The organism is Rhodococcus sp. Z13 (assembly GCF_025837095.1).
Lineage (GTDB): Bacteria > Actinomycetota > Actinomycetes > Mycobacteriales > Mycobacteriaceae > Rhodococcus > Rhodococcus sacchari.
The window spans coordinates 1550298-1607280 of sequence record NZ_CP107551.1; the positions used below are offsets into that span (position 1 = coordinate 1550298).

Genomic DNA, 56983 nt, shown 5'->3' on the forward strand with positions numbered 1-56983 from the left:
GGCTGGTTCCAGTTCTGCCCGTTGCGGTTGAAGTCGTCCGGCGGCGCACCGACCGTGACCCCGGACGCCAGGGCATCCCCGAGTGTCCAGGCGTCGGCGCCGTGCGGACGCACCCCCACCGCGAGGTCGTGCACGATACCGAGACCGGCGCCGGCGCGGCGGGCACCGTCCTGCGCCGCCGCCAGCTGCTCGTCGCACAGCCACTGCAGCCACCGGTGGAAGTCGATGCGCGCGGCCAGCCGCGTCCGCAGCCGCTCCGTCTTCGGGTCGTCCGGACCCGGCGCCCGCGACGCCCACTTGCCGAGCCGGTCGCCGTACTTCTCGTAGACCGCGCACCACAGTGCGAAATCGTCGAGGGCGCTTCCTCTTTCGGTGCAGAATGCCTCGAAGGACGCCCGGCGGGCGGGGCCGAGCGGAACCCGGTGGATCCTCTCGAGCACGTCGAGCTTCGCGCGGAACACCTTGTCCCGATCGATCTTCCGGGCCTTGCCGTTCGCCTTGCGGAGGCGCTCCGCATAGTCGTCGAGCACGGTGCGGTCCGCGGCCGGCAGATAGGCGGCCTCCGGGATCTCCTCGATCCGGAGGTAGAGCGGGTCGACGAACCGGCGGGAGGACGGCAGATAGGGTGAAGGTTCGTGCGGCGCAACCGGTTCCGCCGCGTGCACCGGGTTGATGAGGACGAAGTCGCCGCCGTGCCCGGCCGTGACGGCCGCGAGGTCGGCGAGATCCGCGAAATCCCCGATACCCCAGGACCTGCGCGACCGCACCGAATACAGTTGCACTGCAAGGCCCCACCGCTGCGACTCCAGGAGCCGGTCCGCGGTGGACAGTCGCCGCGGGGTCACCGCCAGCATCGCGGTGACCTCGACGTCGTTGCTCCGGGCGTGCAGCCGGTGCCAGCCCAGCGGAAGCCGCGGCACCGCGAACGTCGCACGGCCCACGAGCCGGCCGTCCACCGAACGGGGATCCACCCACACGTCGAGTTGCTCGGCGTCGACCTCGTTCCCGTCCTCGGTCACCACCCACACCGACACCGGGTCGCCGTGCGGGACGTGCACCGGGAAGGTCCGCTCCTCGCCCTCGACCACCACCAGGGAGGGCGGCAGCATCCGGCGCCACGGCAGGTCGTCGAGATCGGCGAGTGCGGCCTCGATCTCCTCCGGCGTCGAGGCCGGCACGTCGAGGGCCGCGAGCACCCGGCGCAGCGTCTCGTCGGGCACGTCGTGCTCGAGTTCGTCCCAGCCGACGTAGGTCGTGGAGATCCCGTGGCGCCCGGCCAGCTCGCGCAGCTTCTCGGTGGAGGTCACGCTCTCGAATCATGCCAGCAAATCGGGCCGGCGGCAGGTGAGCCGGCGGACAGCACCCAGGCCGGTGCCGCGAACACTAGGCTCGGGGCGTGACCGCTCTCGACATCGCACACGGCGACATCACCACCATCGCGGTGGACGCGATCGTCAACGCTGCGAACTCCTCCCTGCTCGGAGGCGGTGGCGTCGACGGTGCCATCCACAGTGCCGGTGGTCCCGAGGTCCTCGAAGCCTGCCGCGAACTCCGCGCGACGCAACTACCGGACGGCCTGACGCCGGGCCGCGCGGTGGCGACCACCGCGGGACGGTTGCCCGCTCGCTGGGTGATCCACACCGTCGGCCCGGTGTGGTCGCGGAACGAGGACCGCAGTCACATCCTGGAAGCGGCGTACCGCAACAGCCTGCTCGTCGCGCACGACCTCGGGGCGCGGACCGTGTCGTTCCCGCTCATCTCCGCGGGCATCTACGGCTGGCCCGTCGACGATGCGGCACTGCGCGCCGTCACCGCCCTCCGCGGCACGCAGACCTCCGTCGAGACCGTCGTGCTCGTCGGCTACGACCTCGCCGCGGTCGACGCCCTGCGCCGCGCCGTCGCTCAGGCGTAGTCGCCGAAGCCGTCGAACAGCGTCGGTTCGTCGGGGGTGTCGAACAGGGCCGGCTGCTCGGGCTCCGGATCCCGGCCCGCCGTCGGTCGCGGCGGGCGCGGCCCCGGGGACTCCGCGTCGTCCCCGTCCTGCTCGAGGAACTGCAGCGCCGCCGTGAGCGAACGGCTCGTCAGCTCCCACTCGACGGCCTTCGCGTGGGCTTCCTCCGCGCCGTCCATGTTGAGCGCGGCCGCCCGCGTCTCCGACTCGCCGGCCCACCACACCTGCAGTTCGGTGCTGATCGTGAGGAATCGCCGCAACTGCTCGGGGTTCCGGCCGCCGATCGCCGCGACGGTGCTCGGAGTGATCTCGGTCAGCCCGTCGAGATGGAAGTCGCGCACCGCCAGCAGGGCGACGGGCAGATCCTCCTCCGCCTCGGGCAGCTGCGCGGCGTCGCCCCAGGACTGCTCGGCGGAGTCGTCGTGGGGGCCGTCGTAGTCATCGAACCCGCTGTCTCGCAGCAGGATCCCGCCGAGATGCGCCCCGAACGACGAGTCGATGGTCTCGACGAACTGCGAGATCGCGTCGAGCGCGGCCAGCAGGTGCGCCGGGACGAACGGCGAGGCGGGCACATGATCGACCAGGGCGAGCCGGTCGTCGATCAGCACGAACTTCAGGTGCGGCCACCGGCGGTTGAGATCGACGCAGATCTCCGCCGCCCGCGTCCGGCCCGTGATCGAGTGCACGACCGGGGCGAACAGATCGACCTTGCCGCCGCCGGTGCCGACCCCGACGAAGACCAGCACCCCGGCCACCCGCAGTACCAGGTCGCCGTCCTCGTCCCAGGCCGGCACCTCGTCGATCCGCTCGTGCAGCGCCGCCTCGATGAGCTCCCGCAGGTGCTCCTCGCCGGCGGGCTCGACCGCGGCCCGCGGGGCGACCCGTCGCGGACCGGCCTCGCGGGGGACCGGCACCGGCCGCGGCCCGGTGAGCTCGGGGGCCGGACGTTCGGTGCCGAACGTCTCGGCGCGGAGGAAGAGCGGATGGTGGACACCCCACACCGCGCGCAGTGCCTGCACCGCGATCTCGGCGAGCTGATCGGCCCAGCCCGCCGGGCGATCGATCCAGAAGGCCGGCGACCCGCCGTCCTCCGGGTCGTCGGGCCCACGGGTGGGGGCCTGCAGGCCGAGCTCCAGCAGCAGCGCCTCGTCGGCCGGGGACAGGTGCCGGTCGGGGGCGAGATGCACGTTGGACGGCACCTCGCAGCGCACCACCCGCTCGCCCCAGCCGTAGAACTGCACACAGGGGCCCGCCGGGCCACCCGTCTCGTCGGTGAGCGGTTCGAGTACGAGCCCGTCGCCGTCGTCCATCGCCGCGACATGGTCGGCCAGCCGCATGCGGAACTCACGCCAGGCCCGGTCGACGTCCTGGTCGAACCGGTCGTGCACCTCGGCCATGATGGGCCCCTTCCTCTAGTGCCGGCGTCGAGTCGAGAAGAACACTAGTCGCCGGGACCGACACCGCGCCGCTCGTGCGGCTGCCGTCGACACCGCGCCGCTCGTGCGGCTGCCGTCGACACCGCGCCGCTCGTGCGGCTGTCTGCCCGCGCCGTTCGGATCACACCGATCACAAGGGTGTCGCCGCCTGCGCCGGTGCCCGACCATCGAGGACATGACGAACCGGCTCGTGCGACGCCTGCGGACCCTGCTCGGCCACGGCCCGGCGAGCGTCTCGGCTGGTCGCACCGCGGCTGTCTCGGCTGGTCGCACCGCGACCGTATCGGCTGGTCGCACCGCGACCGTCTCCACCACCGACGCCGCCGCCCTGTACGCGATCCGTCTGTCGACCTGACGGCGGCGCCGACTGGCCTGCTCAGCCGAGCGACTGCACGAACCGCCCGATCTCGGCGATCGCGCGGTCGCCCTCCGGGACGATCCCCGCGGCCGCCTGGAAGACGTGGACCTGCTTCTCCCAGACCTGCAGTTCCGTCGACACCCCGGCGAGGTGGAGGCGCTGTGCCATCAGCTCGGCGTCGACGTAGGTCATTTCCTCCGAGCCGGTCTGGACGAGCGCCGGGGGCATGCCCCACAGGTCGAGGTCGACCGGGGAGACGACCGGCGCGCACGTGCCCCGGGTGATCCGCTCGGCCCGCTCGACCAGCGTCGACAGGGCACCGACGGCCCGCCGGGGGAACAGGGCGCAGCGCTGCGCGTTGGGATGGGCCAGCTTGCGGGCCGGGTCGAGATCGGTCAGCGGCGACAACGCGACGGTGCCGGCGGGACGGCCGGGACCGCGGCGGGTGGCCTCGTGGGCGACGGCGAAGGTGAGGAACCCACCCGCGGAGTCCCCGGCGATGACGACCCGCTCGGCGGGGAAGCCGTGTTCGGTGAGCCAGCGCAGGCCCTCGAGCCCGTCCTCGACGGCGCGGCGGATCGGGTGGTGGGGGAGCATGCGGTATCCGACGGACAGCACCGGCGCCCGCGTCGCGGCCGAGATGCGCGACACCAGGTGACGATGGGTGGCGATGCCGCAGCACAGGAACGCGCCGCCGTGCAGGTACAGCACCGCGATACGGCCTCCCGCTCCCGGAGCGGACAGGAACTCCGCGGGGCAGGTGGGCAGGTCCACGCGATGACGCCGTGTGCCCGGCAGCGGCTGCAGCGGCAGCGCGAGCCGCTCGATCGCCGTGGTGGGCCAGGGCAGGGCGGGCGCCAGCGACCACGCCTTGATGGCGGGACGGATCGTGCGGCGCACGAACAGGGACAGCGCGCGGGACTGTGGGCTCACTCCCGGGAACTCCCGTACGGGGTCGGGTGCGGCCGCCCCGGTGAGGAACGGGAGCGATTCGGCGCGGGCGACGGTCACGACCGGCACCTCCTCGGTCTCGCCCGGAGGTCGCGGTCCGGACCCGGTCGGGGACCGTGCGGACTCCGGATTCACGAGGACACGCCCGTTTCTCCGGCTGGCGAGGAAATTCCGGATATTTCGGCCGTTGGAAACCGGGGTGAGGATTCCGGGTGAACGGCCGCTCCGGATGGAGTAACTTCTGTTCGGCACCGAGAGTGCAAAAAGTTTTCCGAACTCTTCCCGTAACTCTCACTTTGCAAGCCACACTGACTGTATGTTGTCTCGAGCGGCGCGGCCCGTCGCCGTTCGGGGGACGAGATCGGGGGATCAGTGAAGGCGGGATCGGTGCGGAAGTACGAAGTGGAGTCCATGGTCTACGAGCGGACGGCCTACGAGCGGACGGCCTACGAGCCGACAGCGGAGGACCTGCCCCGGCTGGTGGCCGAGGCCGCGGCTTGCGCGCCGCGTCGGATCGCGGTGATGTACGGCGACAGCGTGACCACCTACGAGGAACTCCACGAGGAGGTCGCCAGGCTCGATGCCGTCATGGGGATCCTGCTCGGCCCGGCGTCCCTGGTGCCCATCGCGCTGTCCACGGTCTTCCCGGCCCTCGCCGACTCCGCTCGCGCGGACCTGCGCGACGTGCTCGATGCGCTCGTGTCCGACCTCGTGGACTGCGTGGCACCCGAACCGCTCTCGGCCGCGGGCTGACGACGGACCTCGACCGAGGCTGCTCTCGGCGACCCGCCGATCGTCGATAGGCTGGCGACCGAAGTTCCCCGGGAGGTCACGTGGACAACGACACGCTCACCGTCGTCTGCAAGTACGGCGAGGTGCGCGGGCACCGCGACGGGACGGTCTTCGCCTGGAAGGGCATCCCGTACGCCGCGCCCACCGGGAACCGGCGGTTCCGGTCGCCGTTGCCACCCGAGCCCTGGGACGGGGTACTCGACTGTACCCGGTTCGGCCCGATCGCTCCGCAGAGCCGCCAGAGCCCCATCGGTATCGAACCGGGGATGACGATGGGCGAGGACTGCCTCTCGCTCAACGTCTGGGCACCGCCACCGGACGGCCGGCTGCGCCCGGTGATGGTGTGGATCCACGGTGGCGCCTACGTGCTCGGTTATTCCGGGCAGAAGATCTACGACGGACGGACCCTGTGCGAGAGCGGCGACGTCGTGGTGGTCACGCTCAACTACCGGCTCGGACCGCTCGGCTTCCTCGACCTGTCGTCCTTCGCCACGCCGGATGCGCCCTTCGAATCGAACGTGGGCCTGCGCGATCAGATCGCGGCCCTGGAATGGGTCCGCGACTGCATCACCGCCTTCGGTGGTGACCCCGACTGTGTGACCCTGTTCGGTGAGTCCTCGGGCGGCGGATCCGTCACCACCTTGATGACGGTCCCGCGTGCGGAGGGCCTGTTCCACCGCGCGATCGCCCAGTCGCCGCCCGCGACCTCGGTGTACGGGCGCGAGCGTGCCGCCACGGTCGCCGAGCGGTTCCTGCAGATCCTCGAGGTGTCCCCGGACCGGGTCGAGGATCTGCTCACCCTGCCCGTGGAGAAGCTCGTGCAGGCGTCGGAGGTGCTCTTCGGTGAGGTGCCCAGCAGATCCCCCGGCACCCTGGCGATGACCCCGGTCGTCGACCGCGACCTGGTCCCGAAGTATCCGGTCGCCGCCTTCCAGAAGGGATTGTCGCACCGGATCCCGCTGATCATCGGCTCCAACAAGGACGAGCCGTCGATCTTCCGGTTCATGAAGTCGCCGCTGATGCCGGTCGACGACACCGCCGTCCAGGCGATGTTCGCCGCGCTCGCACAGGACCGGCCCGATCTCGATCCGGAACGCCTGGCCGAGATCGTCGCGGCCTATCCCGATCTGTCCAAGCCCACGGGTGCGATGGCCCTCTCCCGCGACGCGGCCTTCCGCATGCCGGTGCTGTGGGTGGCCGAGGCGCACAGCGAGCACTCACCGACCTGGGTCTACCGCTTCGACCACGCGACCCCGATGCTCAAGGCGGCCCGGATCGGGGCGGGGCACGCCACCGAACTGCCCTACGTCTTCGGCAATTTCGGCACGCTCGGCCGCGACCCGACCTTCTGGCTGGGCGGTCGCCGATCCGCCGGGGAGGTCTCCGGGCGGATCCAGCGACGCTGGACGGCGTTCGCGCACCACGGTGTGCCGGCGGCGCTGGACGGGTCCAAGCACTGGCCGCGCTACGAGACGGACGCCCGCCTGACGCTGATCGTCGGCTCCACCGACACCGTCGTGCCGGACCCGGAGGGGGAGATGCGCCGCGTCTGGGGCACCGAGGTGATGGGTTTCAACTGAGCCGATCCACCGGCCGTGATGGCACAATCCGTGCGTTGATCGGGTTGAACACGTGTGCAACGCTCGGAACGTGCGTTCAACCGTGGCCGGTGAGGACCTCACCACCCGGGCCCGGATCCGCGACGCGGCCATCCGGTGCATCGCCGTGTACGGGGTCGCCGTCCCCCTGCGCACCATCGCCGCCGAGTGCGGCGTCAGCGCTTCGTTGATCGTGCACCACTTCGGATCCCGCGCCGGACTGAAGGAGCACTGCGACCGCTACGTGCTCGACGCCATCCGGCAGGCCAAGAGCGCGGTTCTCGACCCGAGGATCGGGCCGGCCGCCCTGCAGGATCAGATGGAGCACATCGAGAACTACGCCTCCGCGGTCGCCTATCTCTTCCGGACCATCCGGGCCGGCGGCCGCACCGCCACCGACTTCCTCGACCGCCTCGTCGCCGACACCGAGGCCTATCTCGAGGAGGCCGTCGCCGCCGGCACCGTGCGCCCGAGCCGATTCCCGGCCGAAAGAGCTCGCGCCCTGGTCTGTTTCAGCGTCGGGGCCGTCCTCATGGAACTTCCCGGACCCGACGAGTTCCTCGACCTCGAGACGTTCCCGGCCCGGCTGCGCTCCTACACCGAACGCCTCATGCTGCCGATACTCGAGCTCTACACCGAGCCGTTGCTGACGGACTCGACGCTGTTCGACGCCTGCCTCGCAGCGCAGGAGGCACCCCCCGACTCCTGACGGAGGAATCATGGACACCCCCATCATCGAAGTCCGCGACGTCGTCAAGACCTTCGGGACCACGAGAGCCCTCGACGGCTTCTCGATGACGGTCGAACGAGGCACCGTCGCAGGATTTCTCGGACCGAACGGAGCAGGGAAGTCGACGGCGATCCGGGTACTGCTCGGAATGCTCCGCGCCGACTCCGGCACCGCCCGGGTCCTCGGCCGGGACCCGTGGACCGACGCCGTCGAGATCCACCGGCACATCGCCTACGTCCCCGGCGACACCAGCCTGTGGCCGACCCTGACCGGCGGAGAGATCATCGACGTGCTCACCCGCATCCGCGGCGGCGAGGTCCGCACGCAGCGCCGCGCCGAACTGCTCGAACGTTTCGAACTCGACCCGACGAAGAAGGCCCGGACCTACTCGAAGGGCAACCGGCAGAAGGTGGCTCTGGTCACCGCGCTCGCTTCGGACGCCGAACTGTACCTGCTCGACGAACCGACCTCGGGCCTCGATCCGCTCATGGAGGCGGTGTTCACCGACGAGGTGCGCAGGCTCCGGGACGGCGGCGCCACCGTGCTGCTGTCCAGCCACATCCTCGCCGAGGTCGAGAAGCTCTGCGACACCGTCATGATCATCCGTGCCGGGCGGGACGTCGAGACCGGCACTCTCGCCCAGCTGCGGCACCTGACGCGCTCGTCGGTGCGGGCCACCACCACCGAGCCCGCCGCACGGCTGGCGGCACTGGGCGGCGTGCACGACCTCACCCACGACGACGGCCGGGTCGCCTTCGACGTCGACAACTCCGCACTCGCCCCGGTGCTGCAGGAACTCGCCGCGCTCGGCGTCGACAACCTCACCATCACACCCCCGTCGCTGGAGGAGCTGTTCATGCGGCACTACGGCGACACCTTCGACGCCGGCGACGGGGTCGCGAAGGAAGTGCCCGCGCGATGACCACCACCACACCGACCCCGGTTCCCGCACCGGCTCGGACCCCCACGACCTCCGCCGCACCGTTCACCGGCCTCGGTGCCCTGCTGCGGCTGTACCTGCGACTGGACCGCGTGCGCATCGCCGTCTGGACGCTCGCCCTGGCCCTCACGGTCTGGGCGACCGTCCTCAGCCTGGCCGCGGTCTACCCCGACGCGTCCGCCCGGCAGGCCCGGGCCGCCCTGCTCGAGAACCCGGCGGCCGTCCTCATGACGGGACCGGCCTACGGGACCGACGACTACACGCTCGGTGCGATGACCGCCAACGAACTGAGCCTGACCGTTTTCGTCGCGACCGCGATCATGAGCATCCTGCTCGTCGTAAGGCACACCCGGGCCCAGGAGGAGGCGGGCCGCCTCGAACTCCTGCGGGCGCTGCCCGTCGGGACCTATGCACCACCGGCGGCCGCCCTGCTGCTGGTGTCGGTCGCGAACCTCATGGTGGGAGCGGGCATCACCGTCGCCCTCGTCGCCGGGGAACTCGCCGTCGTCGGGTCGGTCGCCTTCGGAGTGGCCTCCGCCGTCACCGGGGTGCTCTTCGGTGCGGTCGCCGCGGTGACCGCCCAGTTCGGTGAACACTCCCGCTCCGCCACCGGCACCGCCCTCGCGGTGCTCGCCGCGGCCTTCTTCGTCCGGGGCGCCGGCGACACCATCGAGCCCACCGGCTCGTGGCTGTCGTGGTTCTCGCCGATCGCGTGGGCCCAGCAGACCCGGCTCTACGTCGACGAGCGATGGTGGCCGTTGCTGCTGTCCGTGGCGACGACGATCGTGCTGCTCACCGTCGCCGTGGTGCTCTCCCGCCGTCGCGATCTCGGAGCCGGGCTGCGGGCACCGAAACCCGGACCCGCCGAAGCGGATTCCGCCCTGCTCTCTCCGGTCGGCCTGATCCGCCGCCTGCTGCGCGGAGCGTTCGTCGGCTGGCTGGTGGGGCTGGTGCTGTTCGGTGTCGCGATGGGTGCCCTCGCCAGTTCCGTCGAGGACCTCATCGACGAGATGCCGCAGGTGCTCGACATGGTGGGGGTGGACCCCGACGCCCTCACCGCTTCCTTCGCCGGGATGATGCTGATGTTCCTCGCTCTCGGTGCCACCGCCTTCGGGGTGTCCGCGGTGGTGCGGATGCGCAGCGAGGAGGAGGGCGGACGATCCGGTCTCGTGATCGTCACCGGCACGAGGCGCAGCGCGTGGCTGTCCGCAGCCCTCGGCGTGATCGTCGTCCAGGTGGTCGTGGCACTGCTCGTCTCCGGGGCCGCGACCGGGCTGGGAGTCGCCCTCGCGGTGGGCGACGGGGGATGGGTGCCGCGGATGATCGCGGCGTCCCTGGCCTACGCCCCGGCGGCGATCCTTGTGGTCGCCGCGGCGTTCGCGCTGCTGGGCTGCGTGCCGCGCGCGACCGGGCTGGTGTGGGTGCTGGTGGTGTGGACGGTGTTCGTCGCGTGGCTCGGCGAGATGCTCGACCTGCCCGACGAACTCGTCGCCCTCTCACCGTTCTCGCACGTGCCGCTGGTACCCGCGGAACCCGTCACGGCACTGCCGCTCGTCGTCCAGGCGTCCGCGGCGGTGGTGCTCGTCGCAGCGGCGGTCGTCGGTTTCCGCCGCCGCGACGTGCCGGTGTGAGCGATCAGTTGCGGTACTCGGGATGCTCGGCGACGAACTTCTCCACGTACGAGCAGGACGCGCCGATCTTCAGTCCCTGCTTCTTCGTCTCGTCGAGGGCGTGCTTCACCACGACACCGGCGAGGCCCCGGCCACGGAACTGCGGGTCGGTGACGGTGTGGTCGAAATCCCGCAGGTCCCCGTGCTGCGTGTAGTCGGCGTAGGCCGCGAGGTCGTCGCCGAGGTACAGCGCGAACCGGGAGTTGTCGGCCTCGTGCTCGATCCGGGGTTCGGTGGCGTCGTTGTTCTGCGTCATGGATTCACCGTACTCGGGGCGTCCACGCCGGGAGGGGTGTCGACGACCAGCGCGTCGTCGTCGGTCAACGCCACATGGGCGATGCCGCGCTCGCGCAGGTACCGCAGGGTCCGCTGCACACCGTCGTCGGCGAGCAGGGAGTCACCGGTGTGCGGCACGATCGCGTGGTCGACCCAGCCGAGCCCGTCCCACACCACCGGGCCACCGCAGACGGTCGTGACCTCACCGGGATCGTCGGAGAACTCGAGGCCGCACAACGACGGGGTCGCCACGCACGCCCCGGCGCTGTACCCGCCGTAGACGATCCGGTTGCTGCGGACCAGATCGGTGAGCACCGCGTCGCCACCACTGCGGGCCAGCCGGGCCCGCAGGACGAAGGTGTTGCCGCCCCGCACCCACACCGCCGGGAACTCCGCCAGCCGTGCGCGGAGCGAACCCGGGTCACCGGGATGGTCGCGCAGGTCGACCTCCTCGGGGGCGAAGCCCAGCGAGCGCAGCGCCACCGTCTCGCTGGTGACCGCACCCGCCCGCGCCGCGGCCGGCCACGCGTCGGCGGCGTTGGCGATCACGGCGATGCGCCCCGGCGTCCCCGTCAGGTGGACGAAGACGCGCGGGTCGGTGCCGAACCGGTAGGAGGACAGGAACAGCCGCACAGGATCAGATGGTGAAGGCGAGGTTGTCCACGATGCGGCGCGCGACCTCGACGTCTCCACCGAGGGAGATCTCGTCGATCCGGTCCGCGGCGTGCACCCGCCCACCGGCGAGCCGCACGAACAGGCCCGAGTCCATCGCGAGCGTCGAGGTCGCCGGTCCCGACAGCTCCGGCACCACGGCGGCACGGCCCTGCACCTCGACGTGCAGGGTGCGGGCGAGGGGACCGGACAGCTCGATCGTGATGCGCGATCCCTCCGGGGCCTTGCCGCGCTTGCCCACGATGAACGGAACCGCGCCGAAGATTTCGGTGACCGCCAGTTCGGCGCGGGGTCCGCCCTCGGTGGCGGTGCGGCCGAGCGCGTCGGCGATGTCGAGTTCGTGGAACCAGCAGTCGAACACCCGGATCCGCATGAACCGGCCGTAGGGGGCCGGGCCGACCGGCGTGTTCGACTGCGCGTCGAAGTCCTCCTGGCCCATCGCGTCCAGCTCGTCGGTGCGGCGCGCCACGATCTCGCGGAACCGTGCGAGCACCTCCGGGCCGGGGACGGGCCGCAGCGACTCGACCCACAGCTCGTTGAACGCGGCGATGTCGTTGCGCACGTGGGGGAGTGCGCGCACGTCCCGCTCCACCCGGGGTGCGGCGATGCCCGCGAGCATCGACTCGGTGCCGACGAGATGCGCGACGACGTCCTTGACCGTCCAGCCCGGCAGCGCGGTCGGGGTCTCCCACTCGTCGTCGCGGACGCCGGCGAGCTGGTCGTCGAGGGCGGAGAACTGCTCGAGCAGGATGGGGCGGATGACGTCGACGGGGAACTCGACGGTGGCGCCGGTGGGCTGGGTCACGAATGCTCCTCTGCGGTCAGGCGGTCGAGCCCGTCGCGGATCAGTGCGGCGGTGCTCTCGGGGTCGTGCGACTGTCGACGGAGCAGACCCACTCCGAGCCGGAGCCGGTCCCCGCTCCAGCGGGGCACCACGTGCAGGTGGGCGTGGAAGACGGTCTGGAAGGCGGCGCGCCCGTCGTTGAGGACGAGATTGGTTCCGTCCGTCGACAGTTCCGAGCGGGCGAGGGCCCGCGCGATCCGCTGCCCGGCGCGGAACATCGCCGCACCGGCCGCGGGATCGAGATCCTCGAGGCGCGCCGCGTGGGTGCGGGGCACGACGAGGGTGTGCCCGCGTGCGACGGGCCGGATGTCCAGGAACGCCACGACGTCGTCGTCCTCGAGGACACGGACCGCCGGAGCGGTGCCGTCGACTATGGCGCAGAACACACAGGAACTCACGCCGTCACCCTAACGCTGTCACGGCGGACCGGCGTGGTGCGGCTATCCGCGGAGCGCCTCGACGAGTTGCGGCAGCCCGGTCGCGGCGGTGGTGCGCCACACCTCGTCCACCCGGTCGCTCAGATCGGTCTCGTCCGGGTTGATCTCCACGACCGGAACCCCGTGATCGCGCGCGAGGGACGGCAGCCCCGCCGCCGGGTACACGACCCCGGAGGTGCCGATCACGAGCAGCAGGTCGGCGTCGCGCAGCGCCTCGGTGGTCGCCTCCCAGGGTTCCCGGGGCAGCATCTCCCCGAACCACACCACCCCGGGGCGCCCGGCGCCGCCACAGGCGGGACAGACGGGCGGCTCCAGTCGTGCCACGGGTTCGGACGGCGGGTCGGGCAGCTCCACCGGCTGCGCGCAGCGGTCGCACCGCGGGGAGAACAGACTGCCGTGCAGATGGGCCAGCACTGCGCTGCCGGCGCGCTCGTGCAGATCGTCGACGTTCTGGGTGGAGATGCGCACCTCGGTGGAGCGCGCCCACTCGGCCAGCGCGCGATGGCCCGCGTTGGGCTCCACGCGGCGCACCAGCGCGACCCGCCACTGGTACCACGCCCACACGGTCGCCGGATCGGCCTGCCACGCCTCGGGTGTCGCGAGGGCGGCAGGGTCGAAGTTCTCCCACAGACCGGTCTGCGCGTCGCGGAAGGTGGGTACTCCGCTCTCCGCGGACATCCCGGCACCGGTGAGGACCGTGACCCGGCGGGCCGGGCGGGCGAGATCGAGGATCGGGGCAGGCACGTTCACGGTCCCACGCTAACCGGCGGAACCGGATGGCGGCTCCGCCGCGGAGCCGTCACCCGGTTCCACCGTCGTGCTCCCGCATCGCGGGCAGGGCTCGTCGGGGGACTCGCGGAACGCACCGCAGTCGGGGCACACGAGATGCAGCCAGCAGACGGGGTCCCCGCCGAGATCTCCGGTACCCGGATCGGGTCGATCGGTCACGTTCCGCTCACTTTCCTGAATCGATCTTCTGAATCGATTCACCTGTCCTGGTCACCGACTTCGGTGAATCGCTTTGTCTTCGGACCATTTTCGCTCTCCAGGGGGCCTGTGGAGCCGTTTCGGGGCGTACCTTGCCGGCTTCCCTCACAGGTGGAAAATCGAAACTGTGAGTGAGGTGCCTCACAACTTTCGCCGTTCTTTCAGTTCGGGAACGATTCAGATGATTCGGACGGGTTGCATGCACTCCCGGTGAGGCGGTAGGCCTGCATAAGCCTCAACAGCGAACTAGGGGCCGACACATGGCCCGCAATCACGCACTATTCCGCCGCCGACCGTGGCGCGACGCGCACTTTTCATCGACGCAGGAGTCAACAGATTGAGTACCGAAGGATCGAACACGGGGAGCGGAGCGCACCGCCGTCCGACCGTCGGCGTCGTTCGCGAGACGAACGACGGGGAACGGCGAGTCGCGCTCGTACCGAAGATCGTGCCCTCGCTGATCGGCAAGGGTCTCGACGTCGTCGTCGAGTCCGGCGCCGGCCAGGAGGCCCTCATCCCCGACGCCGCATACAAGGAGGCCGGAGCCACCATCGGTGACGCCTGGTCGGCGGACATCGTGGTCAAGGTGGCCCCGCCGAGCGACACCGAGGTCGCCCGGCTGCGCTCGGGCCAGCGGCTGATCGGCTTCCTCGCCCCGCGCAACGCGCAGAACCAGATCGGCGCGCTGACGCAGGCCGGTGTCGAGGCGTACGCCGTCGAGGCCATCCCGCGCATCTCCCGCGCCCAGGTCATGGACGCACTGTCCTCGCAGGCCAACGTGGCCGGCTACAAGTCCGTGCTGGTCGCGGCGAGCGAGGCCACCCGCTTCTTCCCGATGCTGACCACCGCCGCCGGCACCGTGAAGCCGGCGACCGTGCTGGTCCTCGGCGTGGGTGTCGCGGGTCTGCAGGCCCTGGCCACGGCGAAGCGCCTCGGCGCCCGCACCACCGGTTACGACGTGCGTCCCGAGGTCGCCGACCAGGTGCGCTCCGTCGGCGCGCAGTGGCTCGACCTGGGCATCGACGCCGCCGGTGAGGGTGGCTACGCCCGCGAGCTCACCGAGGCCGAGCGGGCGCAGCAGCAGCAGGCGCTCGAGGATGCCATCAAGAACTTCGACGTCGTCATCACCACCGCGCTCGTGCCGGGCCGCCCCGCGCCGCGCCTGGTGACCGCCGCCGCCGTCGAGGGAATGAAGCCGGGATCGGTCATCGTCGACCTCGCCGGCGAGACCGGTGGCAACTGCGAACTCACCGAGCCGGGGCAGACCGTCGTCAAGCACGACGTCACCATCTGCTCGCCGCTCAACCTGCCCGCGACGATGCCGGAGCACGCCTCCGAGCTCTACTCGAAGAACGTGTACGCGCTGATCGAGCTGCTTCTCGACGAGTCCGGTGCCCTCGCCCCGGACTTCTCGGACGAGATCCTCGCGGCTGCCTGCGTGACGCGCTCGAAGGAGAACTCCTAGATGTACAACGAACTGCTCGCGAACATCGCGATTCTGGTCCTGGCCGGATTCGTCGGGTTCGCCGTCATCTCCAAGGTCCCCAACACGCTGCACACGCCGCTGATGTCGGGTACCAACGCCATCCACGGCATCGTCGTCCTCGGTGCTCTCGTCGTGCTCGGCCACCTGCCCGCCGACGCCAGCTGGGGCATCAAGATCATCCTGTTCGTCGCCCTGGTGTTCGGCACCCTGAACGTCGTCGGCGGCTTCGTCGTCACCGACCGCATGCTCGGGATGTTCAAGCAGCGCAAGGACGCTCCGGCCGCGCAGAAGAAGGGGGCGGACGCCTGATGGGTTACCTCGTCTCGGTCCTGTACATCATCGCCTTCGCGATGTTCATCTACGGTCTGTCGGGCCTCACCGGCCCGAAGACCGCAGTCCGCGGCAACTACATCGCCGCCGTCGGCATGCTCATCGCGGTCGTCGCGGTGCTCATCGACATCCGTGACACGGAGAACTGGGGCCTGATCATCGGCGGCCTCGTCGTCGGCATCATCCTCGGCGTCCCCCCGGCGCTGAAGACCAAGATGACCGCCATGCCGCAGCTGGTCGCGCTGTTCAACGGTGTCGGTGGTGGCACCGTCGCCCTGATCGCATGGTCGGAGTACCTCGAGTCCACCAGCTTCACCCATCTGGACGAGCAGCCGACCGTCGTCATGATCGTCGGTTCGCTGTTCGCCGCGATCATCGGTTCGATCTCCTTCTGGGGCTCGCTCGTCGCCTTCGCGAAGCTGCAGGAGCTGCTGAACAAGAACCTCGAGAAGAAGCTGGTCGCGGCCGCGAAGCTGTTCCAGCTCGCCAACATCGTCCTGGTGATCGCCTCCATCGCGATCGCGGTGTACATCGGTATCAGCGCCGACGGTGAACCGCTGGCCTCCTGGTGGATCCTCGCGCTGCTCGTCGCGGCCGGTGTGATGGGCCTGTTCGTCGTGCTGCCGATCGGTGGCGCCGACATGCCCGTCGTGATCTCCCTGCTCAACGCCCTCACCGGTCTGTCGGCCGCCGCCGCGGGTCTGGCGCTGAACAACCAGGCGATGATCGTCGCCGGCATGATCGTCGGCGCGTCCGGCACCATCCTGACCAACCTCATGGCCAAGGCCATGAACCGCTCCATCCCGGCGATCGTGTTCGGCGCCTTCGGTGGCAGCGACGCCGCCGGCGGGGCCGCCTCGGCCTCCGGTGGCACCGTCAAGGCCACCTCGGCCTCGGATGCGGCCATCCAGATGGCCTACGCCAACCAGGTCATCGTCGTGCCCGGTTACGGTCTGGCCGTCGCGCAGGCCCAGCACGCCGTCAAGGAGATGGCCTCGCTGCTCGAAGCGCGCGGTGTCGAGGTCAAGTACGCGATCCACCCGGTCGCCGGCCGCATGCCCGGTCACATGAATGTGCTGCTGGCCGAGGCCGACGTCGAGTACGACGCGATGAAGGAGATGGACGACATCAACGGCGAGTTCAGCCGCACCGACGTCACCATCGTCATCGGCGCCAACGACGTCACCAACCCGGCTGCCCGCCTGGACTCGTCCAGCCCGATCTACGGCATGCCGATCCTCAACGTCGACCAGTCGAAGTCGGTCATCGTGCTCAAGCGTTCGATGTCGTCCGGTTACGCCGGTATCGACAACCCGCTGTTCACCGCCGACAACACGTCGATGCTGTTCGGTGACGCCAAGAAGATGGTCTCCGAGGTGACCGAGGAGCTGAAGGCTCTGTAGCCCTTCGTTCCAACGATCCACACGGCGCCCACGCGGACTACCGCGTGGGCGCCGTCGTGTTTCCCGGGACCTGTGCCGGCCCCGGGGTCAGCGCCGGGGCGAGCGCCGCCGCGAGGAGCACACACCCGAGCGGTACCACCAGCGCCGCCGTCAGGGAACTCGCCTCCGACAGCCATCCGATGCACGCCGGCCCGGCGAGGAAACCCAGATACCCCAGCCCGACCACCCGCGACACGTTCGTCCCCGGCGAACCCTCGTCGAGGTTGCCCGCCGCCGTGAACAGTTGCGGCACGGCACCCGACAGGCCCAGACCGAACAACGCCCACCCGGTGAGGGTGAGACCCAGCCACGGCGAGGCGATCACCGTCGCCATCCCGGCGGCGGCGAGGAGAGCGCCGTACCGGACCACGGCGACACCGCCGAACCGCGCGGTCACCCGGTCTGCGACGAACCGGCCGAGGGTCATCGTCGCGGAGAAGGCACCGAACGCGAGGGCCGCCACCGACTCGGGGCTGTCGAGCCGCTCGAGGACCTGCAGAGCGCTCCAGTCGTTGGCGACGCCCTCGCAGACCATCAACGCGAACGCCACACCACCGAGCAGGACCACCCGACGCGAATACCCGCCGTGGGGTGCGGGAGAGGCGGGCATCGGCGGGCGCTCCGGCCGGAGCAGGTACCGGCCCGTCCACGCCACGAGCACCGCGCCCAACGCACCGGACACCGCCAGGGTCACCGGTGGCCGCACGTCGAGGGCGAGCGTCGCCGCGCCGACGAGCGACCCGGCGATGCCGCCCGCCGAGAACACGCCGTGGAAGGCGGCCATGACGGGCCGCCGATAGCGCTGCTCGACCACCACGGCCTGAGAGTTCATCGACACGTCCAGCGCACCGTTGGCGAACCCGAACAACACCAGGGCGAGACCGAGCTGCCAGGGCGCCGCCACCAGACCGGGACCGACCGTCGCGACGGCCAGCGCGAGGGCGGCCACCACGGTCGTGCGGTGGCTGCCGAACCGGTCGGCGAACCGGCCCGTCGTGTGCATGCCGGCGAGCGCCCCCGCCGCGAGCAGCAGGAGCAACGACCCCAGCGCGGCGTGGTCGATGCCCACCCGCTCCCGGATCGCGGGGATGTGCACCACCCACAGAGCGAGCAGGAACCCGTTTATCCCGAAGATCGTGAAGACCGCGAGACGGGCGCGGACGAGCGGGGCCGCCGTACGTGCAGACGCCGGGTGGGCAGGATCGGTCACGCGGATCCACGCTACCGACGACGGCGGTATCTCATGTCCCGCTCAGCAGCGCCGGGACGGGATCGGTGAGGAACGCACCGATCGCCGCGAGTGCCCGACCGGCCTGTTCCCCGTCGACGAGCCGATGGTCGAAGGCCAGCGACAGCGTGACCACCTTCCGCACCGCCAGCTGCCCGCCGACCACCCACGGCCGGTCGGCCACGGCCCCGACGGCCAGGATCGCCGACTCGCCCGGATTGAGGATGGGGGTGCCCGCGTCGACGCCGAAGACACCGACGTTCGTCACCGACACGGTCGAACCGGTCAACTCGGCCGGGGTCGCCTCACCGGACCGGGCGCGTTCGGCCGCCGTGGCGATCGCCCCTGCCAGCTCCGGCAACCGCAGCCGCTGTGCTGCACGGACCACCGGCACCTTCAGACCCTCGGTCGTCGCGGTGGCGATCCCGAGGTGCACGTCGTGGTGGAGGACGATCTCACCCGCCTCGTCGTCCCACCGGGCGTTGAGCGACGGCTCCTCGGCGATCGCCGCCACAAGGGCGCGGGCCACCACGGTGAGCACCGTGGGATGCCGGCCCTCGAAGGCCGGGGAGGCCCGCAGGGTGGACACCAGCTCGACCGTCGCCGTCGCGTCGCAGGTGAGGAACAGCGTCGCGTGCGGGGCCGTGAACGCGCTGCGGGTCACCGCCTCGGCGGTGCGCTTGCGGACCCCGCGGACGGGCAGCCGCGTCACGCCGTCGGAGGTCTCGTCCGAGGACCCGACTCCGCTGCCGGTCGCCTGGTGGTCGGGGACCCCGGCCGCACGGCGCACGTCGTGGCGGGTGATCACCCCGCCCTGTCCGGTGCCGGTCACGGCGCGCAGATCCACCCCGAGCGCGCCCGCGAGCTTGCGGGCCCCCGGTTTGGCATCCGGGCGGGCCCGTGTCGGCTCGGCGCAGGCCCGTACCGGCTCGGTGTCGGGGGTCGCGGCGGGGGTGGCCGGCTCGGTGTGCATGGCCGCCGTGCGGTGGGCGCGGCGGCTCACCGGCACCTCACCGGGTCCGTAGCCGACCAGCACGGACGGTCGTGCCGGGGGAGCGTCGGTCTCCTCGGGGGTGTCGGTGGCGATACGCAGCAGCGGCGCACCGACGGGAACGGTCTGCCCCGGTTCGACGAGCAGTTCCGTCACCGCTCCGGCGTAGGGGGACGGCAGTTCGACCGTCGCCTTCGCTGTCTCCACCTCCCCGATGATCTGGTTGAGGTCGACGTGGTCGCCCACCGCCACCGACCAGTGCACCCACTCGGCCTCGGTGAGACCCTCCCCGAGATCGGGGAGACGGAACTCCTGCACGGTGGAAACCGGATCCGCCACAGTGCCTCCTCACGCCGCCAGCGCCCGGTCGACCGCGTCGAGGATGCGGTCGGGGTCGGGACGATGGTGGGACTCGAGTTTGGCCGGGGGATAAGGGATGTCGAATCCACCGACCCGCAGCACCGGGGACTCGAGCTGGTAGAAGCAGCGTTCCCCGATGCGGGCGGCGATCTCGGCGCCGATCCCGCAGAAGACCGGTGCCTCCTGCACGACGACGAGCCGGCCCGTGCGGCGCACGGACTCCTCGACGGTGTCGAAGTCGATCGGCGACAACGACCGCAGGTCGATCACCTCGAGCGAATGTCCTTCCCCCGCGGCGATCTCGGCGGCCTGCAGCGCCGTGGGCACCAGCGAACCGAAGGTCGCCAGGGTGGCGTCGGTGCCGGAGCGGACGATCCGCGCGGTGTGCAACCCGATCTCCGGGGCACGGTCGACGTCGACCTCGCCGCGCTCCCAGTAGCGGTGTTTGGGTTCGAGGAAGATCACCGGGTCGTCGAGTGAGATCGCCTGCTGGATCATCCAGTACGCGTCGGACGGGCTGCCGGGGGCCACCACGCGCAGCCCGGCGGTGTGCGCGAAGTACGCCTCCGGGGACTCCGAGTGGTGCTCGACCGCGCCGATGCCGCCGCCGTAGGGGATCCGCACGGTGAGCGGCGCCGTCACCGCCCCGGCGGTGCGGTAGTGGATCTTCGCGACCTGCGAGACGATCTGGTCGAAGGCCGGATACACGAAGCCGTCGAACTGGATCTCGCACACCGGCCGGTAGCCGCGCAGCGCCATCCCGAACGCGGTTCCGACGATGCCGGATTCGGCGAGCGGGGTGTCGAACACCCGGTTCTCCCCGAAGTCCTTCTGCAGGGTGTCGGTGATGCGGAAGACGCCGCCCAGGGCGCCGACGTCCTCACCCATGACGACGACCTTGGGGTCGTTCTCGAGTGCGCGGCGCAGACCCGCGTTGAGGGCACCGCCGAGAGTCATCGTGGTCATCGTCGCACCTCCTCCTTCTCGGCCGCGAAGCCTGCCAGATAGGCGGCGTACTCGGCGCGTTCCTGCTCGATCAACGGATGATCGGTGGCGTAGACGTGGTCGAACAGCGCCTCGGGCCCGGGATCGGGCATCTCCACGGTGCCGCGGCGCAGGCGCATCGCGGCGTCGTCCGCGGTGGCCGTCACCTGCTCGAAGAACGCGTCGTCGGCGAGCCCCTCGCGTTCGAGCAGCCGCCGGATCCGGTCGATCGGGTCGCGGGCCGCCCACTCCTCGAGGTCGGCGGGGGTGCGGTAGCGGGTGGGGTCGTCGGACGTGGTGTGCGGACCCATACGGTAGGTGAGCGCCTCGACGAAGAACGGCCCGGCGCCCTCGCGGGCGTGCCGGACGGCGCGGCGGGTGACCGCGAGGACGGCGAGCACGTCGTTGCCGTCGACCTGCACCGCCGGCATCCCGAATCCCGCCGCGCGCTGGGCCAGCGGCATCGGGCTCTGCACCCGGGTGGGGGCACTGATGGCCCAGTGGTTGTTCTGGCAGAAGAACACCACGCCGGCGCCCCAGCTCACCGCGAACACCATCGCCTCGGACAGGTCCCCCTGGCTGGTGGCGCCGTCGCCGAAGTAGACGACGGTGGCGATCTCGGCGCCGTCGAGTTTCGCGCCCATCGCGTAGCCCGTCGCGTGCAGGCCCTGCGAGCCGACGACGATCGCGGGATTGGTGATGTTCACCTTCGCCGGATCCCAGCCGGACAGCGCGCATCCGCGCCACAGTCGGGTCATCTCGGCGGGGTCGACGCCCCGGCACCACGCGACCGCGTGCTCGCGGTAGCTGGTGAAGACGTAGTCGTCGGCGGCGAGGGCGTGGGCGGAGCCGACCTGTGCGGCTTCCTGCCCCAGGAGTGGGGCCCACAGACCGAGTTCGCCCTGACGTTGCAGGGCGACGGCCTCGGTGTCGAGGCGCCGCGCGACCACCATGTCGCGGTACATCTCGCGGAGCTTCTCCGGGCCGACATCGGCCACGAGCGGGGCGTAGTGGGTGTCGAGGACGCGTCGTCCGTCGGGTTGGACCAGTTGGACCGGATATCCGTATGCGGTCGATGCAGCCATCGGATCACCTCGTCGGTGCGGACCCGGGGTGTCCTTGTGGGGCACCACCGGGTGATGTGTGCCGTACGTCACATTCTCCGTATTGTGGAGGGATGCGCAATCGATCCGAACCCGATTGCGCAGAAAGCACAATTCGGCGCTCCGTCGGGCTGGCAGACTGCGAAGAATGACCAGTCTGGACGCGACCGACGCCCGTCTGCTGCTCGAACTCGCCCGCACTCCGCGGGCCACCGGCGTCGAACTGTCGCAGCGGCTCGGGCTGTCCCGCAACACCGTTCAGGCGCGACTCGCGCGCTGGGAGGCCGAAGGACTGCTGGCGTCGTTCGAGCGCCGCGTGGACCCCGTCGTTCTCGGTTATCCGCTCGCCGCCTACGTGGCCACCCGGGTCGACCAGCACCGCCTCGACGAGGTCGTCGACGCGCTCGCGCGGATCCCCGAAGTCACCGAGGTGTACGGCCTGACCGGCCCGATCGACCTGTCGATCAAGGTGGTCGCGCGCGACGCCGACGACCTCTACCGGCTGGCCGGGCGCATCCTCGAGATCGAGGGTGTCGAACGCACCGACATGTCGCTCGTCATGCAGGAGCTCGTCCCGCAGCGCACCGTACCGCTCCTCGAGCGTGCCGCGAAGCGCCGTTGAGGGCGGTGCCGTCGAGAGCAGTGCCGTCGAGAGCAGTGCCGTCGAGGGTGGCGCGGTCGGGGTCTAGGTGGTCGACGGCGGGGACGTGACGAGCTGCGCGGCGGCCTTGCGGATCTGATCGGGGATCGGGACGGGCCGCCGGGTGGTCGGGTCGACGTAGACGTGGACGAACCGGCCGGTCGCGGCGGGGATCAGGGAATCGCCCGATTCCCGGAAGATCGCGAGCGAATAGGTGATCGACTGCGTGCCCAGGCGATCCACCGCCAGGCCCACCTGCAGCCGGTCGGGAAAGGACAACTCGGCGAGATAGCGGCAGGAGGTCTCGGCCACCACACCGATCGCCTCGAGTTCACGGATGTCGACGCCGGTGGTGGACATGAGCCAGCCGTTGACCGCCGAGTCGAAGTACGAGTAGTACGTGACGTTGTTGACGTGTCCGTAGTGGTCGTTGTCGGCCCAGCGCGTCTGCATCGGCCACAGCACCGGGAACTGCTCCGGCTGGGGCGGGGCGGCGGGGCTCGTCGGTTGGCGCTTGCTCACGCTTCGACGATAGTGCTCCTGGCACGCCAAATCCGATCAACAGCACCTTGAATGCCGAACCGACACCGAAACAGGACGAACCGGGCGCGAGGTATGAGAAGGAGGGGACCTTCGGCGGTGCCGAACCGCCGGGGCGCCGCACGAATGTGTGACGTACGCCGCATTCGTGCCAGGATCGGGGCATGGCCGAATCCGATGTCCTCCTCACGACCGTCGAACTCGCAGCCCTGATCGACCGGGGCCACCCACCGATCCTGCTCGACGTGCGCTGGGCACTCGGCGACCCCCACGGCCGCGACCGGTTCCACGAGGGTCACATCCCGGGCGCCGTCTACGTCGACCTCGACGAGGAACTGGCCGACCCGCCCTCGGCCGAACACGGTCGTCATCCGCTCCCCGAGATCGGCCGGCTGCAGGCCGCCGCCCGCCGGTGGGGCATCGACGACGGTGATCTCGTCGTCGCCTACGACGCGAGCGGCGACCTCGCGGCCGCCCGCGCCTGGTGGTTGCTGCGCTGGGCGGGACACCGGAACGTCCGGCTGCTCGACGGCGGCCTGCAGGCCTGGATCGCCGGTGGGCACCTCGTCGCCGCCGGCCCCGGTGCCGACCCCCGGCCGGGCACGGTCACCCTGAGCCCGGGCCACATGCCCACGATCGGACCGGACGACGCCGCCGACTTCACCGAGCACGGGGTGCTGCTCGACGCCCGCGCCTACGCCCGCTACCGCGGCGACGAGGAGCCCGTCGACCCCCGCGCCGGGCACATCCCCGGCGCGGTCAGCGCCCCCACCACCGAGAACCTGCGGGCGGACGGGTCCTTCCTGCCCTCCGACCAGCTCGCCCACCGTTTCTCGCGGCTGGGTGTCGGCCGCGGGGACGTCGCGGTGTACTGCGGGTCGGGAATCAACGCCGCCCACGAGATCGCCGCGCTGGAGATCGCGGGCATCGAGGCGGCGCTGTATCCGGGCTCGTGGTCGCAGTGGTCCGCCGACCCGACCCGTCGCGTGGCGACCGGCGGCTGAGCCGGATGCCGCTCGCCCGGCGATGGGACGAGTCCTGACAATTCGCTCGACAGTACGTAGATTGGTACAAATGAAACATTTCGGTCGGGGATTCGTCGGGGTTGCGGCGGGAGCCGCACTGCTGTCCACACTATTGGCCGCGCCCACCGTGGCCGCGGCGCCGGTACCGCCGGGACGGGCACCTTCGCAGTGCGTGTCCACCGTTCCGGTATCGGACATCGCCGCCCTCACGGATCCGCAGGGAATCGATACCTTCGACGACGCCCGGGCGCGCATCGCGGAACTGCGGCAGCTGCTCACCCGCAGCGACGACTACCGCGGCACCTTCGTGCTCGCCTTCGACGAGATCCTGGAGCTGACGGGCCCGACTCTCGACTCCGGCATCTACGACGACCCGGAGTGGGCCTCGGCGCTCGCGGTCGAGGTCGTGCGTCTCTACCTGTCCAGCTGGCACGAGTACGTCACCGGTGGCACACCGGCACCACACTGGGCGAACGCCCTCGCCCTGGCCGAGCAGTGCGACCGCAGCCCGGGCCGGATCCTGCTCGGCTCGATCGTCGCCCATCTGGTGATCGACTTCCCGGAAGCCCTCGTCACCATCGGCTCCACCCCGCAGCACACCCGCGACTTCTACACCTTCGGTGAAGCACTCGTCGATGCCGCACCGGCCATCGCGAGCGAGTTCGACGCGACCTACGGCGTCGACCTCGGCCCGTTCTTCACCGGCTGGTTCGCCGGCAACCTGTTCGGGAAGACGGAGACGACCACCTTCATGTTCCAGTCGGCCCGAACCGCCGCGTGGGTGAACAACTTCGGTCTGCAGAACCCCGCCACCGCCGGCGTCACTCGCATCGAGATGAACCTCGCGGTCGACGCCGCGTCCGTCGTCCTCGACGGGATGGAGCAGACCGGCATCATCTGATCGTTCAGGAGCGGGAGTACTCCGACGCGCGGCGGATCTGGTCGCGCGTCGGGGTCACCCCGGTGTAGAGCTCGAACTGCAGGGCCGCCTGCAGGGCGATCACCTCGTCCCCGGTGATCACCGGGACACCGCATTCGCGGGCGTATCGCACGAGCGGGGTGTCCGGGGGCATCGCCACCACGTCGAAGACGGTCGCGGCCGCCGCCACCGCCTCGCGGGGGACCGGTAGATCCTCCGACTCCGCTCCGCCCGCCATCCCGATCGGGGTGGCGTTGACGATCAGGCCCGGCGCGAGACCCTCCGCGTCGGATCGCCACGTGTAGCCGTACTTGCGGGCGAGGGCCCGTCCCGCCCCCTCGTTGCGGGCCAGCACCGTTCCTTCGTCGAAACCGTTGTGCCGCAACGCCGCCGTCACCGCCTTCGCCATCCCGCCGCTGCCCACCACCGTGACCGGCAGGGACGGGTCGACGCGGTGTTCGACGAGCAGGTCGCTCACCGCCTGGTAATCGGTGTTGTAGGCGTGCAGGACGCCGTCCTCGTTGACAATCGTGTTCACCGACTCGATGGCCCGCGCCGAATCGTGCAGGACGTCGACGAGGGGCAGTACCGCTTCCTTGAACGGCATCGACACCCCGGCGCCCCGGATACCGAGTCCGCGGATCCCGGCCACCGCGTCCTCGATGTTCGCGGGCGCGAAGGCCTTGTAGACGAAGTCGAGTCCGAGTTCCTCGTAGAGGAAGTTGTGGAACCGTGTGCCGATGTTGCTGGGGCGACCCGACATCGAGATGCACAGGCGGGTGTCCTTGGAGATGCGTTCGAGCATCCCTTCACGGTACCCAGGGAGTAGCCAGGGAGTAGTTCGAACATCTCCTCACGGGCACGATCCGGCCACCTCGCTCAGCACGCGGTGATCCGCGGCCGTGACCGGCAGCGCGTAGCGCACCGCCACGGTGAGATACCGCCCGGCGAACCAGCAGCGGTAACCGGCGGCCGGCGGCAACCACTGCGCGGGTGTGCGATCGCCCTTGTCGATATTGGCCTGCCCGTCCACCGCGACGAGGTTGTAGGTGATGTCGTTGGCGAACTGCCGCCGCCGGTCGGCGGGCCAGCGCGCCGCACCCAGATCCCACGCCGCCGCGAGCGGATAGATGTGGTCGATGTGCACCGCCTGCGCCTCGGCGCGCCGGAACTCCACGCGCGCACCGGTGTACGGGTCGTGCAGCACCCCGGAGAGCACCACGCAGTCGCCGCTGCCCGGTCGGAGGACGGGGGAGCGGAGGTCGCGGGCGAGCACCTCGTTGCGGGTGTCGCAGCCGTCGCGCCCACCGGCACCCGGATGATCGTCGGACCAGGCAGGACCGAACACGCACCCCTCACCCGGGCCGCAACCACGCTCGTAACCCGGCACCTCCGGGCGCTCGGCCACCACGTCCACCTGTGCGAGCAGGGCGTGGATCGCGGCCCGGTCCGGGCTGCCCGGCACCGCATCGGTGTCCGTACCCAGGTTGTCCCAGGACCAGGACACCACCACCGCGACCAGTACCGCCGTCACCCACCCCGCCGTGTTCCCCCCACGCACGCGGGCATCCTGACACGACCTCCCGACAGCGCCGGACCGGATACGGGACGGGTCTCAACGGATCGTCAGCACGACCTTGCCTCGGGCGTGCCCCGCCTCGACGATCGCGAGCGCTTCTCCCGCCTCGCGCAGTGGCCACGTCCGCTCGATGTGCGGGACGAGCAGACCGCGGACCACGAGCCCGGCCACCCGCTCGAACACCTCGCGGCTACGGCGCCGGGTGATCCCCGAACCGCCCAGGGCCGTCGCCCGTGCGGGATCCGCGATGCTCACGAGCCGCCCAGGATCGCGCGACAGTCCTGCCGTCCGGTCCAGCACCTCCCCGCCCACGAGATCGACGATCGCGGTCACCGCACCGCACCGTTCGGCCGCCTCGGCCACCCGACTCTCGAAGCCGTCCCCGGACTCGATCCACGTGCCGCCGTCGGCTCCGACGAGATCGCGCTTGCCCGCGCTCGCCACCCCGAGCACCGCCGCACCCGTGGCGTGCGCCAGCTGGGTGACTGCGGACCCGACACCGCCCCCGGCGCCGAGCACGAGCACGGTGTCCGCGTCGACGATCCCGAGGTGCTCGACGATGTCGAAGGCGGTCCCCGCCGCCACGGGGATGGTGGCCGCCACCTCGAAGGACACCTCCGCGGGCTTGTGGGCCGTCCCGGTCGCGTCGAGGAGTGTGTACTCGGTGTATCCGCCGAAGCCCGCGGCGGTGGCGCCGAAGACCACGTCGCCGACGGCGAAGCCCGACACGTCCTCACCGACGGCGGTGACCACCCCGGACACCTCCCGCCCGAACACCGCGGGGAAGCTCACCGGCACGGTGTTCCGCCGCAGGCCGGCCCGCACCTTCCAGTCGGCCGGGTTCACACCCGCCGCGTGCACGGCGACCAGCAGTTGTCCCGGTCCGGGCGCGGGAACGTCCACCTCGAGCAGGTCCTGGGTCTCCGGACCGCCGTGGTCCACGAAGCCGTACGCGAGTGCCATGGGACCCAGCCTGCCATCGCGGTCTCCCACGGCTGGCACGATGGTGGGCATGTTGCACGGGCTGTGGTCACCGGGATCCGGCCTGATGCTGTGGTGGGACCCGGTCGGCGATCCCGATCCCGAGGACCTGCCGTCGGCGGTCCGCCGGTGGATCGACCGGCCGTTCCGCCACTGCATCGAGCTGACCTTCCCCGGCGATGCCGAATCCCGCACGGTGCCCGCCGTCGCGGTCGCACCGCCCGAGGCCGCCGAACTCCTGCTCGACCTCCCACGCCGACCCAAGGGCGTGGGCGGCGACCTGCGCTATCTCGCCCACGTGGCGCGCGGCATCGAACGCTGGGCGCAGGCCGGACGCGTCGCCCCCGAACTCGTGCGCGCCGAGAAGCAGTGGTGGGCACGGTGGCGACTGCTCGGCGGGGAGAAGACCCGCGCGTGGTCGGCGGAACTCGCCGCCGCGATGCCCCCGGTGCAGCGGCAGCTCGGCCGCCCCGTCGACCTGCTCGACGACCTGTGCCGCGAGCTCACCGACCCCATCGTGCGGGGACTGCACGGCCCGTCGACCTCCCTGCACCCCCTGATCGCGGCGCTGGCGGAGGGCACCCCGCATCCGCGCGGCACCCAGCGCATGGCCGACGCGCTCGAGGAGTGGCGGGCCAGTCTCGCCGGCTACGAACCCGATCTGGTGCTGCGCCTCGTCGAACCGGACGACACCGACGACGACATCGGCGCCGACGCCCTGTGGCGGCTCGAGGTGTGCCTGCGCAGCGAGGGCCGGCCGCCGATGCCGCTGCCGGTGGAGAAGACCGACCCGCACCTGCTGCAGATCGGTCACCGCAAACTGCTGGTCGCGCTGAACGCCTATCCGCGCCTGCAGGACGTGCCCCGCGACCCGGCGAGCCTCGACCTGCTGCTGCCCACCCCGGTCGTCGTCGACCTCGTCGAGCACGGTGCCCGTTCGCTCGACGCCGCAGGCATCGCCGTGCTGCTGCCGCGCGCGTGGGCGACCCTCGATCCGTCCCTGCGCCTGCAGGTCGACTCGCCGGTCGCGCCCGTGAGCACCGACGACAGCGTCGTGGGCATGAACGCGATCGTGTCCTACGAATGGCAACTCGCAGTCGGCGACATGCTGCTCACCCCCTCGGAGATGGAGCAGCTGGTCGCGGCCAACAGCGACCTGGTGAAACTGCGCGGCAAGTGGGTGCGTGCCGACGCGGAGGCCCTCGCCCGCGCCGCCCGCTACGTGAATGCGCACTCCGTGCGCGAGGGCACGCTCGGCTCGCTGTTCGCCCAGTTCACCGGCGACGACCCGCCCCCGGCCGAGGTCACCGAGATCACCGCGTCGGGCTGGATCGAGACCCTGCTGGACGGGCGGGCTCATCCCGAACCCGTGCCGGTCCCGGCGGGGCTGAAGGCCGAACTGCGGCCCTACCAGCAGCGCGGCCTCGACTGGCTGGCCTTCATGAGCCGGCTCGGTCTCGGTGCGGTGCTGGCCGACGACATGGGCCTGGGCAAGACCATCCAGGTGCTGGCACTGCTCGCACACGAACGCGAGTCCGGCATCGAGGGGCCACCCACCCTGCTGGTGTGCCCGATGTCGGTGGTGGGCAACTGGCAGCGCGAGGCCGAACGGTTCGTGCCCGACCTGCGGGTGTACGTCCACCACGGTGCGCAGCGGCTGCGCGGACCGGCCCTGGCGGAGACGGCGGCCGGTCACGACCTGGTGGTCACCACCTATGCGATCGCGGCCCGCGACGTCGCCCAGCTGGCGGCCCTGTCCTGGCGGCGGGTGGTGCTCGACGAGGCCCAGCACGTGAAGAACACCGCGACCGCCCAGTCCCGCGCCACTCGCGCGATCCCCGCCGCGCACCGCGTCGCGCTCACCGGCACCCCGGTGGAGAACCGGCTCGAGGAGTTGCGGGCCGTGCTGGACTTCGTGAACCCCTCCCTGCTGGGCAGCGCGGCGTCGTTCCGGGCCCGCTTCGCCGTCCCCATCGAGCGCGACCACGACGCCGTCGCCGCGGCCCGGCTGCGCGCGCTGTCGGCGCCGTTCGTGATGCGCCGCGTCAAGACCGATCCCGACGTGATCTCGGACCTGCCGGAGAAGTTCGAGCAGACGGTCCGGGCCAACCTCACGGCGGAGCAGGCGGCGCTGTACCGGGCCGTCGTCGACGACATGATGCAGCGCATCCGTGACGAGGAGGGTATGGCCCGCAAGGGTGCCGTGCTCGCCGCCCTGACCCGTCTGAAACAGGTGTGCAACCATCCGGCGCAGTATCTCGGCGACGGGTCGCCGGTGCTGCGCCGCGGCCGGCACCGCTCGGGCAAGCTCGCGCTGGTCGAGGACATCGTCGAGTCGGTGCTCGCGGACGGCGAGAAGGTGCTGATGTTCACCCAGTTCCGGGAGTTCGGCGAACTCGTCGTCCCGTATCTCGAGGAACGGTTCGCGACGACGGTGCCGTTCCTGCACGGCGGGGTGTCCAAGACCCGCCGCGACGCGATGGTCGCCGAGTTCCAGGGCGAGGGCGGCCCACCGATCATGCTGCTCTCGCTCAAGGCGGGTGGTACCGGACTGAACCTGACCGCGGCCAATCACGTGGTGCACCTGGACCGCTGGTGGAATCCGGCGGTGGAGAACCAGGCCACCGACCGCGCGTTCCGTATCGGGCAGCGCCGCGACGTGCAGGTCCGCAAACTGGTGTGCGTGGGAACCGTGGAGGAACGGATCGACGAGATGCTCACGGGTAAACAGGAACTCGCCGACATCGTGGTCGGTGCGGGGGAGAACTGGATCACCGAGCTGTCCACCGAGCAACTGCAGTCCCTGCTCGCCCTCGGTGACGAGGCGGTGGGCGACTGATGGCCCGCACCGGACGTTTCGGCAGCGCCCACCGGCTCGACGGCGGCATCGACACCCGGGGCCGCCGCGGCGCGCTCGGACGCAACTGGTGGTCGAAGGAGCTGCTGTCGGCGATGGAGCAGACCGCCGACAAGGGCCGGCTCACCCGGGGCCGGCAGTATGCGCGCGCGGGGCAGGTGCTGACCCTGCGGATCGAACCGGGTGTCGCGCTCGGGGAGGTGCAAGGTAGTCAGCTGACCCCGTTCTCGGCCTCGGTGCAGGTGCGCAGGCTCGACGAGGACGCCGTCGCCGAACTCGTGGACCGGGTCCGCTCGTCCCCGGGCATGCTCGCGCGGCTCGCCGCCGGGATCCTGCCGGAGGAACTGGGGCCGCTGCTGCTGCCGCGCCGCGCCGGTGAACTCGACTTCGACTGCACCTGTCCCGACGACGGGTGGCCCTGCAAGCACGCCGCCGCCGTCGCGTTCCTGCTGGCCGAACAGGTCGACGAGGATCCGCTCGCGGTGCTGACCCTGCGGGGGGTGGACCTGACGACCCTGATCGGCGGCACCGAGGAGACCGCCGACGAGCCTGGGGACGACGAGGATTTCTACGGTGACGACACCGAGTTGCCGGAGCTGCCCGTGGAGCGGTTCCGGCCGGCGACCGAGGACCTCGACCCGATGCTGCTGCGCCGGGCGTTGCGTGCCGGTGGCACCGACGAGGCCGTGGTGATCCGCGCGCTCACCGATCTCGAGGACCTGTACCGCCGAATGCGGTGACCCGCTGGTGCTGCGCAATCGTGCGGCTGCCGCTGCCGCTGCCGGAAGCGGTTGTGTGTCCCGCCCGAGGGGTATGCCTGCGCGGGTGGAGGCGACGACGGTCGTGCCACGGAGAGCCGAACCCCCGAGTGGAGGATCCATGGGTACACCCGTACGAGAGATGACCGACGCGGTCCGCGACGAGGCCGAGACCTACCGGAACGGGGAGGACCGCCCGCTCGGCGGTTACGCGGTGCTCATGTCCGTGTACCTGACGATCGTGTCGGTGCTCGGCGGTGTCGCGGCCCGACGCGGACGTGCGATGCCGCGGCCGGACACCGGGGATCTCGTCGTCACCGCGCTCGCGAGCCACAAGATCTCCCGCATCGTCAGCAAGGCGGCGGTGACCAGCCCGGTGCGGGCCCCGTTCACGCGATACGAGGAACCGGGTGGGCCGGCCGAGGTGATGGAGCAGCCGCGAACCTCGTCGCGGGTCCGGCACGCTGTGGGGGAGCTGCTGGCGTGCCCGTTCTGTCTGGACCTGTGGGTGGTGACGGCCCTGGTCTTCGGCCGGGTCCACGCGCCGAACCTCACTCGGCTGGTGGCGGGCTCCTTCGCCGCCCTGACCGGCGCCGACTTCCTGCACCTGGCCTACGCGAAGGCGCAGCAGATCGCCGAGGGCTGACCGGTTCGTGGCCCCGACCGGACGGATCGGCGGAGTGTGACGGTAGACATACGTGGACTTCCAACTATAGGATGAGCGAAGACTTCGGGCCGTCGCGCCCGTACGCCCATCTGTACACAGACCGCACTCCAGCAAAGGACGGGTTCGGACATGAGCGTTCGAGAACTCACCCACTTCGTCGGCGGACAGCACGTCGCCGGCACCTCCGGCCGCTTCGCCGACGTCTTCGACCCCAACACCGGCGAGGTCCAGGCGCGCGTCCCGCTCGCCACCCGCGCCGAGGTCGAGGCCGCCATCGCCAATGCTGAAGAGGCGCAGAAGGAATGGGCCTCGTGGAACCCGCAGAAGCGCGTCCGCGTGCTGATGCGTTTCCTGCAGCTCGCGCAGGACAACATGGACGAGCTCGCCCGCCTGCTGTCGAGCGAGCACGGCAAGACCATCCCCGACGCCAAGGGTGACATCCAGCGCGGCCTCGAGGTCGTCGAGGTCGCCCTCGGCGCCCCGCACCTGCTCAAGGGCGAGTACACCGAGTCCGCCGGCACCGGCATCGACGTCTACTCGATGCGGCAGCCGCTCGGCGTCGTCGCCGGCATCACCCCGTTCAACTTCCCGGCGATGATCCCGTTGTGGAAAGCCGCCCCGGCCCTCGCCTGCGGTAACGCCTTCGTGCTCAAGCCTTCCGAGCGCGACCCCTCCGTCCCGCTGCGCCTGGCCGAGCTGTTCCTCGAGGCCGGCCTGCCCGCCGGTGTGTTCAACGTCGTCAACGGCGACAAGGAGTCCGTCGACGTCCTGCTCGACGACCGGCGCATCAAGGCGATCGGCTTCGTCGGCTCCACCCCGATCGCGCAGTACATCTACGAGACGGCCGCGAAGAACGGCAAGCGCGCGCAGTGCTTCGGCGGCGCGAAGAACCACGCGATCATCATGCCCGACGCCGACCTCGACCAGGTCGCCGACGCTCTCGTCGGTGCGGCCTACGGCTCGGCAGGCGAGCGCTGCATGGCGCTGTCCGTCGCCGTGCCCGTCGGTGAGGAGACCGCCGACCGCCTCGTCGCCAAGCTCGTCGAGCGCATCGCCGACCTGCGCATCGGCACCAGCTTCGACGAGAAGGCCGACTTCGGCCCGCTCGTGACCGCCGCCGCCCGCGACCGCGTCCACGACTACATCGCCAAGGGCATCGAGGAGGGCGCCGAACTCGTCGTCGACGGACGCGATTTCGTGCTCGAGGGCCACGAGAACGGCTTCTTCTCCGGCGCGACCCTGTTCGACAAGGTCACCACCGACATGTCGATCTACACCGACGAGATCTTCGGTCCCGTCCTGTCGGTCGTGCGCGCCCGCGACTACGAGCACGCCCTGCGCCTGCCCACCGAGCACGAGTACGGCAACGGCGTGGCGATCTTCACCCGCGACGGCGACACCGCCCGCGACTTCGTCTCCCGCGTCCAGGTCGGCATGGTCGGCGTCAACGTCCCGATCCCGGTGCCGATCGCCTACTACACCTTCGGTGGCTGGAAGGCCTCCGGCTTCGGCGACCTCAACCAGCACGGCCCCGACGCCTTCCGCTTCTACACCAAGACCAAGACGGTCACGCAGCGCTGGCCCTCCGGTGTCAAGGAAGGCGACCTCGAGGGTGCCCACGTCGCCGACACCGACCACTTCGTCATCCCGACGATGGACTAGGCGGTCGTCGATGTTCATCCTCTCCGACGACGACCGGGCGATCCGCGACACCGCCCGGGACTTCGCCAACGAGTACCTGGTCCCCAACGCGGTGGAGTGGGACCAGAACAAGCACTTCCCGGTGGACGTGCTGCGCAAGGCCGCCGAACTCGGCATGGGCGGGATCTACGTCAGCGAGGACGTGGGCGGATCGGGACTGCGCCGTCTCGACTCCGTCCGCATCTTCGAGGAACTCGCCAAGGGTTGCCCGTCCGTGGCCGCCTACATCTCCATCCACAACATGGTCACGTGGATGATCGACAAGTTCGGCAACGACGACCAGCGCAAGCAGTGGGTGCCGAAGCTGTGTTCGATGGAGCACCTGGCCAGCTACTGCCTCACCGAGCCGGGCGCCGGCTCCGACGCGGCGGCCCTGAGCACCAAGGCCGTCCGCGACGGTGACGAGTACGTCCTCACCGGTGTCAAGCAGTTCATCTCCGGTGCCGGCAGCTCCGACGTGTACGTGATCATGGCCCGCACCGGCGACACCGGTGCGCGGGGCATCTCCGCGTTCATCGTCCCGAAGGACACCCCCGGGCTGTCCTTCGGCGCCAACGAGAAGAAGATGGGCTGGAACGCCCAGCCCACCCGGCAGGTGATCCTCGAAGGGGCACGTGTGCCGGCGGCGAACCTCCTCGGCACCGAGGGCGGCGGCTTCCGCATCGCGATGCACGGCCTCAACGGCGGGCGCATCAACATCGCCGCCTGCTCGGTCGGCGGCGGCCAGACCGCCCTCGACCGCACGGTCGCCTATCTTGCCGAGCGCAAGGCCTTCGGCGAACGCCTGCTCGACTCGCAGGCCCTGCAGTTCCGCCTCGCCGACATGCGCATCGACCTCGAGGCGGCCCGCACCCTGCTGTGGCGCGCGGCCGACGCCCTCGACCGCGGCACCGACGACGTCGTGGAGCTGTGCGCCATGGCGAAGCGGTTCGCCACCGACGCGGGCTTCCGCGTCGCGAACGAGGCGCTGCAGCTGCACGGTGGCTACGGTTACCTTGCCGAGTACGGGATCGAGAAGATCGTGCGCGACCTGCGCGTGCATCAGATTCTGGAAGGAACCAACGAGATCATGCGGGTGGTCGTCGCGCGGAGCGTGGTGGCCGCAGCGCAGAACGGAGCGGCATGACCGGGCAGGAACCCGAGATCCTCATCGACGTCAAGGACGGCCTCGGCCGCATCACGCTCAACCGGCCCAAGGCCATCAACGCACTCAACCACGCGATGGTCCTCGAGATGTCCAAGGCCCTGAGCGCGTGGGAGAACGACGACTCGGTGCGCGCCGTCCTCGTCCGCGGCGCCGGTGAACGCGGCCTGTGCGCCGGCGGCGACATCGTCTCGATCTACCACGACGCCAAGGACGGCGGCACGGGCTCGCAGGACTTCTGGCGCGACGAGTACATCCTCAACGCCGCCATCGGTCGCTACCCGAAGCCCTACATCGCGATCATGGACGGCATCGTCATGGGCGGCGGCGTGGGCATCTCGGCGCACGGCAACGTCCGCATCGTCACCGAGCGGTCGAGCATCGCCATGCCCGAGACCGGCATCGGGTTCATCCCCGACGTGGGCGGCACCTACCTGCTCTCCCGCACCCCCGGTGAGCTCGGCACCCACATCGCCCTGACCACCGGGCGGATGAAGGCGGGCGACGCGATCGCCCTCGGCTTCGCCGACCACTACGTGCCGTCCGAGTCGCTCGACAAGTTCGTCGCCGCACTCGAATCCGGTTCCGTCGAGGACGCCCTCGCGGAGTACACCCGGCCGGCACCGGAGTCGACGCTGCTCGCCCAGCGCGAGTGGATCGACGCGGCCTACTCGGCCGACACCGTCGAGGAGATCGTCGAGCGCCTGCAGTCCTCCGACGTCCCCGAGGCACGGGAGACCGCCGAGCAGGTGCTCTCCAAGTCGCCGGTCGCGCTCAAGGTGACCCTGCGGTCGCTGCGCGCCGCCCGCGAACTCGGCAGCCTCGAGGAGGTGCTGAACGAGGAGTTCCGCGTCTCCACCGCCTCGCTGAAGTCGCACGACCTCGTCGAGGGCATCCGCGCGCAGGTCGTCGACAAGGACCGCAACCCGAAGTGGTCGCCCGCGACCCTCGCCGACGTCACCACCGCCGACGTCGACGCCTACTTCCAGCCGCTCGGCGATCTCGAACTCGGGCTCGCCGCTCCCAAGGAGAACGACCGATGAGTGCACTTCCCACCGTCGCCTTCCTCGGCCTCGGCCACATGGGTGGGCCCATGGCCGCGAACCTGGTCCGCGCCGGCTACACCGTCCACGGCTACGATCCCGTGCCCGCGGCGCAGGAGGAGGCCACGAAGAACGGCATCACCGTCGAGACCGCGGCCGTCGACGCGGTCCGTGACGCCGACGTCGTGATCACCATGCTGCCCAACGGCAAGCTCGTCCTCGACCTCTACGACGAGATCCTGCCCGCCGCGAAGCCGGACACCCTGTTCGTCGACAGCTCGACCATCGACGTCGCCGACGCCCGCACCGCGGCCGAGAAGGCACACGCGGCCGGTCACCGCGCGGTCGACGCCCCGGTCTCCGGTGGTGTCGCCGGTGCCGCCGCCGGCACCCTCGCCTTCATGGTCGGGGGCAGCGAGGAGGACTTCGCGACCGCGAAGCCGCTGCTCGAGGCCATGGGCCGCAAGATCGTGCACTGCGGCGGGTCGGGCAACGGCCAGGCCGCGAAGATCTGCAACAACATGATCCTGGGCATCTCGATGATCGCGATCAGCGAGGCGTTCGTGCTCGGCGAGAAACTGGGTCTCGACAACCAGGCGCTGTTCGACGTCGCCTCCAACGCATCGGGCCAGTGCTGGGCGCTCACGAGCAACTGCCCGGTGCCGGGTCCGGTGCCCACCACGCCCGCGAACAACGACTACCAGCCGGGCTTCGCGACGGCGCTGATGGACAAGGATCTCGGACTTGCCGCCAACGCGGTGCGGTCGAACGGTGTCGAGGCCGAACTCGGACTGCGTGCGGCCGAGATCTACCATCGGTTCAACACCGAGGGTGGTGGGGGACTCGACTTCTCCGCCATCATCACCGACATCCGTGACCGTTCGACCGCGAAGGACAGCAAGTGACCGATTTCGAGACCATCCTGCTCGACCGCAAGGACCGCGTCGGCATCGTCACCCTCAACCGGCCCAAGGCGCTCAACGCGCTCAACAGCCAGCTGATGCGTGAGGTCGTCGCCGCCGTCGAGGAACTCGACGCGGACGACTCGATCGGCGCGATCGTCATCACGGGTTCCGAGAAGGCCTTCGCCGCCGGCGCCGACATCAAGGAGATGGCGCCCAAGTCCTTCGCCGAGGTGTACGCGGAAGACCTGTTCTCGCAGTGGGATCGGCTCTCGTCCGTCCGCACGCCGATCATCGCCGCGGTGTCCGGCTACGCGCTCGGTGGCGGTTGCGAACTCGCGATGCTCTGCGACTTCATCATCGCGTCCGACACCGCCAAGTTCGGTCAGCCCGAGATCAAGCTCGGTGTCATCCCCGGCATCGGCGGCTCCCAGCGCCTCACCCGCGCCGTGGGCAAGTCCAAGGCCATGGACATGGTCCTGACCGGCCGCAACATGGACGCCGAGGAAGCCGAACGCGCCGGGCTCGTCTCGCGGATCGTTCCCGCCGCGGAACTGCTCGACGTGGCCCTCGAGACCGCCGCGACCATCGCGTCGATGTCGCTGCCGGTCGCGATCATGGCCAAGGAGGCAGTCAACCGCTCCTTCGAGACCACCCTCGCCGAGGGCGTGAAGTTCGAACGGCGCGTGTTCCATTCGACGTTCGCCACCGCCGACCAGAAGGAAGGCATGGCGGCGTTCGTGGAGAAGCGCGCTCCGCAGTTCAAGCACGCCTGATCCTCCGAACGACACGCGGGCCGCCCCGAATCGGGGTGGCCCGCCGTCGTTTTCGCACGTGCTCGTGCCTCACCACTTGGAAGGGGCGCCCCCGGTGTCGAAGTCGCCGGCGTCGTGCCGCATCGTCGCGAGGATGCGCAGCAGGGTGTCGATGTGCTCACCGGGGATACCGGGACGCGCGAAGACCTCGGCGTTGAGCTTCTCGGTGGCCTGGATCGCCAGAGCCCGTCCCGCGTCGGTGAGTTCGACGAGCGTGGCCCGCCGGTCGCTCGGATGCGGGGTGCGCCGCACCAGCCCGGCCTTCTCGAGCCGGTCCACCGCGTTGGTCACACTGGTGGGATGCACCTGCAGTCGCGCACTGGCCTTCGCCATCGGCAGCGCACCCGATCTCGTGAAGTGCAGCAGCATGAGCAGTTCGTAGCGGGCGAAGGTCAGACCGAACGGCTTGAGCACCTCCTCGACCCGCGCCATCATGATCTGCTGGGCCCGCATCACCGAGGTCACCGCGGCCATGCCGTCGGCGACTTCGCCCCAGCCGTGTGCGGTCCACTGGCGGTGGGCTTCGGCGATGGGATCGAGGGGAAGTGGCGCGGGCATGCCTCCATCATCCCATGCGGGAACCCGCAGGTAGGCAGGGCACACCGGTCCGTCGTGTCTTTGTCCCGAGGAAGTGCCCGTTCCGTGGTGTCGGTGGTTCTCCGCGGAGTCAGCGGTGCGCGTAGGACGGGAACCTCTCGTCGACCTCCTGCTCGGTCAAGCCGAACTCCTCCAGCGTGTACCGGTGGGCCGGGCGACGCGGCCCGTTGCGGCTCTCGTCGTGCAGGGCCGTCATCGCCCGCTCGGCGTCGGCGGTGAAGGGCAGCCCGAACCGGTCGTAGAGGGCACCGACCGTCCCGATCGGATCGGCGACGAAGTCGCGGTAGTCCACATCGGCGAACCGTGTGGGATCGTGCCGGCGGCGGGCCTCGGTGAAGTGCTCGAAACCCCGTGCCCACAGGTCCAGCTGACTGCGGCCGATGGTCTCGCCGACGAACTTCTCGGACCATCCCTCGGTGGCCTGCGCGGCGAGACTGCACACCGAGCCGATCACGGTGCGCGGATCGCGGTGCGTCACGATCACGATCGCGTCCGGGTACACCGTGAGCAGCTCGTCCAGCGCGAACAGGTGGCTGGGATTCTTCAGCACCCACCGCTTGTCGGCGTCGGGCAACCCGATGAGCTGCAAATTCCTCCGGTGCCGGGCGTACGCCGCGGTCCAGTCCTGCCCGGCGAGCCACTGCGAGTAGGTGGGCAGGTGCGCCAGGCACTCGTAGGAGATCGACCGGAAGGACTGACGCAACAGCTGCCAGCACTCCTCGACCTCACCCGCCGACATGTAGTGCACGCCCATGAATTCCGGGTGCTCGACGTGGTGCTGCGCGAAACCGGCCTCGATACCCGCGAACACCGGGTTCTCCGACCAGGTCTCGCGTGGCGGGCGTGGCTGCGGCATCTCCGTCAGCCACATCTCCAGGCCCTGGTGGGCGGGATCGGCGGCGAGCAGGCGGTGCAGGGCCGTGGTACCGGTACGGGGGAGACCGGTGACGAAGATCGGCCTGCTGATCGGGACGTCTGCATGCTCGGGGTGAGCGGCCCACGCGGATTCGGACAGCAGACGCGCCACCAGGGCACCACGAAGGAAGACCCGCGACATCTTGCTGCCCAGCGGGGTGAGTTCCTCGTCCCGCGCGTAGGAGTCGAGCAGAACTCCGAGGGCCTCGCGGTAGTCGTCGTCGCCGAAATCGGTCAGGCCCGTCATCCGGATCGCGGAGTCGTGCAGATCCTCGACGGTGCCGACGGTGGTGCGTTCGTTCATGTACTCGTCCCGTTCAGTGGTGGTATTCGCCGCAGTTGACGTCGAGGCACTGGCCCGTGATCGCCGAAGCCATCGGGGAGGCCAGGAAGATCACCGCATCCGCGATCTCCTCGGTGGTCGGGAGCCGCTTCAGATCCGAAGCGGCGGCAGTGTGTTCGTAGATCTGCTCGACGGTGGTGCCGTACTTGCCGGCCTGGTGCTCGAAGTAGCTCCGCAGGATCGGTCCCCAGATATATCCGGGCGCAACGGAGTTGACACGGATTCCCTGCGGCCCCAGCTCGGTGGCCAGGGACCGTGACAACGACAGCAGTGCCGACTTGGCGAGTTTGTAACTGCCGTAACGCTCCTGGGAGTGCCGCAGCACCATCGAGTTGATGTTGACCACCGCGCCCTTCGTGTCGGCAAGGGCGGGGGTGAACAGCTGGGTCAGTCGTAGGGCGCCGAGGACGGTCAGCTCGACACTGTCCCGGATCTGCTGGAAGTCGGTGCGCGCCAACGGTTTCATCGACGGAACCGAGAAGGCGTTGTTGACGAGCACGTCGACACGGCCGAACTCGGCCGTGGCGCGATCGGCGAGAGCGGCCGCGGACTCGTCGTCGGTGATGTCGGTCGGCACCGCCAGCGCCCGTCGGCCCGTGGCCTCGACCTCCGCGGCGACCTTCTCGAGTCGCTCCCGGGTGCGGGCGGCGAGCACCAGGTCGGCGCCGTGCTCCGCACACCGCAGTGCGAGGGTGTGGCCCAGGCCGGGACCGACGCCGGAGATCACCACCACCCGGTCGTGGAGCAGGCCCGCCGGCGCGCTCATGCCAACATCCGATCGGCGACGCCCCGTTGACGGTCCGCGATGCGCTGCGCCCAGGCCTCGGGGCTGATGCGGTTCGACTCGTGGAAGGGCAGGACCTCGGGGAGGCGGTCGAACGGGACCACCTCGGCGGTGGGGCCGTCGGCGGCGGTGAGTTCGCGGTCGAGCCGTTGCCAGCGGAACTGCAGGATCCCACGGCTGTGGCCGAGCGTCTCGACCCAGTTGGTCAGCCCCGGATCGCAGGACGAGACGACGATCCGCACCATCCCGTCCGGATCCACCTGGGCCTGGGCGTTGTTCAGCGAGGTCTGGTGGTGGACGTAGTCCAGGGAGATGTACCAGAGGCTGCCGATCTGGAAGCCCTGATAGGGAGCGTCGCTCGCCGGCACGGTCAGCACCATCGCCTCGTCGTCGCCGAGTTCGAAGTGTCCGACCGACGAGTACTGGGTGTCGAGTCCGCCCGGGGTGCGCCGCGGTTCGGTGAGGGTGTTCACCGGAAGCTTCAGATAGAACCACTCGGGGAACTGCAGCCAGGTCTTCACCCGCGAGACCAGCGCGCGTCCGGCCCGTTCGTAGCGGGTGACGACGTCGTCGTGGGTGGGTTCGGGTGCGGGGGTGCCGAGGGTGTCGAGCCGGTGGATGCTCAGGGTGCCACGACGCTGGGTCCAGTCGCTGTAGACCTCGCGAACCACCAGCTGTGACGAACCGGGGGCGAGGGTGAAGTAGTTGCGCTCCGGATCGGCCGGGCCGGGACCGAAGCGGATCTCGAAGGTGCCGTCGTCGGCGATGCGCAGTGCGCGGTCGTCGAAGGCGGTGACGTTGCCGGGGACCTCGGCGTCGGTGTAGTTGCCGGCCAGCACCTGGAAACTCAGGTCGCAGGTCGTGCCGCGGCGCCCGGTGACGAGATACTCGGCGTCGTCGCGGAGTACCGCACCCCAGTACAGGGTGTCGGGATTGTCGAGGCCCATCTTGGTGTACGGACCGGTGCCGGTGACGAAGACCGGATGGGTCCTGCTGTAGGCGAAGGTGGAGTGGACGCACGCGGAGATCCCACCCGCGAGATATCCGTATCCCTCGACGAGGTCCTGCTCGGTGCGGATGTGCGGGGCGGTGGCGACGAGTTTCTCGGCCTCGGCTATCGCCGCGGTGAGCGGATCGGTGAGCACTGCGATCTCCTCTGGTCCATATGTGTACCGCTGCGGTAGTCTTCTGTCGGGCCGAGAGTAGAACGTGTTCCAGGGAGGGTCAATGGGTCGTCGCGGGACCGGGACGACCGAGACGGGCTCCGGCACCGCCCGACGGTCGCCACCCACCGAACGCGTCGTTCAGGTGCTCGACCACCTCGTGGCGCGCCCCGGCGTCCGTTTCGGGCTGTCGGAACTGGCGCGGGAACTCGACCTGAGCAAACCCACCTGCCTGGGCATCCTCACGGCGCTCACCGACGCGGGTTATCTGATCCGCGACCCCGTCGACAAGACCTACGGCCTCGGCCCGGCCCTGATCGTCGCGGGACGCGCCGCGCAGCGCGGTTTCGCCTCCGGGCCGGTCGCCCACCGGCACCTGGCCTCGCTCGCCGACGAGTTCGGTGCCGTGTGTTCGGCCTCCGCCGTGGTCGGCGACCGGATCGCCGTACTCGACGTGGTCGGTGGACGTGGCGCCGCCTCGGCGGCGCGGGTGGGGGAGGTGTATCCTTTCGCGCCGCCGGTGGGTCTGATGTACGTGCTGTGGGACACCGACGAGCGGGTCGAGCAGTGGCTGCGGCGGGAGCCGACCCTGCCGGTGGCCGTCGATCGGGACGACCTGTGGCGGATCGTCACCGAATGCCGCCGCGCCGGTTACCTCGCCGAGGCCCTCACTCCCGGTGGGCGCCGGCTCTACGCGCTCATGGCCGGGGTGGTCGCGCACGACCTCGCGCCCGAGATGCGGGAAATGCTCGCGGAACTGGTTGCCAGTCCCGGCGAGCGCGTACTGCTGCCCGGGGCCTTCGCTGCGGGGGAGAGGCGGGCGGTCAACCTGGTGGCCGCCCCCGCCTACGATCCCGACGGGCACCAGTCGCTCGTGCTCACGCTGCACCTCGAACGGGAGGTCGACGCGGTGGAGGTCGAGCGGTGCGGTACGGCGCTCGTGGCCGTCGCGGACGCCATCACCACCGATCTCGGTGGACGCCGGCCGCTGGGGCGATCGGGGGTCGCCGGGTCCGGCTGTTGACCCGGAATTGAAACTCGTTCTACTGTTGCGGAGTACACTTCGACCGCGTCGGTACACATGTGTACCGCGCTGGCTGAGAGGGGCACGATGACCACGGTGCCGCCGCAACGACCACCGACCTACGCACTCCCGCTGCTCGGTGCACTCGAGGCCGAGTCCGTCCACATCTTCCGGGAGGTCGCCGCGACCTTCTCCCGGCCCGTCCTGCTGTTCTCCGGCGGCAAGGACTCCGCAGTGATGCTCCACCTCGCCGCCAAGGCGTTCTGGCCGGCGCCGCTGCCGTTCCCCGTGCTGCACATCGACACCGGGCACAACTTCGACGAGGTGATCGGCTTCCGCGACCGCACCGTCGACCGCCTCGGGCTGCGGCTGATCGTCGCCTCCGTGCAGGAGGACATCGACGCCGGCCGCGCCGTCGAGGAGACCGGGCCGCACGCCACCCGCAACCGGCTGCAGACCGGAACCCTCCTGCGCGCGTTACGGGAAGGCGGATTCGACGCGGTCTTCGGCGGAGCCCGCCGCGACGAGGAGAAGGCCCGCGCGAAGGAGCGCATCTTCAGCCTCCGCGACGAATTCGGGCAGTGGGATCCGAAGGCGCAACGCCCCGAGGTGTGGCGGCTCTACAACGGTCGGCATCGCCGTGGTGAACACATGCGGGTCTTCCCGCTGTCCGACTGGACCGAACTCGACATCTGGCGCTACATCCGCGACGAGCACGTCGACCTGCCGTCGCTGTACTACGCGCACCGGCGTCCCGTCGTCGAACGCGACGGAATGTTGCTCGCCCACACCCGTTTCCTCACCCTGCTGCCGGGGGAGACACCCCGCGAGAGTCTCGTCCGGTTCCGCACCGTCGGCGACGCGACCTGCACCGGCTGTGTCGAATCCGCCGCCGCCACCGTGGAAGAGGTGGTCGCCGAGGTCGCCGCCAGCCGGGTCACCGAACGGGGCGCGACCCGCGCCGACGACCGCATCTCCGACACCGGGATGGAAGACCGCAAGAGGGAAGGGTATTTCTGATGTCCCGCCTACTGCGCATCGCCACCGCCGGCAGTGTCGACGACGGCAAGTCCACGCTCATCGGCCGCCTGCTGTTCGACTCGAAGGCGGTCTTCGAGGACCAGCTCGAGGCGGTGACCCGCACGAGCCTCGACCGCGGTGCCGACCGTGCCGACCTCGCCCTGCTCGCCGACGGTCTGCGCGCCGAACGCGAACAGGGCATCACCATCGACGTCGCCTACCGCTATTTCGCCACTCCGCAACGCTCGTTCGTCATCGCCGACACCCCCGGGCACGAGCAGTACACCCGCAACATGGTCACCGGGGCATCCACCGCCGACCTCGCACTCGTCCTCGTCGACGCCCGCAAGGGCATCGTCCGTCAGACCCGGCGGCACGCCTTCCTCGCGTCCCTCCTGGGGGTACGGCACGTCGTGTTGTGCATCAACAAGATGGACCTCGTCGACTGGTCGCAGAGCCGATTCGACGAGATCTGCGACGAGTTCCGCAATTTCGCGGCGAAACTCGACATCCCGGACCTCGCCTTCGTCCCGGTCTCGGCGCTGCACGGCGACAACGTCGTCTCCCGCACCGCGAACATGCCCTGGTACGAGGGCACTTCGCTGCTGCACCATCTCGAACAGGTCCACATCGCCTCCGACACCAATCTCGTCGACGCGCGCCTGCCGGTGCAGTACGTTATCCGGCCCGGCGCCGGTGAACACCGCGACTTCCGCGGCTACGCCGGCACCGTCGCCGCGGGCGGATTCGCCCCCGGGGACGACGTGGTCGTCCTCCCTTCGGGTTTCGGCACGAAAGTGCGGAAGGTGTGGGGGCCGGGCGGCGCACCGCTCGATCACGCCTACGCCGGAGCAGCGGTGTGCGTCGAGCTCGACGACGACCTCGACGTCGGCCGCGGCGACATGCTGTGCCGCCCCAACAACCGCCCGCTCGTCGGCACCGGCATCGACGCGATGGTGTGCTGGTTCGACGAGAACTCCGCACTCGAACCCGACGCCCGCTACGTGCTGCTGCACACCACACGCTCGACCTCCGCCCGCGTGGTCCGGCTGGACTACCGCCTCGACGTCGACACGCTGCACCGTGACGAATCCGCCGGCTCCCTCCGGTTCAACGAGATCGGCCGCGTGCAGCTGCGCACGCAGCAGCCGCTGCTGTTCGACCCCTACCGGCGCAACCGCACCACCGGAAGCTTCGTCCTGGTCGACGAGCGCACCGGCAACACCGTCGCCGCCGGGACGATCACCGGTCCCACGCTGGCGGACAGCCGGGTGGTCTGGCACGCGGCCGCGGTGTCGCGGGCCGAACGGGGGACGACGGGGGCGACGGTGTGGCTCACCGGGCTGTCGGCCTCCGGCAAGTCCACGCTCGCCGTCGAACTCGAACGGCAACTGATCGCCGCCGGCATCCCTGCCTACCGCCTCGACGGCGACAACCTCCGGCACGGCCTCAACGCCGACCTCGGGTTCGGCCCCGAGGACCGCGCGGAGAACATCCGTCGGGTCGGCGCGGTCGCCCAGCTGATGGCCGACGCCGGGCTCGTCGCCGTCTGCGCGCTGATCAGCCCCTACCGGCAGGACCGCGACCGCATCCGGCGGCAGCACGAGGAGGCCGGGATCCCGTTCCTCGAGGTCTTCGTCGACACACCCCTCACCGAGTGCGAGGCCCGCGACCCGAAGGGCATGTACGCGCGGGCCCGGGCGGGGGAGATCACCGGCTTCACCGGCATCGACGACCCCTACGAGCCGCCCCTGCAGCCCGATCTCGTGCTGCATCCCCACGACGGCACGCCTGCCGTGCAGGCGGCCCGCATCGTGGAATTGTTGAGGGCATGACGCACGACGACCGCCTCGACGATGCCCGACTCGCCGCCGAGACCGCCTCCGGCGCAGGTGAACTGCTGCTCACCGTCCGCGCGATCGAAGGCGACGCCCTCACCGGGCGGGAACTGGGCCGCCGCGGCGACCACGCCGCCAACACCTACATCCTCGAACGGCTGGCCGCCGCACGCCCCGGCGACGCGGTGCTCTCCGAGGAATCCGCCGACGATCCCGCCCGGCTCGACGCCGAGCGGGTGTGGATCATCGACCCTCTCGACGGGTCGAAGGAGTACGGCATGCCCGAACACGTCGACTGGGCGGTCCACGTCGCGCTATGGGAGGCCGGACGCGGCCTCACCGCCGCCGCCGTCGCCCAGCCCGCCCTCGGCCTCGTCCACAGCACCGCCGATCCCGCACCCCCCTCGCGGGCGGCCCGCGGCCGTCCTCGCATCGTCGTCAGCGGCAGCCGGCCCCCGGAGTTCGTCTTCGGCCTCGCCCGCGACCTCGGGGCCGACCTGATCCGCATGGGCTCGGCGGGAGCCAAGGCGATGGCGGTGGTCCGTGGGGAGGCCGACGCCTACATCCATGCCGGCGGGCAGTGGGAATGGGACTCCGCGGCCCCGGTCGCTGTCGCGCAGGCCGCCGGACTCCACTGCGCCCGGATCGACGGCAGCGAACTGGAGTACAACCGCCCGCACCCCTATCTGCCCGATCTGGTGATCTGCCGCGCCGACTGGGCACCGGAGGTGATGTCGGCGCTGGCCGTGCACGCCACCGGGCCGACCGACAGCCCCCGGGTGGCGATGGCCCGCGCCTACATCCGCTCCCTGGTGAGCCACGACGCGTCCCACGTGCGGCTCGCGGCCGACGCCTGGCGGGTCGAGAACGGGGAACGGACCGGCGACAGCGGCTCCGAGATCCGCGACCGCCTCGAGAACGGCCCGGAGTACCGGCCGATCCGCCGGATCCGCGACCTGCGGTTCCGCGAGTGGCACCACAGCGTCGTCGCGCGGTTCGTCCTCGACATCGCAGCGGGGCCGAGCACCGAGACGTCGGTGGCGGTCACCGAGCACTTCGACATCCCGGCGGGGGAGATCCGCTCCATCGTCGCGATCATCGAACCGGATCCGGACAACAGTTGAACTTTTGTGTAGCTTCGATCGGAAGCACACATCCATTGGGAGGCATCACATATGACCGAAGCACGTGACATCGGGGACGGGATCCACCTCGTCCCCGTCCCGGTCGCCGACCTGCCCGTCGGCGACACCCAGGTCTACGTGATGGAGTCCCCGGGCGGTGTCGTGCTCGTGGACGTCGGCTGGAACGACGACACCTCCTGGGCCGCACTGCAGGACGGCCTCGCCGTCGCCGGCCTGTCCGTGACCGACGTCGAAGGCGTCGTCGTCACCCACTTCCACCCCGACCACGTCGGCCTCACCGGCCGCATCCGCGAGGCGTCCGGCTGCTGGGTGGCGATGAACGAGGCCGACTTCGCGTACCTCGAGGTCATGATCTCCGACGAGGACCGCAGCCGGGAGGAGGCCGAGCTGCTGCGCCGCGCCGGTGCACCCGAGACGGAGATCGACGCCTTCCTCGCCACCGTCGGCACCGCACCCGGCCGGCCCGACGCGCTGCCGGACCGCAAACTCGGCCCCGACGAGATGATCCCGCTGACCGGACGGTCGCTGCGCACCGTCCTGACCCCCGGCCACACCGCCGGGCACGCGTGCTTCCTGCTCGAGGAGCACGGCGTGCTGTTCAGCGGCGACCACGTCCTGGCCACCACCACACCGCACGTCGGCGAGTTCGACTTCCCGCTGCCGCAACGCGACGCGCTGGGGGAATACCTCGACTCGCTGCGCGCGGTCGCGGCGCTGCCCGTGCGGCGTGCACTGCCGGCACACCGGCAGCAGATCGAGAACCTGCCGGGCCGGGTCGACGAACTCCTCGCCCACCACGAGCAGCGCCTCGACGACCTCTACGACGCCTTCGGCGACGAGGACCTCACCCTGTGGGAGGCCACCGCCCGTATGCGCTGGTACCGGCCCTGGGACGAGACGCCTCTGCACGGCAAGCGGATGGCGCTGGCCGAAGGGTCCGCCCACATCCGGCAGCTCATCGAACGCGGACGCGTCCGCCGCATCCCGGGCACCGAACCGGCCCGCTTCGCGCGGGTGGCGGCCCGATGAGCGCCGCGGAACACAGCGGCCCCGACGAGCTGGTCACCGAGTTCTGTCGGGCCTGGGCCGATCCCGACCCCGCCACGATCGCCGGGTTCTTCACCGAGGACGCGGTCTTCCACAACATCCCGATGGAACCGATCCGCGGCCGCGCCGCGATCGAGGAGTACGTCGCCGGCTTCACCGCCTCGTTCGGCGGCATCGAGTACCGCATCCACCACCAGGCCGTCTCCGGCGACATCGTGCTCAACGAACGCACCGACGTGTTCACCATGAACGGCCGCACCGTCGAACTGCCCGTCACCGGGGTGTTCGAGATCCGGGACGGCAGGATCGCCGCCCTGCGCGACTACTTCGACCCCACGCCCCTCACCGCCGGGAGCTGAACGGGGAGGGCATCCGACCCCGGGAACGCCGAAGGCCCCGCTTCGTGTGAAGCGGGGCCTTCGTGGTGCCCTCGGCAGGATTCGAACCTGCGACTTCTTGCTCCGGAGGCAAGCGCTCTATCCCCTGAGCTACGAGGGCATCCGGACCACCGGATGACCAGCGGTGCGGGAGTTAGCCTAGCGCATAGATCGCTCAAGTCCACATCGGCAGGTCAGAGACGGTTTTTCGGCCACTCTCCCGGGCTGCTTCAGTTCATCGGCAGCGGTTCGGCGCCGCGTTCGGCGAGCAACCCGGTCATCAGCTCCGTCTCGGACTGCTGCGTCGCCACCATCGTCCCGGCGAGATCGCGCACCGCGGTGGTGCTCGCGTACTGCTGCCCGTACTCCATCATCGGCAGCCCGCCCTGATGGTGGCGCAGCATCAGCTGCAGGAATAGCACGTCGAACTCGGGGCCGCGCGCGGCCCGCAGGTCCGCCATGTCCTCGGCGGACGCCATGCCGGGCATGAGGTGCGAGCCGCTCGCACCCTCGGCCCCCATCGTCGCGTCGTGCCCGCCGTGACCGTGATCCTCGGACTCCGTCATCCACACCATGTGCTCACCGGTGGGCAGCAGCGCCCGGTCCCACAGCGACAGCCAGCCCTGCATCTGCCCGATCTGGTTCTGCTGGGTGGTGAGGATGTCGTAGGCGATGTTGCGGATCCGGTCGTCGTCGGAGTTGGTGATCGCGATCGTCGCCATCTCGACGGCCTGATCGTGGTGCACGATCATGTCCTGCGCGAAGCCGACATCCACGGAATCCGGGGCGGGAGTGGACGGAGCCGAGTCCTCGAACGGGAGCCGCGCCACGAAACCGGCGAGGAAGCCCACCGCCACCGCGGCGACGGCGAGCAGCACCAGCAGGGACCGCGACCTGTCCGAGGAGTTCTCGCCGGAGTTCTCGCTCATCGTCAGCTCCCGGCCGGAGCCTGCTGCATCTCACCGACGGACTCCGCCTCCATCGGTACCGCGTCGGGGCCGGGATCGGAGGCGTCGAAGGCCGGCGGGTTCGCCGGGTCGAACGAACCGGGGATCGTCGAGCAGCTCGCACCGACCTCCGGGTAGGTGTACCGGTTCAGACGCAGTGCGGCGATGAACTGGTCGATGCGCTCGTCGTCGGCGCTGTCGACCTTGAGCTGGTGGCCCCACGACTGCAGCGAGATCGGGGCGTCCAGGCCCGGATAGGGCGACATCATCGTGTAGGTACGGCCGTCGACCTTCGCGGCGAGGGTGTCGACCCCGGCGTCGTCGACCAGATCCGGGTTGTAGGCGATCCACACGGCGCCGTGCTCGAGGGAGTGGACCATGTTCTCGGTGCGGACCGGCTGCGCGTAGACCGTACCGGTGCAGGTGGCCCAGACGGAGTCGTGCGGGCCGCCGAAGGGCGGGCTCTGGTCGTAGGCGACACGCTGCCCGGGAGCGATGTGCACACCGGCGGGATAGTCGATCTTCAGCACACCCTCGATCTCGCCCGAGGGGTCCTGGTTGGACTCCGACGGGGTCCAGGCCTCCAGCGCCTGCTTGTCCTGCGCCTTCGGGATGATGCTCACGGCGATCACCGCGACCAGGATCACGACGACAGCCACGCCGCCGATCGTCAACCACGGGATCTGACGCTGCGGCGGGACGCCGCGAGCGCCCCCGCTCTTCTTCTTCGCGGCCTGGATGGCCTTCGACGACTTGGCTCCGGACTTGCTGTTACCGGAACCGCCACTAACCGAACCGCTGGGCATCGCTGGGTGCTCTTTCGACGGGTTGACATACGGGCGCAGCCCCGGTGGGGCGCACACTCGCTGCCAACTCTACGGCCGTACCCGCGGGATGTGGCCGAGCGTCCGCAGGGGGAGTGTCCGCGTCGCGATCGACCAGCCAATAGGATGGACACCTGTGACTCCCTCCGACCTTGCTCAGCTGCTCCGTGGAACCGCTGCCGGTGTCCTCACCGACCGTGGTCTCGATGCCTCCGTTCTTCCCGAGACCCTCACCGTCGAGCGCCCGCGCAATCCGGAGCACGGCGACTACGCGACCAACGTCGCCATGCAGGTCGCGAAGAAGGTCGGCGTGAACCCGCGCGAGCTCGCCACCTGGATCGCCGAGGCCCTCGCCGCGGCCGACGGCATCGACTCCGCCGAGGTCGCCGGACCCGGCTTCCTCAACATCCGCCTCGCCGCCGACGCCCAGGGCGCCATCGTGGCCAAGGTGCTCGACGAAGGCGACGCCTACGGCAGCGGCGACGATCTCGGCGGCGCCCGGATCAACCTGGAGTTCGTCTCCGCCAACCCCACCGGCCCGATCCACCTCGGCGGCACCCGCTGGGCCGCGGTCGGCGACGCGCTCGGCCGCATCCTCACCGCCCGCGGCGGGCAGGTCACCCGCGAGTACTACTTCAACGACCACGGCGCCCAGATCGACCGCTTCACCCGGTCGCTGATCGCCTCCGCCCAGGGGCAGCCCGCGCCCGAGGACGGTTACGCCGGTGCCTACATCGTCGACATCGCCGCCGCCGTGCTGAAGCAGCGCCCCGACGCCCTGGACCTGCCCGAGGCCGAACGCCACGAGGTGTTCCGCTCGATCGGCGTCGAGTTGATGTTCGCGCACATCAAGCGCACCCTCCACGAGTTCGGCGTCGACTTCGACGTGTACTTCCACGAGAACTCGCTGTTCGAGTCCGGCGCCGTCGACAAGGCCGTCGAGACCCTCAAGGCATCGGGCAACCTCTACTTCGAGGACGGCGCCTGGTGGCTCAAGAGCACCGACTACGGCGACGACAAGGACCGCGTCGTCATCAAGTCCGACGGCAACGCCGCCTACATCGCCGGCGACATCGCCTACTTCCAGGACAAGCGCTCGCGCGGCTTCGACCTGTGCATCTACATGCTCGGCGCCGACCACCACGGCTACATCGCCCGCCTGAAGGCCGCGGCGGCCGCCTTCGGTGACGACCCCGACACCGTCGAGGTCATGATCGGCCAGATGGTCAACCTCGTCCGCGGCGGCGAAGCCGTGAAGATGAGCAAGCGCGCCGGCACCGTCATCACCCTCGACGACCTCGTCGAGGCCATCGGCGTCGACGCCGCCCGCTACGCGCTCGTGCGCTCGTCGGTCGACCAGAGCATCGACATCGACCTCGAGCTGTGGGCGAGCACCACCAACGAGAACCCGGTGTACTACGTCCAGTACGCCCACGCCCGCCTGTCGTCGATCGCGCGCAACGCCGCCGATCTCGGCCTCACCGCCGAGGGCGCCCACCTCTCGCTGCTCACCCACGACCGCGAGGGCGACCTCATCCGCACTCTCGGCGAGTACCCGCGCGTCCTCGCGAAGGCCGCCGAACTGCGCGAGCCGCACCGCGTCGCGCGCTATCTCGAGGAGCTGGCGGGCACCTACCACCGCTTCTACGACGCCTGCCGCATCCTGCCGCAGGGCGACGAGGAGGCCGGCCCGCTGCACACCGCACGTCTGGCCCTGTGCGCCGCCGCGCGCCAGGTCCTCGCCAACGGCCTCGGTCTGCTCGGCGTCAGCGCTCCGGAGCGGATGTGAGCGCGCATCCGGCGGGCCCGCGTCACGCGGAGATCCCGCACGCCCCGAACCTGCCCGTGCGTCCCGCCGACGCCGCGGCCCTCAACGAACTCGTCCCGCACGTGTGGCCGCGCAACGCCGCCCGCGGTGAGGACGGGGTGCTGCGGATCGCGGGTGTCGCGGTCACCGACCTCGCCGAGAAGTACGGCACGCCGCTGTTCGTCGTGGACGAGGACGACTTCCGGTCCCGCTGCCGGGAGATCGCCGAGGCGTTCGGTCCGTCCGCGAAGGTGCACTACGCCTCCAAGGCGTTCCTGTGCACGGAGGTCGCCCGCTGGGTGCACCAGGAGGGGCTGTCCCTCGACGTCGCCTCCGGCGGCGAACTCGCCGTGGCCCTGCACGCCGGTTTCCCGGCCGAGAAGATCGCCATGCACGGCAACAACAAGTCCGTGCGGGAGCTGAAGACGGCGGTCGAGGCCGGTGTCGGGCACATCGTCATCGACTCGCTGTCCGAGATCGACCGCCTCGACGAGGTCGCCCGCGAGGCCGGTGTCGTGCAGGACGTGCTCATCCGCGTCACCGTCGGTGTCGAGGCGCACACGCACGAGTTCATCTCCACCGCGCACGAGGACCAGAAGTTCGGCCTGTCGCTGGCCGGCGGCAAGGCGATGGAGGCCGTGCGCCGGGTGTTCGCCGCCGACCACCTCCGGCTCGTCGGTCTGCACAGCCACATCGGCTCGCAGATCTTCGACGTCGACGGCTTCGAGCTGGCCGCCCACCGCGTGATCGGGCTGCTGCGCGACATCGTCGCCGAGTTCGGGGTGGAGAAGACCTCGCAGATGCACATCGTCGACCTCGGCGGTGGCCTCGGCATCTCCTACGTGCCGAGCGACGACCCGCCGCCGGTCGCGGATCTCGCCGCGAAGCTGGGCGACATCGTCCGCAACGAGTCGGCCCTCGCCGGGCTGCCCGAGCCGACCCTGGCGGTCGAGCCGGGCCGCGCCATCGCCGGACCGGGAACGATCACCCTCTACGAGGTCGGCACCATCAAGGACGTCGAGGTCGGCTCCGGCAACACGCGCCGCTACATCAGCGTCGACGGCGGCATGAGCGACAACATCCGCACCTCCCTGTACCAGGCCGAGTACGAATCGCGCCTCGTCTCCCGCGTGAGCGACGCCGAGCCGGTGGTCTCCCGCGTGGTGGGCAAGCACTGCGAGAGCGGTGACATCGTCATCCGCGACGCCTGGATGCCCGCCGACCTGGCACCCGGTGATTTACTGGCGGTCGCGGCCACGGGTGCATACTGCTATTCGATGTCCAGCAGGTACAACCTGCTGCCTCGCCCTGCCGTCGTGGCGGTCAAGGACGGCGTCCCGCGCGTCCTGCTGCGCCGCGAGACCGTCGAAGATCTGCTCAGCTTGGAGGTTTCGGAGTGACCAATGCAACGGTGACCGATGCATCGGGCCCCCGCCCGGTCGGTGTGGCCGTCCTCGGGCACGGCACCGTCGGTGCCGAGGTCGTGCGGATCATCCGCGACGACGCCGCCGACCTCGAAGCCCGCATCGGGGCGCCGCTGGTGCTGCGCGGTGTCGCCGTCCGCGACGCCTCGCGCGACCGCGGTCTGCCGGCCGAGCTGGTCACGACGGACGCCGAGGCGCTCATCAAGCGCGACGACGTCGACATCGTCGTCGAGCTGATCGGCGGCATCGACCTGCCGCGGACCCTGGTGCGCACCGCCCTCGACTCGGGCAAGTCCGTGGTCACGGCCAACAAGGCCCTGCTCGCCGCGTACACCGGCGAACTCGCCGAGACCGCCGAGGCCCGCAACGTCGACCTCTACTTCGAGGCGGCCGTGGCCGGCGCGATCCCGGTGATCCGCCCGCTGACCCAGTCGCTCGCCGGCGACCGCGTCGACCGGGTGGTCGGCATCGTCAACGGCACCACCAACTACATCCTGTCCGCGATGGACGAGACCGGCGCGGACTACGCCGAGACCCTCGCCGAGGCGAGCCGCCTCGGTTACGCGGAGGCCGACCCGACCGCCGACGTGGAGGGCCACGACGCCGCCGCCAAGGCCGCGATCCTCGCGTCGATCGCCTTCCACACCCGGGTGACCGCCGCCGACGTGTACTGCGAGGGCATCTCGTCGATCACCGCTGCGGACCTGACGTCCGCGCGGGCGCTCAACTGCACGATCAAGCTGCTCGCCCTGTGCGAGCGTGTGCCCGGCCCGGACGGCCGCGACCGCGTCTCCGCCCGGGTCTACCCGGCCCTGGTGCCCCGCGAGCACCCACTCGCCGCCGTCAACGGCGCGTTCAACGCCGTCGTCGTCGAGGCCCAGGCGGCCGGTCGCCTCATGTTCTACGGCCAGGGCGCCGGTGGCGCGCCCACCGCGTCCGCCGTCATGGGCGATCTGGTGATGGCCGCACGCAACCGCGTGCAGGGGGGACGAGGACCGCGTGAGTCGAAGTACGCGCAGCTCGAGGTTGCGCCGATGAGCGACATCCTCACGCGCTACTACGTGAACCTGAAGGTCGCCGACCGGGCCGGTGTGCTCTCCGCGGTGGCCTCCGAGTTCGCCACGCGCGGCGTGAGCATCGCCGCCGTGCGCCAGGAGGGGGCCGGCGAGGCCGCCCGCCTGGTGGTTCTGACACACCGGGCAACCGATCGTGCGCTGGCGGACACCGTCGCAGCGCTCGACAAGCTCGAATCCGTGATCGCTGTGACCAGCGTCCTGAGACTGGAGGGATCCGCCGAATGAGCGCGGCCGAGAAGAACACCACCCCCGTGCACAAGCCGTGGCCGGGCCTGATCGAGGCGTACCGTTCGCGCCTGCCGATCGGTGACGACTGGAAGACGGTCACGCTGCGCGAGGGCGGCACGCCGCTGCTCCCGGCTCCGCGCCTGTCGGAGATCACCGGCTGCGAGGTCCACATCAAGGTCGAGGGTCTCAACCCCACCGGTTCCTTCAAGGACCGCGGCATGACCATGGCGGTCACCGAGGCGCTCGCCACCGGCAAGCAGGCCGTGCTGTGCGCCTCCACCGGCAACACCTCGGCCTCGGCCGCCGCCTACGCCGCCCGCGCCGGCATCGGCTGCGCCGTGCTGGTGCCGCAGGGCAAGATCGCGATGGGCAAGCTGGCCCAGGCCGTGATGCACGGCGCGAAGATCGTGCAGGTCGAGGGCAACTTCGACGACTGCCTCGAGCTCGCCCGCAAGACCACCGCGGAGTTCTCCACCATCGGCCTGGTGAACTCGGTCAACCCGGTTCGCATCGAGGGCCAGAAGACCGCCGCCTTCGAGATCGTCGACGCCCTCGGCGACGCGCCCGACGTGCACATCCTCCCGGTCGGCAACGCCGGCAACATCACGGCCTACTGGAAGGGCTACAGCGAGTACGCCGCCGACGGCCTGAGCACGCGCCGCCCGCGCATGCTCGGTGTCCAGGCCGCCGGTGCCGCCCCGCTCGTCCTCGGTCATCCGGTCAAGGAGCCCGAGACCATCGCCACCGCCATTCGCATCGGCGCGCCCGCCTCGTGGAACGGTGCCGTCGCGGCCAAGGAGGAATCGAACGGCGCCTTCCGTGCCGCGACCGACGAGGAGATCCTCGAGGCCTACCGGCTGCTCGCGAAGACCGAGTCGATCTTCGTCGAGCCGGCCTCGGCCGCCTCGATCGCGGGTCTGCTCGCCGCGAGCAAGGAGGGCTGGCTCGAGCGCGGCCTGAAGGTCGTGTGCACCGTGACCGGCAACGGTCTGAAGGATCCCGATACGGCACTGCGCGACGTGCCCGTGGTCGAACCGATCCCGGTCGATCCCGTTGCGGTCGCCTCGGCACTCGAGTTGGCCTGAGTTGACCGGCACGCCTTCCTCCGTTGGGAAACAGGACATGACGCAGACGTTGCCCGTCGGGCTCTCGGTGACGGCGCGGGTTCCCGCCTCGAGCGCGAACCTCGGCCCCGGTTTCGACTGCCTGGGCCTCGCTGTCGGGCTGTACGACGAGATCACCGTCACCACAACCGCTTCGGGTCTCGACGTGCGTGTCGAGGGGGAAGGCGCCCAGGAGGTGCCGTGGGGGCCCTCACACCTGGTCGTCCGGGCCGTCGAGCGCGGTCTCGAGGCGGCCGGTGTCTGGGCGGACGGCCTGGACGTGGTGTGCCACAACGTGATTCCGCACTCCCGTGGACTCGGGTCGTCGGCTTCGGCGGCGGTGGGCGGTCTCGCCGCCGCCAACGGTCTCGTCCGTAAGGTCGCGCCTGAGCGGGTCCTCGACGACGCGCAGCTCGTGCAGCTCGCCTCCGAGTTCGAGGGACATCCCGACAACGCCGCGGCGAGCGTGCTCGGGGGAGCGGTCGTGTCGTGGACCGAGTCGGAGGTCGACTCCGAGCAGCGGACCTACCGTGCGGTGTCGCTGCCGGTGCACTCCGACATCAAGGTCTACGCCCTGGTCCCGTCCGTGCGGTCGTCCACGGCCCACACCCGGGGTCTGCTGCCCGAACTCGTCCCGCACCGCGACGCCGCGTTCAACGTCAGCCGGGCGGCGCTCGCCGTCGTGGCGCTCACCGAGCGTCCCGAGCTGCTGATGCCGGCCACCCAGGACCTGCTGCACCAGTCGCAGCGGGCCTCCGCGCTGCCGCTCACCACCAAGTGGGTGGCGACCCTGCGCCAGGCGGGTATCGCCGCCGTGGTGTCCGGGGCCGGCCCGACCGTGCTGGCCCTGACGACCTCCACGCTGCCCGACAATCTGCGGGCCGCCGCCGAGGCCGACGGCCTCCGGGTGCACGACCTCGAGGTCGCCGAGGGCGTCCAGGTCGACTGAGTCCGGCTCGGCCCTCGAATGCAGTGGTGACGCGCGATACGGTGGTGGACGACACACCACCGTATCGGCGCGCACGTTCTTGCTCTACGTACCGATCGTCGCTATTCTGTGGGGTGTCCGCACGTCGTGCGTATCAGTCGCCGGATTCTCCAGGGCACTCACTCCAGCTCCATTGGGGCGTCGATCCTGGATCGATCCTCACCTGCTCCCGGATCCGGGAGAGGGACTAGACCGCACCTACCGGATATCGGTGTGGTGGCGGACGTGCCGACCGTTCGTTTTCCCTGAACTCGTACGGCAAATCCCAGCTCAGTGCACGAACTGATCTGCGGGACGAACCCTCGACTGCGCATGGAGCGAGCGAGGGAAGGAAGGATCTCCGTGACAGATACGGACCTGATCGCTACACCTGCTCTCGACATTCCCGAGGCTGCCGGTACCCGGACCACCCGTGGCCGGCGCGGCACCGGCCTGTCGGGCATGGTGCTGGCCGAGTTGCGTGCCCTCGCCGCCGAACTCGGCATCAAGGGCACCTCCGGGATGCGCAAGGGCGATCTCATCGCTGCGATCAAGGAACGGCAGGGAGGCGGCTCCGATGCCGCGCCTGCCGCGCAGCCCGCAGCCGCCGAGACGGCTGCACCCACGAAGAACGACGAGGAGCCGGCCGCGCGTCCCGCTCGTGGTCGCCGTGCCCGGAACGCCGAGGCCGCCGCCCCCGAGGCCGCTTCCGCCGAGGCGAATCCCGCCGTCGTCGAGAACGGTTCGTCGGATGCGCCCGCCGAGCAGCCCTCCGGTGAGAACGAGTCCGAGGGTGGCCGCCGCGGCCGCGGCCGCCGCGGTCGTCGGAACGCCGACCAGGGCGAGCAAGGCCAGCAGGCCGAGACCACCGAGTCCGCGGGTGAGGCCCGTCAGGACCGCGACAAGGGCCAGGAGCGCAACGCGGGTGAGGGCGGCCAGTCCCGCCGCGACCGCAATCAGGGCGACCGCAACCAGGGTGACCGCAACCAGAACGAGCGCGGCCAGGACGGTGGCGAGCGTGACGGCGGCCAGGGCCCCCGGGGCGGCCAGGACAACCGTGGCGGAGACGACGAGGAAGGCGGCCGCGGTCGCCGGGGCCGTCGCTTCCGCGAGCGTCGCCGCGGACGCGACCGCGGCGAGAGCGGTTCGGACTCGCGCGAACCCGAGATCCGCGAGGACGACGTCCTGCAGCCGGTCGCCGGCATCCTCGACGTGCT

The 56983-nt window shown here is 70.5% G+C and carries 56 protein-coding genes and 1 tRNA gene (2 of these 57 only partly in view); 33 read left to right on the forward strand and 24 right to left on the reverse strand.

All coding sequences use genetic code 11. The features are described 5' to 3' along the window. Positions 1-1307: the 5' portion of a 4-alpha-glucanotransferase gene (malQ, locus tag OED52_RS07060; RefSeq protein ID WP_264153946.1), read on the reverse strand. It extends 817 nt beyond the left edge of the window; the window shows 1307 of its 2124 coding nt (coding positions 1-1307); its start codon is at positions 1305-1307; its stop codon lies beyond the left edge, outside the window. Positions 1308-1396: 89 nt separating this feature from the next. Here malQ and OED52_RS07065 point away from each other — a divergent pair, with 89 nt between their 5' ends. Then, positions 1397-1912, forward strand: coding sequence for an O-acetyl-ADP-ribose deacetylase (locus tag OED52_RS07065; RefSeq protein WP_264153947.1), 516 nt, complete (start codon positions 1397-1399; stop codon positions 1910-1912). Here OED52_RS07065 and OED52_RS07070 read toward each other — a convergent pair. Beyond that, on the reverse strand, positions 1903-3348 hold the full coding sequence (locus tag OED52_RS07070) for a T3SS (YopN, CesT) and YbjN peptide-binding chaperone 1 (RefSeq protein ID WP_264153948.1): 1446 nt from the start codon (positions 3346-3348) through the stop codon (positions 1903-1905). The two genes, OED52_RS07065 and OED52_RS07070, sit on opposite strands and share 10 nt — an antisense overlap. A 214-nt stretch (positions 3349-3562) precedes the next feature. Here OED52_RS07070 and OED52_RS07075 point away from each other — a divergent pair, with 214 nt between their 5' ends. Next, complete coding sequence (locus OED52_RS07075; RefSeq protein WP_264153949.1) at positions 3563-3742, forward strand: hypothetical protein; 180 nt, start codon at positions 3563-3565, stop codon at positions 3740-3742. Positions 3743-3763: 21 nt separating this feature from the next. Here the strand turns inward: OED52_RS07075 and OED52_RS07080 are convergent, their stop codons facing one another. Beyond that, positions 3764-4765, reverse strand: a complete 1002-nt coding sequence (locus OED52_RS07080; protein ID WP_264153950.1) for an alpha/beta hydrolase — start codon at positions 4763-4765, stop codon at positions 3764-3766. Between the two features lie 318 nt (positions 4766-5083). Between OED52_RS07080 and OED52_RS07085 the strand changes: the two genes are divergently transcribed. The 5 genes from OED52_RS07085 to OED52_RS07105 all read left to right on the forward strand — a co-directional run bounded on the left by OED52_RS07085 (position 5084) and on the right by OED52_RS07105 (position 10387). Continuing rightward, the gene (locus tag OED52_RS07085; RefSeq protein WP_264153951.1) at positions 5084-5449 is read left to right on the forward strand and encodes a non-ribosomal peptide synthetase; all 366 of its coding nucleotides are present in this window, start codon (positions 5084-5086) and stop codon (positions 5447-5449) included. An 80-nt stretch (positions 5450-5529) separates the two neighbouring features. Continuing rightward, on the forward strand, positions 5530-7068 hold the full coding sequence (locus tag OED52_RS07090; protein ID WP_264153952.1) for a carboxylesterase/lipase family protein: 1539 nt from the start codon (positions 5530-5532) through the stop codon (positions 7066-7068). 70 nt (positions 7069-7138) lie between these two features. Beyond that, positions 7139-7795 carry a TetR/AcrR family transcriptional regulator gene (locus tag OED52_RS07095; RefSeq protein WP_264153953.1) on the forward strand — a complete coding sequence of 219 codons (657 nt, stop codon included), beginning with the start codon at positions 7139-7141 and terminating at the stop codon, positions 7793-7795. 10 nt (positions 7796-7805) lie between these two features. Next, the gene (locus tag OED52_RS07100) at positions 7806-8738 is read left to right on the forward strand and encodes an ABC transporter ATP-binding protein (protein ID WP_264153954.1); all 933 of its coding nucleotides are present in this window, start codon (positions 7806-7808) and stop codon (positions 8736-8738) included. Continuing rightward, a complete protein-coding gene (locus OED52_RS07105) occupies positions 8735-10387 on the forward strand; it encodes an ABC transporter permease (protein ID WP_264153955.1) in 1653 nt (550 codons plus the stop codon). The genes OED52_RS07100 and OED52_RS07105 overlap by 4 nt, the downstream gene beginning before the upstream one ends. 4 nt (positions 10388-10391) lie before the next feature. Here the strand turns inward: OED52_RS07105 and OED52_RS07110 are convergent, their stop codons facing one another. The 6 genes from OED52_RS07110 to OED52_RS20755 are packed head-to-tail and all read right to left on the reverse strand — an operon-like array spanning position 10392 to position 13603. Further along, positions 10392-10682 (reverse strand): GNAT family N-acetyltransferase, encoded by a 291-nt coding sequence (locus tag OED52_RS07110; protein WP_264153956.1) that lies wholly within the window; start codon positions 10680-10682, stop codon positions 10392-10394. Then, positions 10679-11335, reverse strand: coding sequence for a peptidase E (locus OED52_RS07115; protein WP_264153957.1), 657 nt, complete (start codon positions 11333-11335; stop codon positions 10679-10681). Before OED52_RS07115 ends, OED52_RS07110 begins: the two co-directional genes overlap by 4 nt. A gap of 4 nt (positions 11336-11339) precedes the next feature. Next, positions 11340-12179: a maleylpyruvate isomerase family mycothiol-dependent enzyme gene (locus OED52_RS07120; RefSeq protein ID WP_264153958.1), complete on the reverse strand. Its 840-nt coding sequence runs from the start codon at positions 12177-12179 to the stop codon at positions 11340-11342. Continuing rightward, the gene (locus OED52_RS07125; RefSeq protein ID WP_264153959.1) at positions 12176-12616 is read right to left on the reverse strand and encodes an HIT family protein; all 441 of its coding nucleotides are present in this window, start codon (positions 12614-12616) and stop codon (positions 12176-12178) included. The genes OED52_RS07120 and OED52_RS07125 overlap by 4 nt, the downstream gene beginning before the upstream one ends. A 42-nt stretch (positions 12617-12658) precedes the next feature. Further along, a complete protein-coding gene (locus OED52_RS07130) occupies positions 12659-13405 on the reverse strand; it encodes an NAD-dependent deacylase (RefSeq protein WP_264153960.1) in 747 nt (248 codons plus the stop codon). A 9-nt stretch (positions 13406-13414) separates the two neighbouring features. Continuing rightward, the gene (locus OED52_RS20755) at positions 13415-13603 is read right to left on the reverse strand and encodes a hypothetical protein (RefSeq protein WP_318841917.1); all 189 of its coding nucleotides are present in this window, start codon (positions 13601-13603) and stop codon (positions 13415-13417) included. A 376-nt stretch (positions 13604-13979) separates the two neighbouring features. Here OED52_RS20755 and OED52_RS07135 point away from each other — a divergent pair, with 376 nt between their 5' ends. The 3 genes from OED52_RS07135 to OED52_RS07145 are packed head-to-tail and all read left to right on the forward strand — an operon-like array spanning position 13980 to position 16861. Beyond that, positions 13980-15107, forward strand: a complete 1128-nt coding sequence (locus OED52_RS07135) for a Re/Si-specific NAD(P)(+) transhydrogenase subunit alpha (RefSeq protein WP_264153961.1) — start codon at positions 13980-13982, stop codon at positions 15105-15107. Then, on the forward strand, positions 15108-15437 hold the full coding sequence (locus tag OED52_RS07140) for an NAD(P) transhydrogenase subunit alpha part 2 (protein ID WP_264153962.1): 330 nt from the start codon (positions 15108-15110) through the stop codon (positions 15435-15437). It begins immediately after the preceding gene. Further along, positions 15437-16861, forward strand: coding sequence for an NAD(P)(+) transhydrogenase (Re/Si-specific) subunit beta (locus tag OED52_RS07145; protein ID WP_264153963.1), 1425 nt, complete (start codon positions 15437-15439; stop codon positions 16859-16861). The genes OED52_RS07140 and OED52_RS07145 overlap by 1 nt, the downstream gene beginning before the upstream one ends. A gap of 37 nt (positions 16862-16898) precedes the next feature. Here the strand turns inward: OED52_RS07145 and OED52_RS07150 are convergent, their stop codons facing one another. Genes OED52_RS07150 through pdhA form a run of 4 tightly spaced genes read right to left on the reverse strand, consistent with a single transcriptional unit; the run spans position 16899 to position 21548 of the window. Next, entirely contained in the window at positions 16899-18110 is a 1212-nt protein-coding gene (locus tag OED52_RS07150; protein WP_264153964.1) for an MFS transporter, read from the reverse strand. Positions 18111-18141: 31 nt separating this feature from the next. After that, the gene (locus OED52_RS07155) at positions 18142-19458 is read right to left on the reverse strand and encodes a dihydrolipoamide acetyltransferase family protein (RefSeq protein ID WP_264153965.1); all 1317 of its coding nucleotides are present in this window, start codon (positions 19456-19458) and stop codon (positions 18142-18144) included. A 9-nt stretch (positions 19459-19467) separates the two neighbouring features. Next, positions 19468-20445 carry an alpha-ketoacid dehydrogenase subunit beta gene (locus OED52_RS07160; protein WP_264153966.1) on the reverse strand — a complete coding sequence of 326 codons (978 nt, stop codon included), beginning with the start codon at positions 20443-20445 and terminating at the stop codon, positions 19468-19470. Next, a complete protein-coding gene (pdhA, locus tag OED52_RS07165; RefSeq protein ID WP_264153967.1) occupies positions 20442-21548 on the reverse strand; it encodes a pyruvate dehydrogenase (acetyl-transferring) E1 component subunit alpha in 1107 nt (368 codons plus the stop codon). Before pdhA ends, OED52_RS07160 begins: the two co-directional genes overlap by 4 nt. Positions 21549-21714: 166 nt before the next feature. Here pdhA and OED52_RS07170 point away from each other — a divergent pair, with 166 nt between their 5' ends. Next, positions 21715-22188: an Lrp/AsnC family transcriptional regulator gene (locus tag OED52_RS07170; RefSeq protein WP_264153968.1), complete on the forward strand. Its 474-nt coding sequence runs from the start codon at positions 21715-21717 to the stop codon at positions 22186-22188. A 63-nt stretch (positions 22189-22251) separates the two neighbouring features. On the opposite strand, the gene OED52_RS07175 is transcribed toward OED52_RS07170, so the two are convergent. Next, positions 22252-22728, reverse strand: a complete 477-nt coding sequence (locus tag OED52_RS07175; RefSeq protein WP_264153969.1) for an acyl-CoA thioesterase — start codon at positions 22726-22728, stop codon at positions 22252-22254. 182 nt (positions 22729-22910) lie between these two features. On the opposite strand from OED52_RS07175, the gene OED52_RS07180 reads away from it, so the two are divergent. Together OED52_RS07180 and OED52_RS07185 are read left to right on the forward strand one after the other, a co-directional pair. Further along, positions 22911-23750: a sulfurtransferase gene (locus OED52_RS07180; protein ID WP_264153970.1), complete on the forward strand. Its 840-nt coding sequence runs from the start codon at positions 22911-22913 to the stop codon at positions 23748-23750. A gap of 70 nt (positions 23751-23820) precedes the next feature. Further along, positions 23821-24672, forward strand: a complete 852-nt coding sequence (locus OED52_RS07185; RefSeq protein WP_264153971.1) for a DUF5995 family protein — start codon at positions 23821-23823, stop codon at positions 24670-24672. A gap of 4 nt (positions 24673-24676) precedes the next feature. Here the strand turns inward: OED52_RS07185 and OED52_RS07190 are convergent, their stop codons facing one another. The 3 genes from OED52_RS07190 to OED52_RS07200 all read right to left on the reverse strand — a co-directional run bounded on the left by OED52_RS07190 (position 24677) and on the right by OED52_RS07200 (position 27232). Then, positions 24677-25495, reverse strand: a complete 819-nt coding sequence (locus tag OED52_RS07190) for a shikimate 5-dehydrogenase (RefSeq protein ID WP_264153972.1) — start codon at positions 25493-25495, stop codon at positions 24677-24679. A 48-nt stretch (positions 25496-25543) separates the two neighbouring features. Beyond that, positions 25544-26224, reverse strand: a complete 681-nt coding sequence (locus OED52_RS07195) for an HNH endonuclease family protein (protein ID WP_413247726.1) — start codon at positions 26222-26224, stop codon at positions 25544-25546. Between the two features lie 81 nt (positions 26225-26305). Next, the gene (locus tag OED52_RS07200) at positions 26306-27232 is read right to left on the reverse strand and encodes an NADP-dependent oxidoreductase (protein ID WP_264153973.1); all 927 of its coding nucleotides are present in this window, start codon (positions 27230-27232) and stop codon (positions 26306-26308) included. A gap of 49 nt (positions 27233-27281) precedes the next feature. Between OED52_RS07200 and OED52_RS07205 the strand changes: the two genes are divergently transcribed. From OED52_RS07205 to OED52_RS07240, 8 genes are all read left to right on the forward strand, one after another. Further along, on the forward strand, positions 27282-30089 hold the full coding sequence (locus tag OED52_RS07205) for an SNF2-related protein (RefSeq protein WP_264153974.1): 2808 nt from the start codon (positions 27282-27284) through the stop codon (positions 30087-30089). Continuing rightward, complete coding sequence (locus OED52_RS07210) at positions 30089-30847, forward strand: SWIM zinc finger family protein (protein ID WP_264153975.1); 759 nt, start codon at positions 30089-30091, stop codon at positions 30845-30847. Before OED52_RS07205 ends, OED52_RS07210 begins: the two co-directional genes overlap by 1 nt. A gap of 139 nt (positions 30848-30986) precedes the next feature. Continuing rightward, entirely contained in the window at positions 30987-31511 is a 525-nt protein-coding gene (locus OED52_RS07215; RefSeq protein WP_264153976.1) for a DUF1360 domain-containing protein, read from the forward strand. 150 nt (positions 31512-31661) lie between these two features. Continuing rightward, positions 31662-33194, forward strand: a complete 1533-nt coding sequence (locus OED52_RS07220; RefSeq protein ID WP_264153977.1) for a CoA-acylating methylmalonate-semialdehyde dehydrogenase — start codon at positions 31662-31664, stop codon at positions 33192-33194. Positions 33195-33204: 10 nt separating this feature from the next. After that, positions 33205-34359: an acyl-CoA dehydrogenase family protein gene (locus OED52_RS07225; RefSeq protein ID WP_264153978.1), complete on the forward strand. Its 1155-nt coding sequence runs from the start codon at positions 33205-33207 to the stop codon at positions 34357-34359. Beyond that, a complete protein-coding gene (locus OED52_RS07230) occupies positions 34356-35420 on the forward strand; it encodes an enoyl-CoA hydratase/isomerase family protein (RefSeq protein WP_264153979.1) in 1065 nt (354 codons plus the stop codon). Before OED52_RS07225 ends, OED52_RS07230 begins: the two co-directional genes overlap by 4 nt. After that, entirely contained in the window at positions 35417-36325 is a 909-nt protein-coding gene (gene mmsB / locus OED52_RS07235; RefSeq protein ID WP_264153980.1) for a 3-hydroxyisobutyrate dehydrogenase, read from the forward strand. Before OED52_RS07230 ends, mmsB begins: the two co-directional genes overlap by 4 nt. After that, positions 36322-37098 carry an enoyl-CoA hydratase gene (locus OED52_RS07240; protein WP_264153981.1) on the forward strand — a complete coding sequence of 259 codons (777 nt, stop codon included), beginning with the start codon at positions 36322-36324 and terminating at the stop codon, positions 37096-37098. Before mmsB ends, OED52_RS07240 begins: the two co-directional genes overlap by 4 nt. A 69-nt stretch (positions 37099-37167) precedes the next feature. On the opposite strand, the gene OED52_RS07245 is transcribed toward OED52_RS07240, so the two are convergent. From OED52_RS07245 to OED52_RS07260, 4 genes are all read right to left on the reverse strand, one after another. Beyond that, positions 37168-37695, reverse strand: a complete 528-nt coding sequence (locus tag OED52_RS07245) for a MarR family winged helix-turn-helix transcriptional regulator (RefSeq protein WP_264153982.1) — start codon at positions 37693-37695, stop codon at positions 37168-37170. A gap of 109 nt (positions 37696-37804) precedes the next feature. Then, positions 37805-38953, reverse strand: a complete 1149-nt coding sequence (locus OED52_RS07250; RefSeq protein WP_264153983.1) for a sulfotransferase family protein — start codon at positions 38951-38953, stop codon at positions 37805-37807. 13 nt (positions 38954-38966) lie between these two features. After that, positions 38967-39758 (reverse strand): SDR family oxidoreductase, encoded by a 792-nt coding sequence (locus OED52_RS07255; RefSeq protein WP_264153984.1) that lies wholly within the window; start codon positions 39756-39758, stop codon positions 38967-38969. Continuing rightward, the gene (locus OED52_RS07260) at positions 39755-40921 is read right to left on the reverse strand and encodes a hypothetical protein (RefSeq protein WP_264153985.1); all 1167 of its coding nucleotides are present in this window, start codon (positions 40919-40921) and stop codon (positions 39755-39757) included. The genes OED52_RS07255 and OED52_RS07260 overlap by 4 nt, the downstream gene beginning before the upstream one ends. Positions 40922-41003: 82 nt before the next feature. Here OED52_RS07260 and OED52_RS07265 point away from each other — a divergent pair, with 82 nt between their 5' ends. The 6 genes from OED52_RS07265 (at position 41004) to OED52_RS07290 (ending at position 47372) form a co-directional block, all read left to right on the forward strand. After that, entirely contained in the window at positions 41004-41963 is a 960-nt protein-coding gene (locus OED52_RS07265) for an IclR family transcriptional regulator (RefSeq protein WP_264153986.1), read from the forward strand. Between the two features lie 87 nt (positions 41964-42050). Then, positions 42051-42983, forward strand: a complete 933-nt coding sequence (gene cysD / locus OED52_RS07270; RefSeq protein ID WP_264153987.1) for a sulfate adenylyltransferase subunit CysD — start codon at positions 42051-42053, stop codon at positions 42981-42983. Beyond that, entirely contained in the window at positions 42983-44818 is a 1836-nt protein-coding gene (gene cysC, locus OED52_RS07275) for an adenylyl-sulfate kinase (RefSeq protein ID WP_264153988.1), read from the forward strand. The genes cysD and cysC overlap by 1 nt, the downstream gene beginning before the upstream one ends. Next, positions 44815-45945 carry a 3'(2'),5'-bisphosphate nucleotidase CysQ gene (locus OED52_RS07280; protein ID WP_264153989.1) on the forward strand — a complete coding sequence of 377 codons (1131 nt, stop codon included), beginning with the start codon at positions 44815-44817 and terminating at the stop codon, positions 45943-45945. Before cysC ends, OED52_RS07280 begins: the two co-directional genes overlap by 4 nt. A gap of 51 nt (positions 45946-45996) precedes the next feature. After that, complete coding sequence (locus tag OED52_RS07285) at positions 45997-46995, forward strand: MBL fold metallo-hydrolase (RefSeq protein WP_264153990.1); 999 nt, start codon at positions 45997-45999, stop codon at positions 46993-46995. Next, the gene (locus tag OED52_RS07290; protein ID WP_264153991.1) at positions 46992-47372 is read left to right on the forward strand and encodes an SgcJ/EcaC family oxidoreductase; all 381 of its coding nucleotides are present in this window, start codon (positions 46992-46994) and stop codon (positions 47370-47372) included. Before OED52_RS07285 ends, OED52_RS07290 begins: the two co-directional genes overlap by 4 nt. Positions 47373-47435: 63 nt before the next feature. On the opposite strand, the gene OED52_RS07295 is transcribed toward OED52_RS07290, so the two are convergent. The 3 genes from OED52_RS07295 to OED52_RS07305 all read right to left on the reverse strand — a co-directional run bounded on the left by OED52_RS07295 (position 47436) and on the right by OED52_RS07305 (position 49143). Beyond that, positions 47436-47511, reverse strand: a tRNA-Arg gene (locus OED52_RS07295). A 109-nt stretch (positions 47512-47620) separates the two neighbouring features. Further along, the gene (locus OED52_RS07300) at positions 47621-48319 is read right to left on the reverse strand and encodes a DUF305 domain-containing protein (RefSeq protein ID WP_264153992.1); all 699 of its coding nucleotides are present in this window, start codon (positions 48317-48319) and stop codon (positions 47621-47623) included. Positions 48320-48321: 2 nt separating this feature from the next. Continuing rightward, positions 48322-49143 carry a DUF3105 domain-containing protein gene (locus OED52_RS07305; RefSeq protein WP_264153993.1) on the reverse strand — a complete coding sequence of 274 codons (822 nt, stop codon included), beginning with the start codon at positions 49141-49143 and terminating at the stop codon, positions 48322-48324. 154 nt (positions 49144-49297) lie between these two features. On the opposite strand from OED52_RS07305, the gene argS reads away from it, so the two are divergent. The 6 genes from argS to rho form a co-directional block, all read left to right on the forward strand. Then, a complete protein-coding gene (argS, locus tag OED52_RS07310) occupies positions 49298-50950 on the forward strand; it encodes an arginine--tRNA ligase (protein WP_264153994.1) in 1653 nt (550 codons plus the stop codon). Further along, on the forward strand, positions 50947-52368 hold the full coding sequence (lysA, locus tag OED52_RS07315; RefSeq protein WP_264153995.1) for a diaminopimelate decarboxylase: 1422 nt from the start codon (positions 50947-50949) through the stop codon (positions 52366-52368). The genes argS and lysA overlap by 4 nt, the downstream gene beginning before the upstream one ends. Before the next feature lie 11 nt (positions 52369-52379). Further along, positions 52380-53693: a homoserine dehydrogenase gene (locus tag OED52_RS07320; RefSeq protein ID WP_264153996.1), complete on the forward strand. Its 1314-nt coding sequence runs from the start codon at positions 52380-52382 to the stop codon at positions 53691-53693. Next, positions 53690-54781 (forward strand): threonine synthase, encoded by a 1092-nt coding sequence (gene thrC / locus OED52_RS07325; RefSeq protein ID WP_264153997.1) that lies wholly within the window; start codon positions 53690-53692, stop codon positions 54779-54781. Before OED52_RS07320 ends, thrC begins: the two co-directional genes overlap by 4 nt. A 37-nt stretch (positions 54782-54818) precedes the next feature. Further along, positions 54819-55748: a homoserine kinase gene (gene thrB / locus OED52_RS07330; protein WP_264153998.1), complete on the forward strand. Its 930-nt coding sequence runs from the start codon at positions 54819-54821 to the stop codon at positions 55746-55748. Between the two features lie 381 nt (positions 55749-56129). Next, on the forward strand, positions 56130-56983 hold the 5' portion of the coding sequence (gene rho, locus OED52_RS07335) for a transcription termination factor Rho (protein WP_413247727.1). Its footprint extends 1108 nt past the window's final position; the window shows 854 of its 1962 coding nt (coding positions 1-854); it begins with the start codon at positions 56130-56132; the stop codon falls past the right edge of the window.

Bases quoted from the DNA above. Each gene is read 5' to 3' on its own strand.
- OED52_RS07305 (WP_264153993.1), bottom strand. From the start codon at position 49,143: ATGCCCAGCGGTTCGGTTAGTGGCGGTTCCGGTAACAGCAAGTCCGGA.
- OED52_RS07265 (WP_264153986.1), top strand. From the start codon at position 41,004: ATGGGTCGTCGCGGGACCGGGACGACCGAGACGGGCTCCGGCACCGCC.
- OED52_RS07105 (WP_264153955.1), top strand. From the start codon at position 8,735: ATGACCACCACCACACCGACCCCGGTTCCCGCACCGGCTCGGACCCCC.
- OED52_RS07245 (WP_264153982.1), bottom strand. From the start codon at position 37,695: ATGCCCGCGCCACTTCCCCTCGATCCCATCGCCGAAGCCCACCGCCAG.
- OED52_RS07210 (WP_264153975.1), top strand. From the start codon at position 30,089: ATGGCCCGCACCGGACGTTTCGGCAGCGCCCACCGGCTCGACGGCGGC.
- OED52_RS07225 (WP_264153978.1), top strand. From the start codon at position 33,205: ATGTTCATCCTCTCCGACGACGACCGGGCGATCCGCGACACCGCCCGG.
- OED52_RS07100 (WP_264153954.1), top strand. From the start codon at position 7,806: ATGGACACCCCCATCATCGAAGTCCGCGACGTCGTCAAGACCTTCGGG.
- cysD (WP_264153987.1), top strand. From the start codon at position 42,051: ATGACCACGGTGCCGCCGCAACGACCACCGACCTACGCACTCCCGCTG.
- OED52_RS07205 (WP_264153974.1), top strand. From the start codon at position 27,282: ATGTTGCACGGGCTGTGGTCACCGGGATCCGGCCTGATGCTGTGGTGG.
- OED52_RS07250 (WP_264153983.1), bottom strand. From the start codon at position 38,953: ATGAACGAACGCACCACCGTCGGCACCGTCGAGGATCTGCACGACTCC.
- OED52_RS07255 (WP_264153984.1), bottom strand. From the start codon at position 39,758: ATGAGCGCGCCGGCGGGCCTGCTCCACGACCGGGTGGTGGTGATCTCC.
- OED52_RS07215 (WP_264153976.1), top strand. From the start codon at position 30,987: ATGGGTACACCCGTACGAGAGATGACCGACGCGGTCCGCGACGAGGCC.
- pdhA (WP_264153967.1), bottom strand. From the start codon at position 21,548: ATGGCTGCATCGACCGCATACGGATATCCGGTCCAACTGGTCCAACCC.
- OED52_RS07140 (WP_264153962.1), top strand. From the start codon at position 15,108: ATGTACAACGAACTGCTCGCGAACATCGCGATTCTGGTCCTGGCCGGA.
- OED52_RS07200 (WP_264153973.1), bottom strand. From the start codon at position 27,232: ATGGCACTCGCGTACGGCTTCGTGGACCACGGCGGTCCGGAGACCCAG.
- thrC (WP_264153997.1), top strand. From the start codon at position 53,690: ATGAGCGCGGCCGAGAAGAACACCACCCCCGTGCACAAGCCGTGGCCG.
- OED52_RS07170 (WP_264153968.1), top strand. From the start codon at position 21,715: ATGACCAGTCTGGACGCGACCGACGCCCGTCTGCTGCTCGAACTCGCC.
- OED52_RS07190 (WP_264153972.1), bottom strand. From the start codon at position 25,495: ATGCTCGAACGCATCTCCAAGGACACCCGCCTGTGCATCTCGATGTCG.
- OED52_RS07230 (WP_264153979.1), top strand. From the start codon at position 34,356: ATGACCGGGCAGGAACCCGAGATCCTCATCGACGTCAAGGACGGCCTC.
- OED52_RS07070 (WP_264153948.1), bottom strand. From the start codon at position 3,348: ATGGCCGAGGTGCACGACCGGTTCGACCAGGACGTCGACCGGGCCTGG.
- OED52_RS07285 (WP_264153990.1), top strand. From the start codon at position 45,997: ATGACCGAAGCACGTGACATCGGGGACGGGATCCACCTCGTCCCCGTC.
- OED52_RS07110 (WP_264153956.1), bottom strand. From the start codon at position 10,682: ATGACGCAGAACAACGACGCCACCGAACCCCGGATCGAGCACGAGGCC.
- mmsB (WP_264153980.1), top strand. From the start codon at position 35,417: ATGAGTGCACTTCCCACCGTCGCCTTCCTCGGCCTCGGCCACATGGGT.
- OED52_RS07075 (WP_264153949.1), top strand. From the start codon at position 3,563: ATGACGAACCGGCTCGTGCGACGCCTGCGGACCCTGCTCGGCCACGGC.
- thrB (WP_264153998.1), top strand. From the start codon at position 54,819: ATGACGCAGACGTTGCCCGTCGGGCTCTCGGTGACGGCGCGGGTTCCC.
- OED52_RS07185 (WP_264153971.1), top strand. From the start codon at position 23,821: ATGAAACATTTCGGTCGGGGATTCGTCGGGGTTGCGGCGGGAGCCGCA.
- OED52_RS07300 (WP_264153992.1), bottom strand. From the start codon at position 48,319: ATGAGCGAGAACTCCGGCGAGAACTCCTCGGACAGGTCGCGGTCCCTG.
- OED52_RS07160 (WP_264153966.1), bottom strand. From the start codon at position 20,445: ATGACCACGATGACTCTCGGCGGTGCCCTCAACGCGGGTCTGCGCCGC.
- OED52_RS07145 (WP_264153963.1), top strand. From the start codon at position 15,437: ATGGGTTACCTCGTCTCGGTCCTGTACATCATCGCCTTCGCGATGTTC.
- OED52_RS07280 (WP_264153989.1), top strand. From the start codon at position 44,815: ATGACGCACGACGACCGCCTCGACGATGCCCGACTCGCCGCCGAGACC.
- OED52_RS07220 (WP_264153977.1), top strand. From the start codon at position 31,662: ATGAGCGTTCGAGAACTCACCCACTTCGTCGGCGGACAGCACGTCGCC.
- OED52_RS07290 (WP_264153991.1), top strand. From the start codon at position 46,992: ATGAGCGCCGCGGAACACAGCGGCCCCGACGAGCTGGTCACCGAGTTC.
- OED52_RS07180 (WP_264153970.1), top strand. From the start codon at position 22,911: ATGGCCGAATCCGATGTCCTCCTCACGACCGTCGAACTCGCAGCCCTG.
- cysC (WP_264153988.1), top strand. From the start codon at position 42,983: ATGTCCCGCCTACTGCGCATCGCCACCGCCGGCAGTGTCGACGACGGC.